This is a genomic window from Salarchaeum japonicum (assembly GCF_020614395.1).
In the GTDB taxonomy this organism is placed as follows: Archaea; Halobacteriota; Halobacteria; order Halobacteriales; family Halobacteriaceae; genus Salarchaeum; species Salarchaeum japonicum.
The window spans coordinates 1,238,876-1,295,126 of record NZ_CP085324.1; the positions used below are offsets into that span (position 1 = coordinate 1,238,876).

General features: G+C 68.0%; 53 protein-coding genes (2 of these 53 cut by a window edge). 15 read left to right on the plus strand and 38 right to left on the minus strand.

What is annotated here, in order from left to right; all coding sequences use genetic code 11:
* The 9 genes from LI334_RS07085 to LI334_RS07125 form a co-directional block, all read right to left on the minus strand.
* On the minus strand, nucleotides 1-1,943 hold the 5' portion of the coding sequence (locus LI334_RS07085) for an ABC transporter ATP-binding protein (RefSeq protein ID WP_227259695.1). Its footprint begins 379 nt before the window's first position; only the first 1,943 of its 2,322 coding nucleotides appear in the window; the start codon lies at nucleotides 1,941-1,943; its stop codon lies off the left edge, out of view.
* Entirely contained in the window at nucleotides 1,940-2,881 is a 942-nt protein-coding gene (locus LI334_RS07090) for an ABC transporter permease (RefSeq protein ID WP_227259696.1), read from the minus strand. The genes LI334_RS07085 and LI334_RS07090 overlap by 4 nt, the downstream gene beginning before the upstream one ends.
* Nucleotides 2,881-3,867, minus strand: coding sequence for an ABC transporter permease (locus LI334_RS07095; RefSeq protein ID WP_227259697.1), 987 nt, complete (start codon nucleotides 3,865-3,867; stop codon nucleotides 2,881-2,883). The genes LI334_RS07090 and LI334_RS07095 overlap by 1 nt, the downstream gene beginning before the upstream one ends.
* Before the next feature lie 27 nt (nucleotides 3,868-3,894).
* Nucleotides 3,895-5,694 (minus strand): ABC transporter substrate-binding protein, encoded by a 1,800-nt coding sequence (locus LI334_RS07100; RefSeq protein ID WP_227259698.1) that lies wholly within the window; start codon nucleotides 5,692-5,694, stop codon nucleotides 3,895-3,897.
* A gap of 69 nt (nucleotides 5,695-5,763) precedes the next feature.
* The gene (locus LI334_RS07105) at nucleotides 5,764-7,596 is read right to left on the minus strand and encodes a S9 family peptidase (protein WP_227259699.1); all 1,833 of its coding nucleotides are present in this window, start codon (nucleotides 7,594-7,596) and stop codon (nucleotides 5,764-5,766) included.
* Entirely contained in the window at nucleotides 7,596-8,495 is a 900-nt protein-coding gene (locus tag LI334_RS07110) for an alpha/beta fold hydrolase (RefSeq protein ID WP_227259700.1), read from the minus strand. The genes LI334_RS07105 and LI334_RS07110 overlap by 1 nt, the downstream gene beginning before the upstream one ends.
* A 263-nt stretch (nucleotides 8,496-8,758) precedes the next feature.
* Entirely contained in the window at nucleotides 8,759-10,594 is a 1,836-nt protein-coding gene (locus tag LI334_RS07115) for an archaea-specific SMC-related protein (RefSeq protein ID WP_227259701.1), read from the minus strand.
* Nucleotides 10,591-11,184, minus strand: a complete 594-nt coding sequence (gene rdfA / locus LI334_RS07120; RefSeq protein ID WP_227259702.1) for a rod-determining factor RdfA — start codon at nucleotides 11,182-11,184, stop codon at nucleotides 10,591-10,593. The genes LI334_RS07115 and rdfA overlap by 4 nt, the downstream gene beginning before the upstream one ends.
* 50 nt (nucleotides 11,185-11,234) lie before the next feature.
* Entirely contained in the window at nucleotides 11,235-11,720 is a 486-nt protein-coding gene (locus LI334_RS07125) for an AsnC family transcriptional regulator (RefSeq protein WP_227259703.1), read from the minus strand.
* Nucleotides 11,721-11,858: 138 nt separating this feature from the next.
* Here LI334_RS07125 and LI334_RS07130 point away from each other — a divergent pair, with 138 nt between their 5' ends.
* The gene (locus LI334_RS07130; RefSeq protein ID WP_227259704.1) at nucleotides 11,859-13,031 is read left to right on the plus strand and encodes a dipeptidase; all 1,173 of its coding nucleotides are present in this window, start codon (nucleotides 11,859-11,861) and stop codon (nucleotides 13,029-13,031) included.
* A gap of 314 nt (nucleotides 13,032-13,345) precedes the next feature.
* Nucleotides 13,346-14,818 (plus strand): MATE family efflux transporter, encoded by a 1,473-nt coding sequence (locus LI334_RS07135; RefSeq protein ID WP_227259705.1) that lies wholly within the window; start codon nucleotides 13,346-13,348, stop codon nucleotides 14,816-14,818.
* Here the strand turns inward: LI334_RS07135 and LI334_RS07140 are convergent.
* Entirely contained in the window at nucleotides 14,815-15,171 is a 357-nt protein-coding gene (locus LI334_RS07140) for a TRAM domain-containing protein (RefSeq protein ID WP_227259706.1), read from the minus strand. The genes LI334_RS07135 and LI334_RS07140 overlap by 4 nt on opposite strands.
* A 43-nt stretch (nucleotides 15,172-15,214) precedes the next feature.
* Nucleotides 15,215-15,388, minus strand: coding sequence for a hypothetical protein (locus LI334_RS07145; protein WP_227259707.1), 174 nt, complete (start codon nucleotides 15,386-15,388; stop codon nucleotides 15,215-15,217).
* Between the two features lie 118 nt (nucleotides 15,389-15,506).
* On the opposite strand from LI334_RS07145, the gene LI334_RS07150 reads away from it, so the two are divergent.
* Nucleotides 15,507-17,156 (plus strand): sensor histidine kinase, encoded by a 1,650-nt coding sequence (locus LI334_RS07150; RefSeq protein WP_227259708.1) that lies wholly within the window; start codon nucleotides 15,507-15,509, stop codon nucleotides 17,154-17,156.
* 2 nt (nucleotides 17,157-17,158) lie between these two features.
* On the opposite strand, the gene LI334_RS07155 is transcribed toward LI334_RS07150, so the two are convergent.
* The 12 genes from LI334_RS07155 to LI334_RS07210 form a co-directional block, all read right to left on the minus strand.
* Entirely contained in the window at nucleotides 17,159-17,806 is a 648-nt protein-coding gene (locus LI334_RS07155) for a dolichyl-phosphate hexose transferase (protein ID WP_227262329.1), read from the minus strand.
* 77 nt (nucleotides 17,807-17,883) lie between these two features.
* Complete coding sequence (locus tag LI334_RS07160) at nucleotides 17,884-19,530, minus strand: GMC family oxidoreductase (protein WP_227259709.1); 1,647 nt, start codon at nucleotides 19,528-19,530, stop codon at nucleotides 17,884-17,886.
* Nucleotides 19,527-20,048, minus strand: a complete 522-nt coding sequence (locus tag LI334_RS07165; protein WP_227259710.1) for a gluconate 2-dehydrogenase subunit 3 family protein — start codon at nucleotides 20,046-20,048, stop codon at nucleotides 19,527-19,529. Before LI334_RS07165 ends, LI334_RS07160 begins: the two co-directional genes overlap by 4 nt.
* A 26-nt stretch (nucleotides 20,049-20,074) precedes the next feature.
* Nucleotides 20,075-22,087 (minus strand): ArnT family glycosyltransferase, encoded by a 2,013-nt coding sequence (locus LI334_RS07170; protein ID WP_227259711.1) that lies wholly within the window; start codon nucleotides 22,085-22,087, stop codon nucleotides 20,075-20,077.
* Entirely contained in the window at nucleotides 22,084-23,187 is a 1,104-nt protein-coding gene (locus tag LI334_RS07175) for an ABC transporter ATP-binding protein (RefSeq protein WP_227259712.1), read from the minus strand. Before LI334_RS07175 ends, LI334_RS07170 begins: the two co-directional genes overlap by 4 nt.
* The gene (locus LI334_RS07180; protein WP_227259713.1) at nucleotides 23,180-24,808 is read right to left on the minus strand and encodes an ABC transporter permease; all 1,629 of its coding nucleotides are present in this window, start codon (nucleotides 24,806-24,808) and stop codon (nucleotides 23,180-23,182) included. The genes LI334_RS07175 and LI334_RS07180 overlap by 8 nt, the downstream gene beginning before the upstream one ends.
* On the minus strand, nucleotides 24,805-25,959 hold the full coding sequence (locus LI334_RS07185; RefSeq protein WP_227259714.1) for an extracellular solute-binding protein: 1,155 nt from the start codon (nucleotides 25,957-25,959) through the stop codon (nucleotides 24,805-24,807). Before LI334_RS07185 ends, LI334_RS07180 begins: the two co-directional genes overlap by 4 nt.
* A 43-nt stretch (nucleotides 25,960-26,002) precedes the next feature.
* On the minus strand, nucleotides 26,003-27,169 hold the full coding sequence (locus LI334_RS07190; protein WP_227259715.1) for an alpha-1 4-glucan-protein synthase: 1,167 nt from the start codon (nucleotides 27,167-27,169) through the stop codon (nucleotides 26,003-26,005).
* Nucleotides 27,170-27,255: 86 nt separating this feature from the next.
* Complete coding sequence (locus LI334_RS07195) at nucleotides 27,256-28,017, minus strand: hypothetical protein (RefSeq protein WP_227259716.1); 762 nt, start codon at nucleotides 28,015-28,017, stop codon at nucleotides 27,256-27,258.
* Nucleotides 28,014-29,249 (minus strand): outer membrane protein assembly factor BamB family protein, encoded by a 1,236-nt coding sequence (locus tag LI334_RS07200; protein ID WP_227259717.1) that lies wholly within the window; start codon nucleotides 29,247-29,249, stop codon nucleotides 28,014-28,016. The genes LI334_RS07195 and LI334_RS07200 overlap by 4 nt, the downstream gene beginning before the upstream one ends.
* Nucleotides 29,250-29,322: 73 nt before the next feature.
* Nucleotides 29,323-31,674, minus strand: coding sequence for a heavy metal translocating P-type ATPase (locus LI334_RS07205; RefSeq protein ID WP_406675852.1), 2,352 nt, complete (start codon nucleotides 31,672-31,674; stop codon nucleotides 29,323-29,325).
* A gap of 126 nt (nucleotides 31,675-31,800) precedes the next feature.
* A complete protein-coding gene (locus LI334_RS07210) occupies nucleotides 31,801-33,102 on the minus strand; it encodes a putative manganese transporter (RefSeq protein ID WP_227259718.1) in 1,302 nt (433 codons plus the stop codon).
* Between the two features lie 250 nt (nucleotides 33,103-33,352).
* On the opposite strand from LI334_RS07210, the gene LI334_RS07215 reads away from it, so the two are divergent.
* The 4 genes from LI334_RS07215 to LI334_RS07230 all read left to right on the plus strand — a co-directional run bounded on the left by LI334_RS07215 (nucleotide 33,353) and on the right by LI334_RS07230 (nucleotide 36,928).
* Entirely contained in the window at nucleotides 33,353-34,555 is a 1,203-nt protein-coding gene (locus tag LI334_RS07215) for an MFS transporter (RefSeq protein ID WP_227259719.1), read from the plus strand.
* A 51-nt stretch (nucleotides 34,556-34,606) separates the two neighbouring features.
* Nucleotides 34,607-35,464, plus strand: a complete 858-nt coding sequence (locus LI334_RS07220; RefSeq protein WP_227259720.1) for a hypothetical protein — start codon at nucleotides 34,607-34,609, stop codon at nucleotides 35,462-35,464.
* Nucleotides 35,465-35,502: 38 nt separating this feature from the next.
* A complete protein-coding gene (locus LI334_RS07225) occupies nucleotides 35,503-36,369 on the plus strand; it encodes a universal stress protein (RefSeq protein ID WP_227259721.1) in 867 nt (288 codons plus the stop codon).
* 100 nt (nucleotides 36,370-36,469) lie between these two features.
* Entirely contained in the window at nucleotides 36,470-36,928 is a 459-nt protein-coding gene (locus LI334_RS07230) for a YccF domain-containing protein (protein WP_227259722.1), read from the plus strand.
* A gap of 48 nt (nucleotides 36,929-36,976) precedes the next feature.
* On the opposite strand, the gene LI334_RS07235 is transcribed toward LI334_RS07230, so the two are convergent.
* From LI334_RS07235 to LI334_RS07280, 10 genes are all read right to left on the minus strand, one after another.
* The gene (locus tag LI334_RS07235) at nucleotides 36,977-37,453 is read right to left on the minus strand and encodes a GNAT family N-acetyltransferase (protein WP_227259723.1); all 477 of its coding nucleotides are present in this window, start codon (nucleotides 37,451-37,453) and stop codon (nucleotides 36,977-36,979) included.
* Between the two features lie 181 nt (nucleotides 37,454-37,634).
* A complete protein-coding gene (locus LI334_RS07240) occupies nucleotides 37,635-38,651 on the minus strand; it encodes an NAD(P)/FAD-dependent oxidoreductase (protein ID WP_227259724.1) in 1,017 nt (338 codons plus the stop codon).
* Nucleotides 38,652-39,008: a thioredoxin gene (gene trxA, locus LI334_RS07245; protein ID WP_227259725.1), complete on the minus strand. Its 357-nt coding sequence runs from the start codon at nucleotides 39,006-39,008 to the stop codon at nucleotides 38,652-38,654.
* A gap of 133 nt (nucleotides 39,009-39,141) precedes the next feature.
* A complete protein-coding gene (locus tag LI334_RS07250) occupies nucleotides 39,142-39,480 on the minus strand; it encodes a thioredoxin family protein (RefSeq protein ID WP_227259726.1) in 339 nt (112 codons plus the stop codon).
* A 170-nt stretch (nucleotides 39,481-39,650) separates the two neighbouring features.
* Nucleotides 39,651-40,055: a helix-turn-helix domain-containing protein gene (locus LI334_RS07255; RefSeq protein ID WP_227259727.1), complete on the minus strand. Its 405-nt coding sequence runs from the start codon at nucleotides 40,053-40,055 to the stop codon at nucleotides 39,651-39,653.
* A gap of 85 nt (nucleotides 40,056-40,140) precedes the next feature.
* Entirely contained in the window at nucleotides 40,141-41,136 is a 996-nt protein-coding gene (locus tag LI334_RS07260) for a sulfite exporter TauE/SafE family protein (protein ID WP_227259728.1), read from the minus strand.
* A gap of 2 nt (nucleotides 41,137-41,138) precedes the next feature.
* Nucleotides 41,139-41,288 carry a DUF7512 family protein gene (locus LI334_RS07265; RefSeq protein ID WP_425542043.1) on the minus strand — a complete coding sequence of 50 codons (150 nt, stop codon included), beginning with the start codon at nucleotides 41,286-41,288 and terminating at the stop codon, nucleotides 41,139-41,141.
* Between the two features lie 93 nt (nucleotides 41,289-41,381).
* Entirely contained in the window at nucleotides 41,382-41,834 is a 453-nt protein-coding gene (locus tag LI334_RS07270) for a DUF6691 family protein (protein WP_227259729.1), read from the minus strand.
* A complete protein-coding gene (locus LI334_RS07275) occupies nucleotides 41,831-42,331 on the minus strand; it encodes a YeeE/YedE family protein (RefSeq protein ID WP_227259730.1) in 501 nt (166 codons plus the stop codon). The genes LI334_RS07270 and LI334_RS07275 overlap by 4 nt, the downstream gene beginning before the upstream one ends.
* A gap of 2 nt (nucleotides 42,332-42,333) precedes the next feature.
* Entirely contained in the window at nucleotides 42,334-43,503 is a 1,170-nt protein-coding gene (locus tag LI334_RS07280) for an MBL fold metallo-hydrolase (RefSeq protein ID WP_227259731.1), read from the minus strand.
* A 206-nt stretch (nucleotides 43,504-43,709) separates the two neighbouring features.
* On the opposite strand from LI334_RS07280, the gene LI334_RS07285 reads away from it, so the two are divergent.
* From LI334_RS07285 to LI334_RS07320, 8 genes are all read left to right on the plus strand, one after another.
* Nucleotides 43,710-43,952 (plus strand): sulfurtransferase TusA family protein, encoded by a 243-nt coding sequence (locus LI334_RS07285; protein ID WP_227259732.1) that lies wholly within the window; start codon nucleotides 43,710-43,712, stop codon nucleotides 43,950-43,952.
* A 2-nt stretch (nucleotides 43,953-43,954) separates the two neighbouring features.
* Complete coding sequence (locus LI334_RS07290; protein ID WP_227259733.1) at nucleotides 43,955-44,521, plus strand: DsrE/DsrF/DrsH-like family protein; 567 nt, start codon at nucleotides 43,955-43,957, stop codon at nucleotides 44,519-44,521.
* Between the two features lie 111 nt (nucleotides 44,522-44,632).
* The gene (locus LI334_RS07295) at nucleotides 44,633-45,028 is read left to right on the plus strand and encodes a DUF302 domain-containing protein (RefSeq protein ID WP_227259734.1); all 396 of its coding nucleotides are present in this window, start codon (nucleotides 44,633-44,635) and stop codon (nucleotides 45,026-45,028) included.
* 218 nt (nucleotides 45,029-45,246) lie between these two features.
* The gene (locus LI334_RS07300) at nucleotides 45,247-47,418 is read left to right on the plus strand and encodes a hybrid sensor histidine kinase/response regulator (protein WP_227259735.1); all 2,172 of its coding nucleotides are present in this window, start codon (nucleotides 45,247-45,249) and stop codon (nucleotides 47,416-47,418) included.
* Nucleotides 47,419-47,493: 75 nt separating this feature from the next.
* On the plus strand, nucleotides 47,494-47,907 hold the full coding sequence (locus tag LI334_RS07305) for a hypothetical protein (protein ID WP_227259736.1): 414 nt from the start codon (nucleotides 47,494-47,496) through the stop codon (nucleotides 47,905-47,907).
* Nucleotides 47,908-47,944: 37 nt separating this feature from the next.
* Nucleotides 47,945-48,367, plus strand: a complete 423-nt coding sequence (locus LI334_RS07310; RefSeq protein ID WP_227259737.1) for a hypothetical protein — start codon at nucleotides 47,945-47,947, stop codon at nucleotides 48,365-48,367.
* Nucleotides 48,368-48,433: 66 nt separating this feature from the next.
* Complete coding sequence (locus LI334_RS07315; RefSeq protein WP_227259738.1) at nucleotides 48,434-49,456, plus strand: lysylphosphatidylglycerol synthase domain-containing protein; 1,023 nt, start codon at nucleotides 48,434-48,436, stop codon at nucleotides 49,454-49,456.
* Between the two features lie 73 nt (nucleotides 49,457-49,529).
* Complete coding sequence (locus LI334_RS07320; protein ID WP_227259739.1) at nucleotides 49,530-49,892, plus strand: hypothetical protein; 363 nt, start codon at nucleotides 49,530-49,532, stop codon at nucleotides 49,890-49,892.
* Nucleotides 49,893-49,907: 15 nt separating this feature from the next.
* Here LI334_RS07320 and LI334_RS07325 read toward each other — a convergent pair whose 3' ends face one another.
* The 5 genes from LI334_RS07325 to LI334_RS07350 form a co-directional block, all read right to left on the minus strand.
* On the minus strand, nucleotides 49,908-50,906 hold the full coding sequence (locus tag LI334_RS07325) for a cytochrome d ubiquinol oxidase subunit II (RefSeq protein ID WP_227259740.1): 999 nt from the start codon (nucleotides 50,904-50,906) through the stop codon (nucleotides 49,908-49,910).
* Complete coding sequence (locus tag LI334_RS07330; protein WP_227259741.1) at nucleotides 50,899-52,341, minus strand: cytochrome ubiquinol oxidase subunit I; 1,443 nt, start codon at nucleotides 52,339-52,341, stop codon at nucleotides 50,899-50,901. The genes LI334_RS07325 and LI334_RS07330 overlap by 8 nt, the downstream gene beginning before the upstream one ends.
* Before the next feature lie 168 nt (nucleotides 52,342-52,509).
* Entirely contained in the window at nucleotides 52,510-54,672 is a 2,163-nt protein-coding gene (locus tag LI334_RS07335; protein ID WP_227259742.1) for a PAS domain S-box protein, read from the minus strand.
* 118 nt (nucleotides 54,673-54,790) lie between these two features.
* The gene (locus LI334_RS07340; protein WP_343750094.1) at nucleotides 54,791-55,546 is read right to left on the minus strand and encodes a DICT sensory domain-containing protein; all 756 of its coding nucleotides are present in this window, start codon (nucleotides 55,544-55,546) and stop codon (nucleotides 54,791-54,793) included.
* Nucleotides 55,547-55,733: 187 nt separating this feature from the next.
* On the minus strand, nucleotides 55,734-56,251 hold the 3' end of the coding sequence (locus tag LI334_RS07350) for a SufS family cysteine desulfurase (protein WP_406675853.1). 1,090 nt of this gene lie beyond the right edge of the window; only the last 518 of its 1,608 coding nucleotides appear in the window; its start codon lies off the right edge, out of view — the gene reads right to left on this strand; the stop codon is at nucleotides 55,734-55,736.

Here is a 56,251-nt window from a genome sequence, read left to right on the forward strand (position 1 = left end):
GGGTCGCGGGCGGACGGCGTCTCGCCCGAGATGTCAGCGCCCGTGCGCTCGACCGTCGGATCCGGAACGGGCACGGAGTTGACGAGCGCGCGCGTGTAGGGATGCTTGGGGTCGTCGACGAGATCCGCGGTGTCGCCGAGTTCGACGAACTCCCCGAGGTACATCACTCCGGTGCGGTCGCAGATGTTCCGCACGAGACTGATGTCGTGACTGATGACGCCGTACGTCAGGTCGTGCTCCGCGCCGAGGCGTTCCATCAGGTCGAGGACGTTCGCGCGAATGCTCACGTCGAGCATCGACACCGGCTCGTCCGCGAGCACGAACTCGGGGTCGATGACGAGCGCGCGAGCGATGGCGACGCGCTGCCGCTCACCGCCCGAGAGCTGGTCGGGGAACCGCTGGAGGTACTCTTCAGCGGGCGACAGCCCGACTTCCTCCAGCGTCTCCCGGGCGCGATCGACGCGCGCCGAGTACGACGACTCGTCCCCGAGCAGACTGATGGGTTCGAGGAGCGTCTGCTGAATCGTCAACCGAGGGTTCAGACTCTCGAACGGATCCTGGAAGATGACCTGGGCGTCCCGCCGGAATTCGGACTCGTTCCGCCGGCTCAGCGACCCGAGGTCGCGGCCGTCGAACGATATCGTCCCGTCGGTCGGTTCGAGGAGCTTCAACAGGAGGCGGCCGAGCGTGCTTTTCCCGCTCCCGGATTCCCCGACGATGCCGAACATCTCCCCGCGGTTGATGGTGAACTCGACGTCGTCCACCGCCCGGACGGGGGTGGGTTCGCGGCCGAGCAGCGTGTCCACGAGCCCCTGGTCGTTGTCGAAGTACTTCCGCAGGCCGTCAACTTCAACCAGCGGTTCGTCCGTCGGCGTGCGCGTCGCCTCCGCGGACGTTCCGCCCCACGTCTCGGGTTTCGCCGCCTCTTCGCGGATGCGGTCGATGTCGTCGACGTAGTGACACCGCGAGACGTGGCCGGCGTCACCCGGCGCGTCGTGCGCCTCGGGGTGCGCGCTCGCGCAGTCTTCGGTTGCGAACGGACAGCGCTCGCGGAACACACACCCCGACGGCGGGTTCGTGAGGTCGGGCGCGGATCCGGGGATAGCGACGAGGTCGCGGTCCGGGTCGTCCACGCTCGGGAACGAGTTCTTCAACCCGAGCGTGTACGGGTTCGCCGGGTTCGTGAACACGTCTTCCGCGGTGCCGCGTTCCATCAGTTCGCCCGCGTACATCACGGCCACATCATCGCAGATTTCGGCCATCACGCCGATGTCGTGACTGATGACGACGATGCTCAGGTCGAACTCGTCCTGGATGGACGCGAGCTCTTCGAGGATTTCGTCCTGGACGACAACGTCGAGCGCGGTCGTCGGTTCGTCCGCGATGATGACGTCGGGGTCGCAGGAGATAGCCATCGCGATGACCGCGCGCTGCAGCATTCCACCCGAAAACTCGTGCGGGTAGTCGTCGAGCCGCCCCGGATCGAGTCCGAGCCGGTCGAAGAGGTCGCGCGCGTGCGCCATCGCTTCCTCGGCCGTGCGGTCAGTGTGGAGCTGCACGACGTCCACGATCTGTTTTCCGACCGTCGTCACCGGGTTCAGGGAGTTCATCACGTTCTGGGGGATGGTTGCGACCTCCGACCACCGCACGCCCCGGAGTTCCGCCTCCGGGAGGCTGGTGAGGTCGCGGCCGTTCAGGCGAACGCTCCCGCTCGTGATCTCTCCGTTGTCGTCCAGCAGGCCGACGAGCGACCGGACGGCCGTCGTCTTCCCGCAGCCGGACTCGCCGACGACGCCGAACGTCTCGCCGCGCTCGACGGTGAAACTCACGTCGCGCACGGCCTGCACGTCCGGGCCGTCGTCCATCCGGTACGTCACCGAGAGGTCTTCGACTTCGAGGAGGTGTTCCGATTCTGGTTCGCGTGCGTCGACTGTCGTGCTCATGACTGACTACCCGGATTCATGACGTCTTCGAGACTGTACCCGACGAAGTAGAACGACGCGGCGAGCAACGCGATCATCAGGCCGGGCGGAATCAACCACCACCACGCCGTGTAGACGTAGCCCTCGACCTGAATCCACTGCAGCATCACGCCCCACGAGATGTTCGTGAAGTCGCTGAACCCGAGGAACGCGAGGCTCGCCTGCGTCAGAATCGCGAACGCAGCGTCCTGTGCGAGGTAGACGAACGACAGCGGCAGCACGTTCGGGATGATGTGCCGGAACATGATGCGGAAGTCGCTCGCCCCGCTCGCGCGCGCCGCCTCCACGAACGGCCGCTCGGAGAGCGACAACACCTGGCCGCGGATGACGATGGCGTTGTTCAGCCAGGACTTCACGACGATGGCGAGGATGATGTTCGTCGTCGACATCCCGCGAACGAACACGAGGACGATGACGAGCGGCAGGAACGGGAGCGCGTACAGGATGTCCACGACGCGCTGGATGCCCTCGTCAATCCACGTGTTCGCGTAGTAGCCGCTGATGATACCGAGCGGCACGCCGACGAGCGAGGATAGCAGGCCGGCCGCGAGCCCGATGAAGAGCGCGGTCCGACTCCCGTACACGAGCTGCGTGAAGATGCCGTGTCCGAGGCTGTCCGTGCCGAGCGGCGCGAAGAACGGATCGCCGAACGCGGGCGGGTGGGGAAGCGACGCCATCTGTTCGAACGTCGCTCCGTCGCCGTACGCCCGCCATTCGAGGCTGTGCGGCGCGATATACGGCGCGAACACCGACATCAGGATGATGACGGTGAGGATGACGAGTCCGATGAGGCCAACGGGGGACTCCGTGAACTGCCCCCACGTTCGCTTGAACCCGATCTTCCACGGTTTCAGGCGGTCGCGGAGCTGGTCCATCCGGGAGTAGTCCTTCGCCGCCATCAGTCGCTGCCTCCGAATTCGATGCGTGGGTCGATCATTGTATAGACGATATCAGTGAGGAACCGCAGGACGACGATGAGCACGCCGAGAACGTAGAACGCGGCGAGCGCCGTCGGCAGGTCCTTCGCGAGCACGGAGTCCACGAGGAGTTTCCCGAGACCGGGCCACGAGAACACCGTCTCGACGATGACGCTCCCGTCTATCATAAACGCGATACCGATTATCGCCTGCGTGACGACGGGAATGAGGGCGTTCCGTGCGCCGAACCGCGTCATCACGGTCGACTCGGGGTAGCCCTGTGCGCGCGCGAAGTCGATGTAGTCCGCGTTCACCACGTCCTGCATCGTCGTCCGCATCACGAGCATCGGCCCCGCCCAGCCGATGAGCGCGAGCGCGAGCACCGGGAGCGTGAGGTGGAGGACGAGGTTGACGACCGCGTCCACCCAGCCGAACTGTGACGCGAACGGCGGGAGCATGTGTCCGGACGGCAAGAGGTTGAGCTGGTACGAGAACACCCAGAGCAGTATCCAGCCGAGCCAGAAGAACGGGATGCTGTACAGCGTCAAGCCCGCCATGAACCCGCCGAGGTCGGTCTTGCTCCCGCGCTTCCACCCGAAGTACGTCCCGAGAATCGTCCCCAGGCTGTACTGGAGGACGAACGCGGGGACGAACAGGATGAGCGTCGGGAACAACCGATCCAGGATGCGTTCGCTCACGGGTTCGAGGCTGGTGACCGAGTACCCGAAGTCGAACACGAGGTAGTTCGTGATGAACTGCACGTACTGCTCCCAGAGCGGCGCGTTCAGGCCGAAGCGTTGTTCGAGGTTCTGAATCTGTTCCGCCGTCATACTCGGCCCGACCAACTGATCCACGGGACTGCCCGGCATCGCGTGGAGGAGGACGAACAGGAGCGTCGCGATCGCGTAGAGAGTGACGGCACTAATCCCGAGACGCCGGAGGATGTACCGTCCAGTTATCCGTGCCATATCGTGTGTCGCGTGAGAGTGGGTGTGTTATTGAGACTGATGGACATTGAAGTACGACCACGGGTTCTGGGAGATGCCGCCCGGCATCTGCACCCAGCCGTCGAACGCGTTCGTGGTGGCGTGCAGCCGGTTCGGATACTCCGTGATGAGCGCGGGCATGTCCTCGTAGATGGCGGACAGCGCCTCCTTCGACGCCTGCCGCTGCGCGTCTTGGTCGTACGTGCTATGAACCGTCTCAATGAGGTCGTCCGCGCCGCCGTACCCCATCGGGTTGAGGTGCAGGGCTTCCTCGTTCGACTCCATGTCGGCACGGCGACTGTGCAGCCAGTAATTCAGGTAGAAGTGCGGTTTCGGCATGTACACCCAGCCGGACGCCCACATGTCGAAGTTCTCCTGCCCCCAGACGCGCGGCGACTGGCTGTTCTCCGCGATGGGCTGTTTCTCGGTGGGAATCCCGACCTCGTTGAGGTTCTCGACGAACCGGCCGCAGGCGCGGGCGACGATGGGGCTCGCGGACGGCGGCGTCATCATCATCTGGAGGGGGCCCTGTCCGCCCTCGCCGTCGTTGTTCGTGTGGGCGTCGGTCAGGAGTTCCCCGTCGATCCGGATCTCCGCGTCGCCGGTGACCTGACTGGACTCGACGGATCCCCACGTGTAGTCGTGTTCGCCGTCGGCGTTCTCGAGGAACGACCGCATCTGTTCGACATCGAGCTCCCCGCTCTCGGTGCGGTACGGGCCGCTCTGGAACGAGTCCGGCCGCCACGGTTCGTACGTGTTCGCGGCGGGGTAGTCGCCGGCCGTGGAGAGACCGCGGCGGAGCGTGTTCACGAGGTAATCGAACGGGTATGCGAACCCGAGGCTCTGCCGGAACTTCTTGTCGTCGAACGGAACACGACGCATGTTGTACGCGATGTACTCGTAGCCGCGCGTCGGCGAGTTCCAGACCGTCGTGTCGTCGCGGTCCTGTAACTGGAACGCGCGGTTCGGCGTGACGGAGGAGTACGTCAGGTCGACCTCGCCGTTCTTCATGCCGTTGATGAGCGCAGTCATACTCCCAAACACGAGGAACCGAATGCTGTCCACGTACGGACCCTCGTGGAGGTCGTCCGGAATCGCGTCGGGGCGCGCTTCGAGTTCGTACCAGTTCCCCTCGCTCTTATCCCGCCACTGGAACCCGCCGGCGCCGATGGGTTGCTCGGGCGAGTACGTCGTGTAGTCGTCCACGTCGGACCAGACGTGTTCGGGGAGAATCGGCACGGCGAACGTTCCGGTGTCCGGCGTGAAGACGGCGGGCGTCTCGCTCCCGAGCGTGAACTCGATCTCGTACTGTCCGGTCTTCTCGAAGGAGTCGATGTTTCCGACGTTTCCCTCGTAGCGGTGGCCGCTCTCCTCCATGAGGTAGTTGAACGTGAACGCCACGTCGTCGGCGTCGAACGTTTCGCCGTCCGTCCACGTCATTCCCTCCCGGATGCTCGCGCTGCCTTCAAGCGTCTCCGGGTCGAACTCCCAGTCGGAGAACGCGTATCCGGCCGTCTCGTTCGGGTTCTCGGGGTCGCGCGCGGTCGGGTAGACGAACAACTGATCCATGATGGCGAACGCCGCGGAGTCGGAGATGACGAGCGGGTTGAAGCCCCGCGGTTCGTTCGTCAAGCCGATGACCGGCTTTCCGCCCTGCTGGATTTCTCCGGAGGTGGTCGTTCCGCCGGTCGTCGTGTCGTCGTCGGAGGAGTCCCCACCGCCGCTCGAACAGCCCGCGAGGCCGGCGACCCCGCCGACGCCGAGGTACTTCAGAACGTTACGGCGAGTCCCTTGACTATCGTTACTCATAGGTTTGCTACCGAGACTCACTTTTTCACGCCGCGTTATAAATTTTGGCTATGGGTCAATCGACGGGGGTTAGCGGAGGTGTTCGTCGAACCAGTCCGCCGTCCGTCGAACCGCGTCCCGCCGGTTCTCCGCGTCTCGGAAGCCGTGGCCCTCGTCCTCGTAGATGGTCGATTCGAACGGTACGTCCGAGCCCTCGAAGAAGTCGATGAGTTCCTCCGCCTGATTCACGGGCACTCTGAGGTCGTCCGCACCGTGCAGTACGGAGAGCGGGGTCGTCACGTCGTCCAGCCGCCAGTGGCTCGACGCCGCGTGGTAGCGCTCCTCTTGCTCGTCCGGCGTTCCACCGAGGTCGCGTTCGGTGAGCAGGCGGCCGACCCGGTCGACCTCCTCGTAGTCCGTGAACTGGTTCACGACGCCATACCACTCCACCGCCGCGTCCCACACGTCGGGGTACTGCGTGATGGACTGGAGCGTCATGAACCCGCCCCACGACCCGCCGTAGATACCTACCTCGTCGGTCGTGTACGGGAGGTCGCGCGCGAACCGCGCGGCCTCGCGGGCGTCCGCGACCTCACCGCCCTCCCAGTCCCCCATGGAGAGTTCCTGGAACGGCCGGCCGTACCCGCCGCTCCCGCGGAAGTCGATGCCGACGACGACGAACCCGCGCGCCGCGAGGTACTGCTCCATCGGATGCCAGCCGTTACCGAACTGGAAGTGCGCGCCGCCGTGCACCTGCACGAGCGTCGGCGCGGGGTCGTCCGGCGTCACGTCCGCCGGTTTGTAGACGTACGCGTTGACGTACATCCCGTCGAAGGACTGGTACGTGACGTTCTCGGGGACGACGACGCCCTCGGGCGTGTCGGGGTCTCGGAGCTGGGTCTCGCTCCCGCCGGACACGTCGAGCGTCCGCGGGTGGTTCGGCGCGTCCTGCGCGGCGTACACGAACCCGAATCGTTCGCCGTCCGCGGATCGGTGGACGGGGCCCGCACCGAACACACCGTCGTGGACGGTGATCCGGGACGTGACACCCTTCGCGTCGCTGTCGTCGTGCAGGAGCACGGTCTCCAACTGCTGGGTGCCGCGCTCGCGGACTGGATAGTAGAGCTGGTCGCCGTCCGGCGCCCAGAGCGGACTCTGGACGTTGTACTGATGGCTCGCCTCTACCTCGTACACCTCGCGGTTGCCGGTGTCGAGGTCGACGACATGGATGTCCTCGGAGTGCCGGTACCAGGGTTCCGCGACGCGCTTCGCGAAGAACGCGACGCGGTCGCCGTCCGGGCCGAACGACGGGACGCTCGTGACGGAGAGGCCCGTGGTGAGTTTCTCGTCGGTGCCGTCCGTGAGGTTCACCACGTGCGCTTCGTCCGCCCAGTCGCGACCGTCCCAGTCGTCCGCGGAGACGTACGCGATGCGTTCGCCCTCCGGCCCCCAGGTCGGCGACCAGCGCTTGTCGTCGTGGGGGTTCATGCCCGTGGTGACGCGTTCGATGTTCGCGCCGTCGGCGTCCACCGTCCAGATGTCGTTGTACGCGCCGCGTCCGGAGATGAACGCGAGGCGGTCGGTGTCGGGCGCGAACCGCGGTTCGGCGTCGAACGCGTCGCTCGGCGCGGGCGCGGACTCCTCGCCGGTCTCGGTGTCGTAGACGCGAACCTCGCCGTCGCGGGTGTACGTGAGTTTCGTGCCGTCAGCGTTCCAGTCAATGCGGCCCCAGCGTCCCGAGATTCGGTCGTCGAACGCGACGACACGTTCGGAGGCGTCGATGTCGTCGCGGTACTCCCAGACGGTGTCGGAGCCGGTCTCGCGCTCCACGTAGGTCAGGCGCTCGCCGTCCGGAGCGGGTCGCCACGAGACGCTGACGGCGTCCGCGATGTTCATCACGTCAGGGTCGGCTGTGTCCGTCATCAGTTTTCACCTCCGTCGGCCGCGGGCCCGAACCCGATTTCGGCGAAGAACTCGCGGACGCGAGCGATGTACTGGTCGTGCTGGTCGAGGTTCGGGGAGTGCCCCGAGTTCTCGAAGACGACGAGACGGGAGTCCGGGAAGAGGTCGGCTATCTCGACGCTCGCTTCGGGCGGCGTGATCCAGTCGTGGCGGCCGACGGTGACGAGCGCCGGCGTCTCGACGTCGGGCAGACCGTCCGTGTAGTCCATGGTGGGGTACTCTTCGGTGAACATGACGTTGTGCGTCTCGTGGTGGAAGTCGAGGGAGTCGACACCCTCGCGGGCGGCGTCCGCGTCGAACTGACTCATATCGGGTTCGTAGAGCGGGAGCATCCCGAGCCAGACGCGCTCGAACTCCTCGTCGGATCGGACGTCCCCGTCCATCACGCGAGAGAACTCGTCCCACGTGATGTCGGGGATGTCGAAGGCGTGTGCTTTGAGTTCATCCCAGGATTCGCGGGCGTTCTCCCAGGCGTTCTCCTCGTATTCGCCGGTCGGGGCGGTGTCGCGGAGGACAAACCCGGCGAGGTCGTCGCCGTACGTGGTCGCGTACTCCTGAGTGATGAATCCGCCGTAGGATCCGCCGATAATGGCGATTTCGCCGAGGTCGAGTTCCTCGCGCAGTCCCTCTACGTCGGCGGCGTACTGTTCGTTTGAGTAGGGTTTCGTGAGGCTGGACTGACCGCAGCCGCGGTGATCATACACGACGACTTCGTAGTCGTCGGCGAGCGCTTCGTAGGCCTGTTTTCCTTTCTGGTGGTCGCTGATTCCGGGGCCGCCATGGAGGATGACAATGGCGTCGTCGTTCTCCTCACCGAGGACCTCGTAGTACAGCTCCGCGCCGTTGACATCTGCATACATGAGCTATCTATCGCGTCCGTGAGTGCGTGAATCACTGGCAAAATAGTTGCGGACGCGGACGTCTGGGAGTGGAGGAGGTTTGTCGGTCGGTGGGGACAGAACGCGTTCTGTGATTTGCGGGGTGAGCGCAGAATTTTCCACATAGAATAACACCCTTAGTGCGTTATTATCTCGGTGAGTGTGCGTGGATTTCACAAACAGAATCGTAAACCATGTGAAGGGTTGTCACTGGCTGCGGGGTGAACACGAAGAAGAACGCAGACCTACGCCGACAGCGCGTCCCGGATCTCCGTCACGGAGAACTCGAGCGCCGACGCCCGATCCGGATGCATCGCCACGAGCAGATGATCCACGCGATCCCCCACGTACTCCACGAGCCGCTGCGCGCGAACCACGTCGAACGCACCCATCGAATCGACAGCCACCACCGGAACCGCCTCCGGCACGTCGTACGTCAGACACCCCGCGAGACACAGCACCAGCCCGATGAGTTCACGTTCGGACTCCGCGAGATGCCGCACGCTCTCCTGCTGGACGGCACCCTCGACCTCCCGCGCGATGACCAACTCGAAGTCGCCGTCCAACCACACGCGCTGCACGCGCTCAAACTCCAGCACGGACACCAGGTCGTCCATCGCCTCGTTGAACGACTCGCGCAACTCCGCCTCGGCGTTCTCGATGCGGTCGGTCAACGCCGTGATATCCGACGAGAGCTCCGCGATTCGCTTCTCCAACTCCTCGTACTCCGCGACCGCCGACTCCAGACGTCTACGGCGGTCTTCGAGCCGCCCTACCGTCGAACGCGCGTCCCGGAGCGCGGCCCGCGTCTCCTCGATCTCCGCCACCACGCCGTCCGCCTCCGCGGCGCGCTCGTGCTCTCGCGCCGCGATTCGCTCGTCGAGGTCGTCGAGGTCTCCTTCGAGTTCCTCCAGCCGCTCGCGCTGGGTGGCGAGCGACGACCGCCGTTCCCGCAGCGACTCCACGACCTCGCGGCGGTCTGCCTCCAGGTCGCGGACGCGCGCCGCCGCGTCCTCCGCTGCCGCCAAGTCCTCCGACACCGCCTCGATACGCGGGCGGTGGTCTTCCAGTCGCTCGCGGTCGCGTTCGACGAGGTCGACGAGGTCGTCGAGCGTCCCCTCGAACGCGGACTCGGGCGCGTTCTGCCCGCACGCCCAGCACGCGTACTCGTCCCCGGTGAGGCCCGCGTCCTGCCCGAGCGCGCCCGTAAAGTCGCCATTCAGCATTTCTCGATTCGCGGTCAGTACCGACTGCAACACGTCCAGGCGGTTCTCGCGCTCCGCCACCCGTCGCTCCAGGCGCTCCTTCTCCGCCCGTAACTCCGCGGCGTCGTGCTCGTCGGCCGTCGACCGCGCGTCCGCGAGGTCGGCTTCGACGGTTTCCAGCCGGTTCTCGAGGCGCTCGATGGCGTCCTCCGTGTTCTCGACGCGCCGCCGCTGCTCGTCACGTTCGGCCGCGAGGTCGGTGCGGCGGTCGCGGAGCGCCGCCAGTTCGTCGTCCTCGTCGGCGGTCGTGCGCGCGAGCAAGTCGTCGAGGTCGTCCTCCAGCGACGCGACCCGCTCGCGCGCCTCCGAGAGGGACGCCTCCACGTCCGCGAGGTCGTCCGCCGCACCTTCGAGGTCGTCGCGGTCGTCCTCCAGGGACTGCTTCTCGGCTATCTTCGCCGCGCGCTCCGCCTCCAGCGACGACACTTCGAGCGGCGCTTTCAGCGTCTCCTCGAAGGAGTCGCCGTTCCGCACCGCCGCGCGGAGGTCGTTGAACTCGAGGAACGTGGCGAACGAGACGAGGTCGTCCGCGTTGTCCGCGTCGCCCAACCACGATTCGCCCGAAACGGAGAGTCCCGTCCCCGCGCGTTCCGCGGTTCGCGTCACCGACCGGTCGCCGTTCGACAGCGTCACCTCCGCGCGCGACGTGCCGCTCCGCAACGGGACGTCGTCGCTTCCCAGCGCGAACGTGAGCGCGTGCAAGAGCGAAGTCTTGTTCGACGCGTTCGGCCCCGAGAGCAACGTCACGCCGTCGCCGAAAGTCGTTTCGAGTTCGTCGATACCGCCAACGTTCCGGACTGTGAGTTCGAACGTCATGAGTTACACTGGCAGACGTAGCCGCGGTGGAGCGCGCGCTCGACGGGGACACGGGTTCGGCAGTTCTCGCACTCGACTTCGACGGTCGCGTGCACCGCGAGGTCGCCGCCCGCGCTGAGGCGGTTCTTGGTCGTGAGCGAGGAGACGGCCTCGCTCGCCTTCGACTCGGCGTGGCTCGCCGCGATGTCGAGGGCGTCCTCCTCCCAGTTGCTGTCGGTCGTCGAGGTGTCGGTTCGTTCGACGCCGAGGCAGTCTTTGAGGTGGGTTCTGACGACGGCGTACGAGACGAAGTCGGACTCGAGGTCGTCGATGGGGACGCCCTCCTCGCGGAGGACGTTCCGCACCTCGGCCGCGGTCGCGTCGTCCCCCTGGAGGCGCTCGTACTTCGATTCGGCCTCGTCGCCGAGCGTCTGGAGGCCGGCGCGATCCATCGTGTTCCGGAGGAGCGCGACGTTCAACCAGTCGGCGAGCGACCGATAGCCCTTCCGGCGCGACCCGTCGGCCGTCCACTGGTCGACGAGCCGTTCCTCGTATCCCGTGAGGTCGTACTCGTCGAATAGTCGACACACCTTGCAGCCGTACGTCGTCATGCGCGTTCTCTACCCAGCGAACCCGTATGAATCTTGAGGTCTCCCGGGATTCATTCGTATTCGGGAGCCATGTAGTAATCGTCCATGTTGCTCTCGCGATCCGTCACGACGATGTGGTCGACGCGCTCGACCATCTCGTACTCCTCGATAGCCGTCACGAGCTCGTCAATTTCGCGGAGCGTCGGCGCCATCCCGACCGCGTACACGTCGTACGTCCCGATACCGCGGACGACATGCCAGAACCGCATTTCCGCGAGCCGGTCGAACGTAGCGTCCTTCGCACCCGGTTCGTCCACCGCCTCCACGGCGATACGAACGATCTCCCAGCTCACGTTCTCCGGGTCGAGGAGGAAGAACACCGTCGTCATCTCCAGGAGGTTCGACACCCGATAGCGGATTCCCTCGGTCGACATCTCGTAGCCGGCCTCCTCCAACTGCGCCGCTATCTCCGAGTAGGGCGCACGCGGATCCGCCGCGAGAATCTGGAGGATGCGGCTGTCGATGTCGTCGACGTTGTCGAATCGTGAGCTATCCATACCGGCGCGTACTCGCGCGACGCTCTTGAAACGGCGGGTTGCGGAGGAAGTCGAGTGACCTCCCGTTCGAGTGAACCACCCGCTAAAGGCTGCCACAATGCGAGGGTTTTAACCCTCACTTTCCTACCGTGCAGGTGTATGGGACGCGATAAGCGGTACGACCAGTACGAGTCGTACGACTATCTCGACGACGACGCCTACGAACAGTTCGACCTTCCCGCCGTTCACGCCGGTTTCGACCCCTACGAGGTTCCCCTGAGCGACGACGAGGAAGCCCGCCTCAACGCCGTTCTCGACGACACCGTTATCTCCCTCCACGACCACCCATTCTACTTCCCCGAACACCTCTCCGAGGACATCCAGGACTACATTCGCGCCGGCCGCGCGCGCACCGCGTTCGAAGCGCTCTCCGAGACGCCGCTCGACGCCGTGTTCGACATGCACCTCGACGGGCTCTCGCACATCCACTCCCACCACGGTTGGAAGTGGAGCGAGATCGTCCACGACGTGACGATGCGCGCCGCCGACATCCAGCACTCTGACTACGGGATTCGCGCGAGCGGCGTCGAGGACATCGAACGCGCCCGCGAGAACGGCCAACTCGCGTTCGTTCCCGCTCTCGAATCGGCGGCGATGATAGAGAACGAACTCGACCGCCTCGACCAGCTCTACGGCATGGGCATCCGGTCTATCGGCGTGACGTACGACGCCTCGAACAGCCTCGGCGCCGGGAAGGGTGGCGTCTACGAGGTAGACGGCGGTCTTACGACGTTCGGCGTCGACGCCATCGCGCGCATGAACGACCTCGGTCTCGCGGTGAGCACCAGTCACGCGAGCAAGCAGACCACGCTCGACGTGTGCGACGTGACGGTCAAACCGATATTCGACACGCACGCACTCGCGCAGGGCGCGGGCATGGGCAAACGCGGCACGAGCGACGAGGAACTCGAAGCCATCGCGGCGACCGGCGGCGTCATCGGCCTGCTCTCCTCCGCCCACCTCCCGTCCATCGACGAGTACATGGAGCACTTCGAGTACCTCGTCGACCTCGTGGGCATCGACCACGTCGCGTTCGGCCCGGACGTCCTGTACGGCGACCACACAGAGTTGCTCCGCGTGCTCGCCGCCGACCAGGGCGTCGAACTCCCCGAGTCTACCCTCCAGACCGAGTACGTTCGCGGGCTGGAGAACCCGACGGAGGCCTGGCAGAACATCCCGCGCTGGCTCGTCAAGGAGGGCTACTCGGACCGCGACATCGAGAAAATCCTCGGCGAGAACATCCTCCGCGTCCTCGACGAGACGTGGGCGTGACGACACACTGACCCGCCGACCGCGCGCCGCGGAGCGGGTAGCCGCCGGCTCGCCGACCGCGGATGCCGACACACCAACCACTAAGTAGGTCTTTATTCTATTTTCGTTGGATAGAGGTATTGCTATTCAACTGATTAGTGTGAGATCGTCGGTCTCCGCTGCGCTGTGGCGGTCGCGGATCACTGTGAACGCGTAACGCAGAACGTTTTTGACTGACCAGTCAGTAAGTACGGGTAACGAATGACGCACACCCACCGATTGAGCAGACACCCGTCACGTGCGAACCGAACGACGACCCGCGGGGTGGCCGCCTGATGGGCGTCCGCCGGCAGATAGAACGCGTCTTCAAGGGCCCCGAGGAGTTCGACCTCACGTCCGGCAGCATCGGCAAACCCCTGTTCTACCTCTCGCTGCCCATCGTCATCACGAACCTCTTCCAGACCGCGTACAACCTCGCGGACACCTTCTGGCTCGGCCAGTACAACACCGACGCCCTCGCCGCCATCAGCTTCGCGTTCCCGATGGTGTTCCTCCTCATCTCCCTCGGCATGGGCGTCTCCGTCGCCGGAAGCGTCCTCGTCGCCCAGTTCACGGGCGCGGGCGAGGAACGCGAAGCCGAGTACGCCGCCTCCCAGACCATCACGTTCGCCGTCATCATCTCCGTCGTGCTCGGCGGCGTCGGGTACTTCTTCGTCAGCGACTTCCTCTCCCTGATGGGCGCGTCCGCCGACGTGCTCCCGCTCGCCACCAGCTACATGGAAGTCATCTCGCTCGGCCTCCTCTTCATGTTCGGGTTCGCCGTCTTCATCTCCCTCATGCGGGGGTACGGCGACACCATCACGCCGATGGTCGTCATGTTCGGCTCCGTCGTCCTCAACATCGTCCTCGACCCCTTCCTCATCTTCGGCTGGACGGTCGTCGAGAACGCCCCCGTCGTCGGCACGATAGCGTTCCCCGAACTCGGCATCCAGGGCGCGGCCATCGCCACCGTGTTCTCGCGGGCGCTCGCGCTCGTCGTCGGCCTCGCCATCATGTTCGGCGGCCGCCGCGGCGTCCAGATACACCTCCGCGACATGGCTCCCGACATCGACTACCTCCGCCGCCTCGTCCGCATCGGCGGCCCGGCGTCCGTCGAGGGGAGCGGGCGCGCCATCTCGATGAACCTCCTCCTGTTCATCGTCGCGTTCTTCCCCGACGCGGTCGTCGCCGCGTACGGCGTCGGCACGCGCGTGTTCTCCGTCGTTTTCCTCCCCGCAATCGCCATCTCCCGGGGCGTCGAGACGATGACCGGCCAGAACATGGGCGCGGGCCAACCCGACCGCGCCGCCGCGGCCGCCACCCTCGCGAGCAAAGTGCTGTTCGTCGTGCTCGCGCTCACCGGTCTCCTCGTGTTCGCGTTCCCCGAACCGATCATCTCCGCGTTCGTCGGGGCCGACCAGGCGAACGCCGACCAGGTCGTCTCCGTCGGCGCGGAGTTCCTCCGGTACGTCGCGCTCACGTTCGGGTTCATCGGCGTGACGCAGGCCTTCGTCGGGAGTTTCCGCGGCGCGGGGAAGACGCTCACCGCGGCCGTCATCTCCGTCGTCATCCTCGGGTTCGTCCGGTTCCCCATCGCGTGGTTCGCGTCCGGCCCGCTCGACGAGACCGGTATCTGGGTGGCGTTCGCCGTCTCGAACGTCCTCGGCGGCGTGCTCGCCTACGCGTGGTACAAGCGCGGCACCTGGCGGGACGCCGACCTCACGGAAGACCGGGTCGACGCGGAAGAAGTAGCCGCGACGGACGACTAGGCGGTCTCGACGAACGTCGCGTCCGCCGACGTCTTCCCCTGATTGAAGGAGAGGATTTTCGCGCGAATCACGTCGCCCTCGCGCACGGAGTCCGGAACGTCCTCGGTGAAGACGACGAACCCCTCGACCTTCCCGACGGCGACGCGCTCGCCGGAGTGGTGGTCGGTGAACTCCGTGACGCCGAACTCGTACGTCTCTCCGAGTTCGACGGGCGGTTCGCGTTCCTGCGCGGCCTCGTGCGCGCGCCGGGATTCGCGCTCGTCGGCGGACGACCGCCGCCACAGGAAGACCGCCGCGCCACCGACCAACACCACGGCGACAGCGCCGAGCGTGATGAGCGTCGTCGTGTCCATACGCCCGCAAGAAACCGCGCCACGATAACTCCGGCGACCGACCCTACTCGGCCGCGGCCTTCAGGAACTGGGGGACGATGAGGAGTTCCACGACCGCGACCGCGAACAGCATCGTCTGCATGATGCCCTCCGTGAACGTGAACGCGATGGCGAAGATGATGATTGCTGAACTCGCACCCATGCCGTAGCGGACGACCGGACTTCGGAGGGCTGGCATACGCGAATCACGCGACGGCGTCGAAAAGAACGTTCCGGAACGTCACGGCTTGGTTTCGCCGCGGGTTCGGGCGGCGGTATCCCGAGACGTTATGGCGAAGCCACCGAAACCAACCCGTATGGACGGTCTCCTCCTCGCGCACGTCGCGGTGTTCGCGGTGTCCGCGGTTCTCTGCGCGGTGAGCATTCCGCGCGCGCTCGCCATCCAGCACGCAGACACTCGCTGGGGGCTCGTGGGACTGCTGGGGTCTGTGGGACTGTGGGCCGCGGGCTACGTCGGCTACCTGGTCGCACCGACGAACGCCCTCCGGGAGGCGTTCTACATCCTCGGGTTCAGTTTCGCGTTCGTCGCGGTCGGCGCGTTCCTCTACTTCTGCGCGGCGTACACGGGCCGGCCGCCGCGGCGCGTGCCCTATCGGAAGACCGCGCTCGCGGCGTTCGCGGTCGTCGTCGGCCTGAAAGTGACGAACCCCCTCCACGAGTTCTACTTCACGACCGAGTGGACGACCACGCCGTTCCCCCACCTCGCCGTCGTCCACCAGCCCGCGTACTGGCTCATCCTCGGCCTCTCGTACGCGCTCACCGCTGTCGGCTTCTTCATGTTGCTCGAACGGTTCTACCGCACCGGCACCGACAGCCGACCGCTCGTCGTCCTGCTCGTCCTGACGGGCGTGCCCGCGCTCGCGACGACGCTCGGCGAGGAAATCGACTGGCTCCTCCCACTGATGTACGAACCGCCCGGGGTCGCGCTGTTCGCGGTCGGCGTCCTGTTCGTGTACGCCCGCCGGTTCGAGGCGATTCGCCTCACGAGCAACGCCACCGACCCCGCCGTGTTCCTCGACGCGGACGGCCGCGTCCGCGACTACAACACCGCCGCGCTCGCCATCCTCCCGAGCCTGGACGGGTCGGTCGGCGCGCCGATAGACCGCGTGAACGACCTGCTCGCCGCCGAACTCGACGACCCCGGCGTCGTCGCCGTCGAGGACGACACCACGCGGTACTACCAGGTGTCCACGGCCCCGTTCACCGCGGGGGACGCCCGGATGGGCCAGCTCGTCACGCTCACCGACGTGACCGACCGTGAGACCTACCGCCGCCAACTGGAGTCGAAGACCGAACAGCTCGAAGCCCTCACGCGGGTCGTCCGCCACGACATCCGCAACGACATGACCGTCATCACCGGCTGGGGCGAAACCCTCCGCGACCACGTGGACGACGACGGCCGGGACGCCCTCGACCGCGTGCTCCGGACGGCAGACCACGTCGTGGACGTGACGGACACCGTCGGCGAGTTCCTCGACGCGCTCTCCGGCGCGGCCAGCCTCGACCTCCGCCCCGTCTCCCTCCACCGAACCCTCACCGCGGAACTCGCCGCCGTCCGCGAATCCCACCCCGACGCCGACTACGCCGTCGAGGGCGCGATTCCGGACGTGGACGTGCGCGCGACCGGCCTCCTCTCCTCGGTGTTCCGGAACCTCCTCGAAAACGCCGCCCGCCACTCGGACCGCGACACCCCGTCCGTCACCGTCTCCTGCACCGAACGCGACGACACCGTCGAAATCCGGGTCGCCGACGACGGCCCCGGCATCCCCGACGCCCAGAAATCCCGGCTGTTCGACCGCGGCGAGAAAGGCGCGGCCAGCCCCGGTTCCGGCATCGGCCTCTACCTCGTCCAGACGCTCGTCGAACAGTTCGACGGCACCGTCCACGTCGAGGACAACGACCCACGGGGCGCGGTGTTCGTCGTCGAACTGGAACGCGCGGTGTAGTGTCAGCGGTGTCGTTCCTCGACGCCGACGGTGAGGATTGATTTTGCGATCGCGAGGCCGCCCGTGAGGGGGTCGAGCGTCGTCTCACCGGCGCGTTCGCGGTAGTCGATGGGGAGTTCGCGAACCCGATACCCGCGGGCGAGCGGGCGGAGGAGGAGTTCGGCGGAGAGTCCGGTGTTTTCCGTCCACGTGATGTCCTCGATGACGCGACGGCGATACGCGCGCATACCGGTGGTGGTGTCGTGGACGCGCTCCCCGAGGAGGAGCGATGCGAGGAGGGCGAACGCGATGTTCCCGTACCGGTTGGTGTCGGGCATCGCGTCCGCGCCGTGGTAGAGGCGGTCGCCGCTGACGACGTCGTAGCCGTCGTTGATCGCGTCGAGGAAGTCGGGGAGTCGTTCCATCGGGTAGGTGTCGTCGCAGTCGGTGGTGACGACGACGGGTCGGTCGGGCGTGGTGATGGCTTCGTGCACGGCGACGCCGTACCCCTGCGGGGGTTGTTCGACGACGGTCGCGCCGTGTTCGCGTGCTATCTCGGGCGTTCGATCCTGTGAGCTATCGACGCAGACGACGTTCGCTCGGTCGTCGGTGACCGCGGCGATGTCGGTGAGAACCGTGTCGATGGCTGCTTCTTCGTTGTACGTCCCCATGACGACGCTGACGTCGTCGAAGGTGTACGTGTCGTCGGGCACACGTGCCCACACACCCGCCACATTTTTAGGCTTACCTAAACACTCGCGAGGGTGTCGTGCAGGTGGTCGGCCGCCTTCAGGGAGAGCGCCGCGAGCGTCAACGTCGGATTCATCGCGCCGCCCGTCACGAACACGCTACTCCCCGCAATCCAGAGGTTGTCGAGGTCGTGCGTCCGCATCTCCGGCGTCACCACACTCTCGGCCGGGTCGTAGCCCATCCGCGTCGTCCCCATATGGTGAAAGGCCGGCCCGGTGTTCTCCGGCCCGACCTGCCACGTCACCTCCGCGCCCAGCTCGTCCAGGACGCGCTCCTGAATCTCGTTCGCTCGCTCCAGCGTCCGCCGCGTCACGTCGTCGATACCCCAGTGAACGTCCGGCACCGGGTTCCCGTGGTCGTCCGTCCGCGATTCGTCCAACCCCACGTAGTTGCTCGCGCGCGGCCGCTGTTCGACCAATCCCCCCATCGCGATGTGGTTACCGTACGACTGCCGGAGCGACCCGAGCAGGGCGTCCCCCCACTCCTCGCTCCCGAGCGCCTCCATCACCGGCGACGGCCCCGCGTAGTTCAGGAATTCGAGTTTCAGCCGCGCGTAGTCGCTCGCGTCGCCCTCCGCGTCCGGCACGCCCTGCTCGGTTCCGCGCCGGGGGTCGTCGTAGAACTGGTGGCACTCGCTCGTCAGGAACCCGACGTGGTTCTGCCGCGTCTCCGCGTCCAGCACGCCCCCGGTTCCCGCGAACACGTGATCCATGAAGTACCGGCCGACCGCGCCGCTCGTGTTCGCGAGGCCGTCCGGGTAGGCGTCGGACGCGGAGAGCAGGAGGAGGCGCGGCGTCTCCACCCCGCCGCACGCGACCACGAACTGACTGGCCTGCTGGCGGTGCGTCTCGCCGTCCGGCGTCGCGTACACCGCCGCCGTCACGCGGTCGCCCGACGCGTCGTGTTCGAGTCGCTGCACCGCCGCCCGGTCGATGACGCGTGCGCCGTCGGCTTCCGCCGACGAGACGTGTCGGGTCGCGTCGTACTTCGCGCCCGACGGACACACCGGCTTGCAGGTGCCGTACCCGATGCACGGCGACTCGTCCGCGTACGCCTCCGAGTTCCGCGCGTTCGGCACGGAGTGAGTGGCGATGCCGAGTCGCTCGCAGGCGTCCGCGAACAGCGAGTCGCTGTACGACGGCTCGAACGCCGGCATCGGATACGGTTCGTCGCGTGGCGGCGCGAACGGATTGTCGTCCGCGCCCGCGACGCCGAGCGCGCGCTCCGCCGCGGCGTAGTACGGCCGGAGGTCGTCGTAGTCGAGCGGCCAGTCCGCGGCGACGCCGTGCCGGGACGCCTGCTCGAAGTCGAGTTCGTGTAACCGCATCACCATCCCCTGCCAGTGGAGCGTCGACCCCCCGACGCCCTTCACGCGCGCCCGGTTCAGCGGGTATCCGCGGTCGCCCGACGACGTGTACGCGTCGCGCTCCCCGCCCATGTCCCAGACGGAGAGCGGGCCGTGGCCCGGCCGAATGTGGCGTTCCATGCGCTCGCGTCGGCTGTCGTCGTCGAACCGCTCGCCGGCTTCGAGCACGACGACGTCGTGGCCGCGCGCCGCGAGCCTGTCCGCGACGAGCGCCCCCGCCGGCCCCGCGCCGACGATGCACACGTCCGCCGACCCGGACGGCGTTCGGTTCGCGCTCATGGCGGTCGCTGGTAGCTCCCCGCGCCACCCGGGTGACCGATGGGGTTCTCGATGCCGACGAGTTCCCCGCCGGTGGGCGACGCGTAGAGCGCGTACAGGAGTTCGTTCACGACGTAGTACCGAACGCGCTCGACGTCGCTCCCGTCGGGGTCGGGGTCGGCGGTGTCCGCGTTCATCGCGTGGAGCGCGTCCGACCGCGTCAACCGGTGGAGGTCGGCGAAGGACTCGTCGTGCCAGGAGCGAGCGTAGTCGTCGAGGTAGTCGGTCGCGGCCGCGATGCCCGCCGCGTGGTCGGGGTGGTCGCGGACGCGGCCGTCGAGGAAGGTTTCGACGAAGGACGCGACGTTCTCGACCGGCGTCGGGTAGAGGGTGTGGGCGGCGGCGACCATCGTCGTTCGGCTGTCGGCGTCGAGCGGTCGGTCGTCCGCCCCGTCGTCGCCGGTGAGGACGACCGCCCCACCGACGGTCACGCCGGTGGCGGCGAGCGCGGCGAGCGCGTCGCGGCGACTCAGCTTCATCCACCCATGTTTAGGTGTGCCTAAACTTAGTGGTTGTGTTCGGCGACCGTCATCGACACGTTCACGAACACGCTCGGCCGCGACGGCGACGGCACGTACGCCGCGGCACCGCCGCACGCCCGGACGTTCGCGCACCGCTCGACCCGCGGTGACAGCGCGCGCACGTCGCCCCCGGTGGCATCGACCGGCAGGGACAGCCGGTACGTGAACCCGTCCCCGCCGCCGTACTGGACGAACGCCGACACCCGCACCGTCCCCCGTCCGGCGACGGTCAGCGAGTCGTTCCCCGTGGCGGACACGTCGCCCGCGACGGACACGCGACCGTCACGCACGGACACGTTCAGGCCGACCGCGCCGTCCGTCGGCTCGGCCGTGTAGTACGCGCTCTCAGCGTCCGTCGCGACGCGAATCGTGGTCGCGGTCGCGGCCGACGGCACGCCCAACCGGGCCTCAAGCGTCACGGCCGCCCCGGACACGTCCTCGACGCGCTGGAGGCGTGCGGCGGACGGCGACCCCGCCGCGGGGTTCCAGACGCCCCGGTAGACGTACCGGTAGAGCGACCGGTTCGGGAACGCGTCCGCGACCGCGAACGGCCGGTCGTCGATGGCGTACACCGCCCGTCCGTCGAACCCGGGGTCGTTCCGCAACGGCTGGAACGGGTGGTTCAGCCAGTCGCCGTACGGATCCGGAAGCAACACTACCGATTCGGCGGGCGCGCCGTCCTCGAACGGCGCGTACGCCGTTTCGTACGTCTCGGTCACGTCGAGGTTCGTCTGCACGGGGTCGGCCGCGTTCCCCGCGGTTACGACCGCGCCGCCCGTCAGGCCGACCACGAGCACGGCGGCGACCGCGACGCGCGCGACCCGCGGGTCGAACCGCTCGCGCGCCGCCGTCCGCAGGCGCGTACCGCCGCGGACGGCCGCGAACGCCGCGAACACCGCCGTCGGAACGAGGAGGTCGAAGTGGTAGTAGGGGCCGAGAACGGACACCAGTCCGTCGCCCGCCCTCGACACGTCACCGAGGATGTTGAACGTCCCCCAGAAGTAGACGTTGCCGGCGGCGACCGTGACGAACACGCCGGCCACCGCCGCGGCGCGCGCCGACCACTCGCGGCGGCCCGCCCACACGACGCCCGCGGCGGCGAGGAGGCTTCCGAACGCGCCGCCCGCCACCCACTTCGTGAAGAACAGGTCGAGGACGATGCGGTTCACGCGCACGGCGAGTTCCGGCGTGTACACGACCTCGTGGCCGAGCAGGCGGCGTTGCCCGAACCCGAGTCCGTCCAGCGGCGCGAACGCCTGATAGGGGAAGACGAACGCGTCCCCGGTCACCAGCGCGTTGTAGCCGAGGGTGACGCCGACGCCGGCCAGGCCGAGCGCCGCGGTCACCGCCTGCCGGGGGAGCGCCGCCCGCCAGTCCGCGTAGAGCGTCCAGAGCGCGTGCGCCACGAACGGGGTCGCGAACAGGACGGCGGTGTACGGCCGGGAGAAGAACGCTACCCCGACCGCGCCGCCGGCGACGGCCGCCCACCGGCGGCTCCCGGTTCGGTCGGCCCGCAGGTAGGCGTACGCGAACGCGAGGTTCAGCAGGGTCGTCGGCGCGTACGGCAGGAACACGCCCGACTCGACGACGAACAGGGGGGACGCGAGCACGAACGCGCCGGCGAGCAGGCCGACGCGGGAATCGAACACCTCGCGCCCGACGAGCGCGGTGAGCGCGACGACCCCGGCGGCGATACCGGGGAGCGCGAGCCGGTACGCGCCGAACAGCTCGCCGAGCGCGAAGAAGAACGCCGGAACCGGCGCGTACTTCGCGTACAGCCGGTCGCCCGTGTCCACGAAGAACCACGGCCGGAACGCGTCCTCCATCGGCGGCCGGAGGAACACCTGGCCGTCGAGTAACATCGCGGCCTGCTGGAGGTAGACGCCCTCGTCGTGGTTCAGGGAGTGATAGGGGAACACCGTCGTCGATACCAGCCACGCGACCACGGCCGCGACACCGACGAGCGCGAGCACGCCCCAGTGCCAGCGCCGAGTCATTCCTCGGTCGGGAACCAGGCGAGCCTGTGGTCGATGTCGAGGTCGACGCGGACTCGCCGGTCGAGGGAGAGTTGGTCGGCGTGGTTGTGCTCGCAGTACACGAGTCCGCCGGTGTCGAGTTCCACGCGGTAGACGAACGCCGGTCCCGTGTACTGGCGGTGGACGACGCGGCCGTTCCCGTCGTCGGTGGGAACCGCTCGCAGGTCGTCGGGGCGGACGAGCACGTCGATGTCCGCGCCCTCGTACTCCGCGTCGAGGCCCGCGATGGCGTCCGCCGGCACGTCTCCCACGGGCGTCTCCACCCGTCCGTCGGCGAATCGGCCGGAGACGAACCCGGCCTCGCCGATGAACTCCGCGACGAACCGGGACGTCGGCTGCTCGAAGACCGTCTCGGGCCGCCCGACCTGTTCGAGGTGGCCGTCGTTCATCACCGCGACGCGGTCGCTGATGGACAACGCCTCCTCCTGGTCGTGCGTCACCGAAATCGCCGTGACGCCGGTTTCCTTGAGGATTCGACGCACCTCCTCGCGCATCTCGCGTCGTAGCGACACGTCGAGGTTGGAGAACGGTTCGTCGAGCAGGATGACGTCGGGTTCCGGCGCGAGCGACCGCGCGAGCGCGACGCGCTGTTTCTGGCCGCCCGAGAGCGTGTCCGGCGCGGCGTCCGCGTAGTCCGCCAGTCCGACGAGGTCGAGGAGGTCGCTCACGCGGCGCTCGACCGCCTCGTCGGGCCGGTTCGCGATACCGTACGCGACGTTCTCCCCGACCGACAGGTGGGGGAACAGCGCGAAGTCCTGGAACAGCAGTCCGATGTCCCGGTTCTCGGGGCGGACGAACGTCCCGTCGTCCGCGACGACGTCCCCGCGGACGCGAACGCGGCCGTCGTCGGGGCGTTCGAGACCCGCTATCAGGCGGAGCGTGGTCGACTTCCCACAGCCGGACGGGCCGAGCAGTGTCAGGAGTTCGCCGTCGCGAACGTCGAAAGAGAGCGAATCGACGGCGGTTTCGGGGCCGAACGACCGCGTCACCCCGTCGAGTTCGAGGATTGGTGGTCGGTCGTGCTCGTCCGCGTCCGGTCGTGTCTGGCGTGTCTCACTCATTCGTGTCACCGTCGCCCGTGTCTTCCTGCGCGAGGATGACGGCCATCGAGAGGCCGGAGACGACCACGAGGACGAGCGCCGGGAGCGCCGCCCGCCCGTACAGCCCCGCTTCCTCTACTCGCCAGATGTACGTGACGAGCGTATCAAAGCCTAACGGACGAAGGATGAGCGTGGCGGGGAGTTCCTTCATCGTCGTGAGGAACACGAGCGCCGCACCGGTGACGATGCCGGGCGCGATGAGCGGGAGGGTGACGGAGCGGAACGCGCCGAATCGAGACCGGCCGAGCGTGCGCGCGGCCTCGACGAGCGTCCTGTCCACCTGGAGCGCCGAGGTTCGCATCGACCCGATGGCCTGCGGGACGAACCTGACGACGTACGCGAACACGAGCAGGGGCAGGGTCTTGTAGAACGCGGGCGCGGCGTCGAGGCTGAAGCTCACGAGCGCGATGGCGAGCACGATACCGGGCGCGGCGTAGCCTGCGTACGGCGCGCGGTCGGCGAGCGCGGCCAGCCGCGAGTCGGACGCGGCCGACCGGAGCGCGATCGGGAGCGCGACGAGCACGGACGCGACGGCCGCGAGGAACGCGACGTAGAGCGAGTTCCAGCCGTACGTCCACGAGAACGCCATCGACCCGCCCGCGTAGCCGGGGCCGCCGCTCGTGAGCCAGAGCGCGAACACGACGACCGGGAGGAGAATCGCGGTCGCGCCGACGAGGAGCGGGAGGAGGAGGAGCGGGTAGCGGAGGCGGCCGAGGCGGATGGAGAGCGCGCCGCGATTGCCGCTGCTCGCGTACGCGCCGGAGTCGTCCGCGCCGATGCGGGATTCGACGGCGAGGATGACCGCGGTGACCGCGAGTAACTGGAGGGAGAGCAGGGCCGCGTAGTCCCGCATGAACCCGGTGTAGCGCGCGTAGATGAACTGCGTGAACACTTCGACGTGCATGATGTTCGGCGTGCCGAAGTCGGAGAGCGTGTAGAGCGCGACGAGGAGCGCGCCGGCGGCGACGCCCGGCAGTATCTGGGGGAGGGTGACGCGGCGGAACGCCTCCCAGCGGCCCGAGTTCAGCGTGCGCGCGGCCTCGACGAGGGACGCGTCGAGCGAGAGGAGGGAGGCGCGCGTCGTCAGGAACACGTACGGGTACGTGTAGACGGTGAGGACGAGCGCGGCCCCGGTGAAGCCGTCTATCGTGGGTATCGTCTCGACGCCGAGCGGCCGGAGCGCGTTCACGAGCACGCCGTCCTGGCCCGTGGCCGAGACGACGGCGAACGCGCCGAGGTAGCTCGGGACGGCGAGCGGGAGCGCCGCGAGCACGGTCCAGAACCGCTTGAAGGGGATGTCGGCTTGCACGGTCAACACCGCGAGCGGAACGCCGACGAGGACGCTGCCGGCGGTGACGACCGCGACGAGCGCGACGCTGCGCGCGAGCACGGCGAGCGTTGTCGCGGACGTGGCGAGGTCGATGGCGCGACCGCCGAGGCCGAGCACGTCGACGAACAGCCATCCGAGCGGAACGACGAGCGCGGCGGCGAGCGCGGCGGCGAGCAGTGTCAGTCCGGTGCCGACCGCCGTGTCGTCGGCGACCCGGTCGGGGAGGCTGGTCAGTCGGTCGCCGACGCTCATCCAGGAACGCCGGCCTCTCGCATGATTTCGAGCGTTTCTTCGAGGTTCGAGAGCGCGGAGAGGTCGATGTCCGGGGGGCTCAGTTCGTCGATGGTCGGCAGGTCGCCAACGGGTTCGACGCCCGGAATCATCGGGTACGCGAAACTCACGGTCGCGAAGAACTCCTGGGCTTCCGCGGAGAGCAGGTGGCGGACGAACAGGTCGACCAGGTCGGACTTCTGGGTGCCCTGTATCTTGAGCGCGCCCGCGACGTTCACGAGCGCGCCGGCGTCCCCGCTCGTGAACGCGAGGTCGAGGGGGGCGTCGGGGCGCTGGTTCTTCACGCGGAGCGCGTAGTAGTGGTTCGCGAACCCGACCGGGATGGTTCCGTCGGCGACGCGTTGGGAGACGACGAACTCGTCGGGGAAGCGCTGCGCGCCGTTCTCGCGCATCGCGACGAGCCAGTCGCGGGTCGGGTCGGGGCCGCGGAGCAACCGCATCGCGGTGACGAACGACTTGAACGCGCCGTACGTTGGGGCCCAGCCGACCGTGTTCGGGAACGAGGCGGTGGTCGGGAACTCCCGAACGGTCGCCGGGACGTCGCTCTCGTCGAGCTGGTCGGTGTTGTACGGGACGCTCCGCGCGCGGCCGGCGACGCCGACCCAGGCGTTGTCGTCACCCTGGAAGCCGCTCGGGACGGGTTCGACCACGGTATCGCCGAGCGGGTCGTAGGCGTCGTTGTCGGCGACGTACCCGAGCGAACTGGCGTCTATCGACCAGAACACGTCCGCCTGTGGCGCGCCCGATTCGACTTCTTCGACGATGTTCTGCGCGAGCGAGGAGGACGCGGCGCTGCTCTCGTAGACGGTGAAGTCGGGGTATATCTCCTGGAGCATCTCGACGAAGCGGTAGTAGATTCCGCCTTCGCCGCCGCCGATGTAGAGGTTGAGTTCGCCGGAGAGGTCGGGGAGGTCTTCGATGGACGTGCCGCCGGGCGCGGGGCGGCCCTCGATGATGGCTCCGGAGCCGCGGAACGTGGCGAGTTCGGGGATTGTTACGCTTTCGTCGTCCGAGTTGCCGCCGATGAGTCCCTGGCAGCCGGCGAGGCCGGCGAGCGACCCGGCGGCCGCTGTCTGGAGAACGCGTCGGCGGGTTCGACGTGAGTCGCGCATATGATTTAGGCGAACCTAAATAACCTAAGTGTTTGTGGTTTCGTCAGTCCAGCGCGGCCGCCGTCGCGGGGTCGGTCTCCCGGGACTCGATGGCGTCCAGACAGTCGAGCCACGCCCGCATCGCCTCTCCGCACTCGTTCAGGAATCCGCCGTTGTTCCAGTCGCTCCAGTCACCCGTCGCGAGTTCGTCCGCGATAGCGCGGAACACGCCAGCGTACGAGTCTGCGTCCCCGCCGACGCGGTCTGCGACCTTCCAGACGTGTTCGTTCAGTTCGAGACCGGCGACCTCGTTCTGGAGGTCGTCGAAGGTCGACCGCGGGGCCTTGTTGTGCTCGCAGAGCGGGTCGCCGTTGTATATCTGGGTGTCGAGCACGTCGCACGCGCGCTTCAGGAACACGCCCGACCAGATGTCGTCGAACCGCCCGACCTCCCAGTCGTTGTCGTCCATCGGCAACTGGTAGAACGCGGGCACGACCTCCCGGCGGAACGCGAGGTTCATCGAACACACCGTGAGGTACTGGCCGGACGCGGCGACGAAATCCGTCTCGAAGTCCTCGCGGGCGGTTCGCGTCTGCGCCTGCCCCCGGAGGTCGCCGTCCATCAGGATGCGTACGGCGTCGAGGTCGGGGACGTTCGTCCAGAGGCCCTGCGAGGCGACCACGGAGTCCACGTGCTCGGTCTCCGCGGTCACGGATTCGTCCATCGCCGCGTACGGGTATCCGCGCGGGTAGAGGTCGTTGTCGCCCTCGTGGAGGACGTTCACCCACTGCTCGTCGGAACGCATCGACCGCACCTCGCCCTCGTAGTGGAGGTTGGTCATGTGCGTCCCGAAGAAGTCCACGTCGTCGTGCGGCCGCGTGTCGTCGTCGATGAACACGCCGTACTCGAATCCCGGGTCGTCCCAGAGGTAGAGCAGGCCGAACGAGGTCTGCGCGTGGCTGGCCGCGGGAATCAGGTCGGCGTACTCGGAGAGGCCGCGGTCGTCGAACCACGCGTCGCGGCCGGTGCCGTCGAACACCGCGCCCGCGACGTCGAGGTCGTCGAGCATGCGTTCCATCGCGGCGGTGTCGCAGAAGTCCTCGGTGACGAGGACGAAGAACAGCCGGTCGGTGTCGAAGCCGTGGCGGCGGGCGTTCTCGACGTAACTCCGCACGCAGTCGTACTCGCGTATCGTCGGGACGACGACGCAGATGTCCGGGCGGTCGCTCATTCACCTCCACCGAGGTTTAGGCAATCCTAAAAACTATCGGGATAGGATGGTCGCGACCGGACACCGGAAGCGACGGACGCTCTGAGCTACCGTTCGCCAGAGGCGTCGTCGGCGTCACCGCGGGTTTCGTAGCGGTCGACGAGCGCGCCGACGAGCACGGCCTGGACGGTGCCGACGACCGCCGTGCTGAGGAAGCCGCCGGCGACCGGGACGCGGGCGAGCAGCCACGCGCCCAATCCGAGAACGACCGCGGTGACGACGAACGGGAGCCTGCGCCCGTGGGAGGCGTCGCCGCTCCGGCGGAGCGCGCGGTCGAACCGGTAGCCGGCGGCGAGGAACCCGGGGAGAAGGAAGACGTACGCGACGACGAACGCGACGACGACGAGCACGGCGAGTCCGAGCGGGAGCAGGCCCACCGAACCCTCTAGGCTGACGAGTCCCGGGAGGACGGCGAGCGCGACCATCCAGCCGGCGTACCCGGCGAGGGAGTCGGGGTCGGCGGTCAGGCATCGCGTGATGGTGTACCAGCCGGCGGCGGCGACCGCGAGCGCGGCGAGCGCTTCGAGCGCGACGGCCCAGGCGAGCGCGGGGAGTTCGAGGTGGACGAACGCGCCGAGCTGGCGGGTGGTTCGCGCGACGCCGGCGGGGAAGACGTTGTACTGGACGCTGACCGTGTCGTACATCCAGACGGGGTCGCCTGCGGGGAGCGGGTCGGCGCGCCGGAGCCAATCGACGGCGGCGACGACGACGCCGGCGGCGACGAACGGGACGACGAGCCGGGGGTCGGCGCGCACCCGCGCCAGCACGAGGCCGCCGAACGTCGCGGGTTGTCGGTCGTCCCCGGTCATGGTTCCGCGAGCGCGAGGACGCGGTGTCGGTTCGCGGCGTACAGCCGGCCGCCGGACACGATCGGCGTCGAGAGCGGAACGCGTTCGGGCGTGAACGAGAACCGGCGGCGGCCGGTCGCGGCGTCGAACGCGCGCAACTCGTACCCGTCCCCGACGACGTACACGACGCCGTCCGCGACGACGGGCGACCCCCGTCCGGAGAACCCGGCCGTCCACGCGGGTTCGCCGGTGTCGAGGCGGAGCGCGTGCAGGGACTCCGTGCCGTCCGCGACGAACGCGAGACCGTCGGCGACCGCCGGTTCGCTCTCGACGGCGTTCCCGTCGTGGTCGTACTCCCAGGCGGTCGCGCCGTCCGCGGACGCGAGCAGTCGCGCGGTCTCCCGGGTGAGAGCGAGGACACCCGTGTCGGTCGCGGCCACGACGTGCACGCGGTCGTCCAGCCGTCGATGCCAGCGCCGGTCGCCCGTCGCCAGGTCGTACGCGTTGACGCGATACGGGTAGTTCGCGACGTACACCACGCCGTCCCGGACGACGACGTCGTTGACAACCGTGTCGCCGTAGTCGCCGGCGTCCGGTTCGACCGACCACGCGGTGTCGCCGGTGTCGCCGTCGAGCACGACGACCCGCCCCCGTTCGGGGACGGCGGCGACGACGCGGCCGTCCACGCTCACCGGGGACGGCCCCCGGAACGACCGCGGGCCGAACGAGTACGTTCCGAGGGTGTCCGGCGCGCGCGGGCCGCGCCAGCGTTCGGTGCCGACGCGCCAGCCGACGACCGGGAGTTCGACGCCGCCCGCCGCGTCCCAGCCGCTGAGCCCGCCGGTGCCCGTGGTCGCGAGCGTCGGCGTCGTGTAGTGGTCGGCGGCCGTGTGCGCGGGGGTCGCCTGCGCGGTTCCCTCGACCGCGAACCGCCGGTCGCCCGTCGCGGCGTCCACCGCGACGACGCCACCGCCGGCGGCGTAGACGATTCCGTCCACGAGTATCGGTTCGCTCGCGCCGACGAACCACCCCGGCATGTTCGCCGTCCACGCGAGTTCCACGTCGTCCGTCGGCCCGCTCGCGTCGGGGCTGTGCGCGGTGCCGGCGGGGTCGTGGCGCGCCATCGGCCACCGCTCGCCGTCGGTCTGTGCGTTCGGTTCGCGCGTCGAGAGCGCGGCCGCGCCGGCCGCACCCGCCGTCGTGGCGGCGAGACCGCCGGCGGCCGCCCGCAACACGCGTCGTCTGGAGGGCATCACGTCACTCTGCCCGCGCTGAACACGTAATAGTTTTGACGAGGGTGTCGCGGTCGAAAGAAGGCGGACTGGATTACTCGGCGGTGATGCGGGAGAGCCGCATCGCGTTGGCGGTGACGCCGACGGTCATGCCGGCGTCGCCGGCGAGGACGGCGAGCCAGATGGGGACGTAACCGAAGGGGACGGCGAGCGCGAGGCCGGCCTTGACGGCGAGGCTCGCGCCGACGTTCTGCCGGATGACGGTGTTCGCGCGGATGGCGAGCGTGTGGAGGTAGGGGAGGCGGGAGAGGTCGTCCCCCATGAGGGCGATGTCGGCGGTTTCGAGCGCGGTGTCGGTGCCGGCCGCGCCCATCGCGACGCCGACGGTCGCGGTCGCCATCGCGGGCGCGTCGTTGATGCCGTCCCCGACCATCGCGACGGTCTCGTACTCGTCAACGAGGGCTTCGACGGCGGCGACTTTCTGCTCGGGGAGGAGTTCGGCGCGCACGTCGTCGATACCGACCTGGTCGGCGATGGCGCGCGCGGTGCGTTCGTTGTCCCCGGTGAGCATCACGGTGTGTTCGACGCCCTGCGCGTGCAACTGCGAGACCGCGCGCTCGGCTTCCGGGCGTACTTCGTCCGCGACGGCGATGACGCCCTCCAGTTCGTCCGCCGTGCCGACGAGAACGACGGTCTTCCCCTCGGACTGGAGTTCGGGGACGGTGTCGGAGAGGAGGTCGAGGCAGTTGTGGCGCTCGCACAACGCCTGGGACGTTTTCGTTACGACGCCGCCGTCCGTGGTCGCGTGGACGTGCGAGAGGTCGAACCCGAGTTCCTCGAACAGGCCGGGTTTGCCCGCGTAGTGCCGGGTGCCGTCGAGGTCGGCGCGCACGCCCTTCCCCGTGATGCTCTGGAAGTCGGACACGTCGTTACGCTGGACGGACTCCGCGTCGGCGCGCTCGACGATGGCGTCCCCGATCGGGTGTTCGCTGCGGCGTTCGAGGCCGCGCGCGCACCGGAGCACGTCCGCTTCGGTGTTCCCGTTCAGGGGAACCACGTCGGTGACGGTGAGTTCGCCCTTCGTGAGCGTGCCGGTCTTGTCGAACGCGACGGCGTCCACGTCCGCGACGGCTTCGAGGTGCGGGCCGCCCTTCACGAGCACGCCGTTCTTCGCGGCGCTCGTCAGTCCGGAGACGACGGAGACGGGCGTGGAGATGACGAACGCGCAGGGGCAGGCGAGCACGAGGAGGGTGAGGCCGTTCACGAACGCGTCCGTCCACGAGGTTCCGAGGACGAACGGACTCCCGAGCACGACGAGCACGGCGAACGCGACGACGGCTGGCGTGTAGTAGGCGGCGAACCGCTCCACGAACTGCTCGCGCTCGGTCTGTTCGGACTGCGCGTCCTCGATGAGGTCGACGACCCGGGAGAGCGTGTTCTCGTCCGCGGCCGCGGTGACTTCGATTTCGAGGTAGCCCTCCTCGTTGATGGTGCCGGCGTACACCTCGTCGCCCTCGGTCTTGTCCACGGGCACGCTCTCGCCCGTGATGGGGGCCTGATTCACGGCGCTCCCGCCCTCTACCACGACGCCGTCCATCGGTATCTTCTCTCCCGGACGCACCACGACCACGTCGCCGACCTCGACGGCTTCGACGGGGACGGTTTCGGTCGTGTCGCCGCGCTTCACCGTGGCCTCGTCCGGCGAGAGATCCATCAGTTCCTGGAGGCTGCTCCGCGCGCGATCCATCGACGCGCGTTCGAGGAGTTCCGCGACGCTGAACAGCACCGCGAGCGTCGCCGCCTCGAAGTAGAGCGACTCCCCGAACCCGACGCTCGCGGCGAGCGCGCCCGTGATGGCGAGCGTCATCAGGAAGTCGATGTCGAGGCTGTAGTTCCGCGCGGAGTAGTAGCCGTTGCGCACGATCTCCTGGCCGCCGAGACCGACCGCGACCAGGAAGAGCGCGTCCGCGAGGTGAATGGGTTCGCCGAGCACCGCCGCGACCTGCGGGTTCGACGCGACGACGAACTCGAACACCAGGCCGATCGCGAGGAGGACGCCGCTCGCGGCGGTCTTCTTCGCGCGCGTGCTCCGCCACACGCCCGCCTCGCCGCCGTGGTCGTGTCCCTCCGCCTCGTCGTGGTCGCCGCTCGACTCGCTGTCGCGGCCGCCGTCGACGCCGACGACCTCGTAGCCCGCGCCCTCGACGGCCGCGACAACCTCGTCTTCGTCGGCGTCGGCGGGGTCGAACGTCGCGACGACCCGGCCCGTGGTCGGGTGCGTCTCGTACGACTGGAGGCCGGGGACGCCGCTGAGGCCGTTCTCGACCTTGCCGGCGCAGGACGCGCAGTCCATGCTCGGCACCGCGAGTTCGAGCGTCACCCCGGTGGGTGCGTCGGCGTCCGCGGGCGCGCGCTCGGCGTCCCCGCGGTCTTCGGAGGGAGTCATTACTCGACCCTACCCGCCGGAAAAGTATTAATTTACCTGCTATGAACACGGCGTGTTCTACCAGAAGTTAATACTAGAATGGAGATGAGTTAATAATTCGCGGTGGGGTGCTTGTTCGCCGAGCGGTTAGAGGACGCCGAAGCCGAACTGGCTGTACGGCCAGAGGTAGTGGAGCGCGACGCCGACGACGAGCGCGGGAAGCGTGGTGTAGATGGTGGCGACGATGGCGGCCTTCATGTCGATCGCCATCAGGGGGAAGAGCGCGTCGCCGTCCTGGCTGACGGCGTTCGCGGTGAGCGCGGAGAACGGCAGCGCTCCCTCGGCGTACACCTGTGCGAACACGATTTGGGGGCCGCATCCCGGGATGAGTCCGAGGAGCGCGCCGGCGACGGGTGCGAGCACGCCCGCGGCGGCGGCGAGCGCGGCGATTTCGACGCCGGAGAGCGCGACGGCGTACTCGTAGGCGAGGTAGGCGACGATGACCCAGACGGTCACCATGCTCGTCTCCATCGCGGCGTGCTGGAACGTCGCGTACGTGCTCTCGAAGTCGTCGCGGATGCGGCCCGTCCGCCCTGTCCCGATGACGTCGCGACCGACGAAGTGGAGGTAGAACGACGCCGTCGTCCCGACGAGGCCGGCGACGGTGAACAGGCCGAAGAACGTCGGCGCGAGCGAGAGCGGTACCTCGGGCGCGCCCCGCGCGAGGTAGAGCACGCCCGCCGCGAGGCCCGCGAACGCGACGACCCACCAGACGACGTGCACGAGGTGGCTGAACGTCGCGAGCGCGGGAGTGAACCGGCGGGCGAAGCGGTTCCACGCGCCGCGGACGCCGTCGCGAGGCGCGCGCTCGCACCCGCCGTTGGGGTCGCGGTGGGCGTGGTCGTCCGGGTCGTAGTCGGGGTGGCTGGGGCCGCCGGCGGCGACGTTCGTGGTGGCGAACCCGCCGTCGGTGATGGGGCGGCTGATGCGGCTGACGGCGCGGTCGACGCGCGCGACGCCGAGTCCGTAGCGGTCGACGGCGTGGCCGAAGAGGACGGCGGAGACGAACGCTAGGCCGTAGGCGTAGGCGGCGGCTTCGGGGGCGAGCGCGAGGATGACGAACGCGGAGTCGCCGGCGGTCGCGGCGAGCGCGGCGATGACGGTGCCGAAACTCACCGTGCCACGGATGTAGAGCGGCATCGCGATGATAGCGCCGCCACACCCGGGGGTGAGGCCGAGGAGCGCGCCGGCGAGCGGTTGCACGCGCTCGTTCTCCGTGAGGTAGGTGACGAGGCGGCCGCCCGTCCGGTACTGGACGTAGCTGAAGAGCAGGACGGTGACGGCGACGAACGCGCTCACCTGCACGAAGCCGTCGCGTACGGAAAACACGAAGATGTCGGCGGCGTCCGCGAGCGTGAACGCGGCGAGCGCGGAGAGCGCGGGAGTCACCGCACACACCCCGCCCGCCGCGTCGTCGAGAGCGCACGCCGAGAACAGACAGTTTCGACCATTCTTCTCGAAGAACACCACGAGACCAATATATAAAATAGTTCCTAGTAAACTCAGAGTTAGACTGGTCTAATCCATGGTGGACTGTGTTCGTCGGGCGGCGCGAGTCCACTCGGTGGGACGCGCGAGCGGGTGGTCGCCGTCCGCGTATCAGCACTTTCATCGCGGCGCGGCCGCCCAGCATAGGTAGATGGGTTTGCGAACGGAACTCCGCCGGGAGGCGGCCGGACTCTGGGACGACGGCACGGGCGTTTCGCTGGTCGCGATTGCGACCGGCTGGGGACTGCTGAACGGCGTGCGGATGGTGTACCCCGTCGTCATCCCGTTCCTCCGCACGGACTACGGGCTGAGCCTCACGCTCTCGGGGTTCCTCGTGACCGTGCTCTGGTTCTTCGCGGCCATCGGCCAGCTCCCGGGCGGGATGCTCGCAGACCGGTACGACGAGCGCGCGCTCATGGCCGTCAGCGTCGTCGCCGTCGCGGGCGCGCTCGCGCTCGTCGCCACCTCCTCGTCGCCGCTCGTGCTGTTCGCGGCGACCGCGGTCTGGGGCGCGGGCCACTCCCTCTACCCCATCGCCCGCATCACCATCCTCTCGAAGCTCTACACGAGCAGGCTCGGGAGCGCGCTCGGCGTGACGATGGCGACCGGCGACATCGGCCAGACCGTCCTCCCGCCGATTGCGGTGGCGCTCGCGACCGCGGTCGCGTGGCAGGCCGGCCTCGGGTTCGTCGCCCCCCTCCTCGTCCTCGCCGGCGTCGCCGTCTACGCCGTCACGCCCCGACAGACGCCCGCGGGCGGCACCACGCAGTCTCTCCGGGACACGCTCGACATCGTCTCCGAACTCCGCACGCCCTCCCTCGGCTTCATGACGCTCATCCTCTTCCTCTACCTCTTCATCTGGCAGTCGTTCACCGCGTTCTTCCCGACCTACCTCACGACCGTGAAGGGACTCACCTCCCTGCAGGCGAGCGTCCTGTTCGGGTTCTTCTTCGCGGTCGGCGTGGTCGTGAAACCGCTCGCCGGCGCGGCGTACGACCGCGTCGGCATCCGGCACTCGCTCGTCGCCATCCTCCTCCCGGCGGCCGCGGGCTTCCTCCTCCTCCCCCTGCTCGACAGCGCGTGGCTGCTCGCCGGCGTCACCGCGCTCGTCAGCACGATGCTCGGCACCGGCGCGGTCACCCAGTCGTTCCTCGCGGACGCGTTCTCGGACGAGATGCAGGGCACCGGGCTCGGCGTCATCCGCACCCTCACCGCGTCCGTCGCCGCCGCCGGCCCCGTCGTCTTCGGCGTCGTCGGCGACCACGGCTACTTCGACGAGGGGTACGTCGCGCTCGCCGCCGTGATGGTCGTCGTCATCCTCCTCACCTACCGGATGCCCGACGACGCGACCTGACCGCCCGCTCCCGGCAGAAAGCTTTCACCGCGGCGCGTGCTCCCGCCTCGTATGCGACGCCGCGAGTTCCTCGCCGGCGGCACCGCCCTCCTCGCCCTCCCGGCCGCGGGCTGCATCCACCCGCCGGTCGTCCTCGACATGAGCGAAGCGACCCTGACGGACATCGCGGACGAGCGTTCAGACCGCCTCGCGCCCGACTCCGAGGAGCACGACATCGTCACCGCCGCCCGCAACAACAGCTCCGTCACGCGAACCCGACCGGGGAAACTCTTCGACGACGCGAACGCGGTTCGCGTCGGCCGGACGTTCTACGAGGTGACCGAGACCGCCATCGACACCGTCGAAGTGACGACGTACGAACTCCACATCGACTTCAATCCCGGGGACGCGACGCCCTCGCGGGGCGAAATCGAGTACGCGGAGCTCCCGCCCGCGGACGCGGAACGCCTCGACGACGCCGTCACGCTGGGGTCGAGGCGAACCGCCGAGGGCGACGACATCTCCGTGCGGTACGGCAGGGCCGCCGAGGTCGGGGAGTCCGTCTTCGTCCCCGACCCCGAGTACGACATCCTCGTCCACGACGGCGACCGCTACCGCGTCACCGTCACCTCCGAGCGGGACACGTGGGAGACCTACCGCTACGCGGTGACGGAGGTCGCGGCCGGCCTCAGCGAGTTCGTCGAGCCGATACGGGAACGCTACCGGTTCACGCTCTCCGGGCTCTCGGAGGCCGAACGCGAGGTCGTCGAGACCGCCATCGACGAGGGGTACTTCGAGGAGAGCGACGCGTTCCAGTCCCTCGTGGAACGCTTCCACGCGCACGAGAAGCTCTCGGGCGACGACGCCTACGGCACCTGGCTGGTGCGGTACGAGGGCACGGAGTACCTCGCGTACAGCGAGTGGGAGTGACCCGAAACGATTTGCGGGAGCCCGCTGTATCCGTCGGTATGTACGAGGACGTTCTGCTCCCGTTCGACGGGAGCGACGGCGCGACAGCAGTCCTCCAGCACGCGGCGGCCCTCGCGGAGGGGTTCGACGCCACGGTTCACGTCCTGTTCGTCGCGGACACGACCCGGGACTCCGTGACCGTCGTCGAGGGCCGGACGGTGGACGCGCTCGCACAGCAGGGCGAGGACATCGTCGCGGAGGCCGAGCGACTGCTCGCCGCCGCCGGCGTCGACCACGAGTCCGACGTCATGCAGGGGAATCCGGCACCGACCATCGCCGAGTACGCCGCGGAGTACGGCCACGACCTCGTCGTGATGCCGACGCACGGCCGCCGCGGCGTGTCGCGATACCTCGCCGGGAGCGTCACCGAGAAAGTCGTCCGGCTCTCCCCGGTGCCCGTCCTGACCGCGCGCATGCGCGAGGGCGACCGGCTGGCGTTCCCCTACGAGGCCGTCCTGCTCCCCACGGACGGCAGTCCGGGCGCGACTCGCGCCGCGGAACACGGGCTCGCGCTCGCCGGCGCGCTCGACGCGACCGTGCACGCGCTCTCCGTCGTCGATACCGCGTTCGCGGGCTTCGACGTGCGCTCGCCCGCGGCCGGTGAAGCGGCCGCCGAGGACGCGCTCGACGACCTGGCGGCGACCGCCGCGGAGCACGGCGTCGAGGACGTGGTTCGCCACGTCGAGCAGGGGAGTCCCGTGGAGGGCATCCTCGACTGCATCGACGACGCCGACATCGACGCCGTCGTGATGGGGACGAGCGGCCGCCGCGGCACCGACCGCATCCTCCTCGGGAGCGTCGCCGAGAAGACGGTGCGGGCCGCCCCCGTCCCCGTCGTCACGGTCGGCGACCCCGACCAGTCCTGACGCCCCTCAGGGTTCCCAACGCCTCCCGTCCCGTCCCGCACCGCGCCGGAACGGTCGATGCCTGGCGTGGATTTATCAACGACACCCCGATAGGAGGGACATGGGAGATTCAGAACGGTCGGCGTCGGGGAACGGCGGTGTTTCGGTGACCGAGAACGGGACGCCGTCCCTGCTCGTTCGCGCCGTCTACTTCGTCCTCGTCGGCTGGTGGGCGAGCGCTATCTGGCTGGGCGTCGCGTGGTTCCTCGTCGTGACGATTATCCTGATGCCGCTCGGTATCAAGATGATCAACTACGTGCCGAAAGTCGTCTCGCTGAAGGATCGAACGCTCGAAACGACGGCAGTCACCGACGCGGACGGCACGGTCACGGTCTCCCAGCGCGGCCGCGACCAGCACTCCCTGCTCGTGCGAGCGGTCTATTTCGTCCTCGTCGGCTGGTGGCTGAGCGGCGTCTGGACGGGCGTCGCGTGGGCCGCGTCCGTCACCATCGTCGGCCTGCCGCTCGCCGTCTGGATGTACGACCGCCTCCCCTACGTCGTCTCGCTCTACCGGTACTGAGCGCTCGCGCGATCCGCAAGCCCACCGAGCCCGGGTTCGGCCCGCGGGCTAGAGCTGTTTCTGGTAGCCGACGTAGTCGTGGTCGGCGTCGTCGTTCTCCCAGACGGTGTACTGCTCGTACCCCCGGGATTCGTAGAAGTCGATGAGGAAGGGATGGCCGGAGTACGTCCCGAGCTGGAGGCGGTCGTAGCCCTGGTCGCGGGCGTACGCCTCCGCGCGCTCGAACAGTCGCGCGCCGATGCCCGCGCCCTGTTCGTCGGGCGCGACGGCGAGGCGTTCCGCGAACGGGTGGGCTTCGGTTTCGAGCACGCGCACCGAGCCGACGATGTCGCCGTCGCGTTCGGCGACGAACTCCGCGGACGGCTCGTCGCCGTCGAACCAGGACTTGACGTACTCGCGCTCCACGTCCGTCATCCCCGTCGGATACCCGAGGTCAGCGGTCGTCCGGTAGGCCGCGCGGTACAGCGGGACGAGCGCGTCCACGTCGGCGGCGCTCGCGCGGCGTATCTCGACGCTCGCGCTCATACGTGGCGGACGCCGACGCGGCGACTGGTCACGGCGACGGTTCCGCGCTCACTCCCCGGATGCGACGCTGAAAGCACGCCTCCAGGTAGGCCGCGCCCGCGGAAAAACCGTGTCGATGCCCGTTCCCGTCTGCCGGTTTTCCGCGGGTGCGACGGTTCGGGACTGGTAGTTCGAGACCGCTCTATGGGGTCGGAGACGTCGGGTCGGCCGTCTCTGTGGTTTCGAGGAAGGATTCTGCGTCGAGCGCGGCCATGCTTCCGGTTCCGGCGGACGTTATCGCCTGCCGGTAGCGGGGGTCGGCGACGTCCCCGGCGGCGAACACGCCATCGACGGTCGTCCGGGCCGTCGGCCGGCCGTCGTCGTCCGTCCGTGTGAATACGTACCCCGCGTCGTCGCGTTCGACGCCGGTTCCGTCGAGGAACTTCGTGTTCGGCGTGTGGCCGACGGCGTAGAACACGCCGCCGATGTCGACGGTCTCCCGCTCGGTATCGACGGAGTCGGGGGTCTCCCTGGGGTAGCCGTCGGGGTGGGAGACGAGCGTCGCGCCGGTGACGCCGTCCGCCGGAGAGCCGTGGACGGCTTCGAGTTCCGTGTTCCACCGGAACTCGATTTTCTCGTGGTCGCGGGCGCGGTCGGCCATGATTTCGGACGCGCGCAGGTTCTCGCGGCGGTGGACGACCGTCACGGAGTCCGCGAACTTCGCGAGGAAGAGCGCTTCCTCCATCGCGCTGTCGCCGCCGCCGACGACGAGAACGTCGTCGCCGCGGTGGAACGCGCCGTCGCAGGTCGCGCACGTCGAGAGCCCGTACCCCATGAGTTCGGCCTCGTTCTCGGCGCCGACCCAGCGCGCGCTCGCGCCGGTCGCGACGACGAGCGCGCGCGTGTGAATCGTATCGCCGTTGGACAGCGACAGCTCGAACGGCCGGTCGTCGAGGGACGCGGCGGTGATGCGGCCGTGCTGGAACCGTGCGCCGAACTGCTCGGCTTGCTCTTTGCCGCGCTGGACGAGTTCCATGCCGCCGACGCCGTCGGGGAATCCGAGGTAGTTCTCGACGTCGGTGGTGAGCGTAAGCTGGCCGCCGGGTTCGTCGCCCTCCAACACCAGCGGGTCGAGGTCGGCGCGGGCCGCGTAGACCGCCGCGGACAGGCCGGCGATTCCGGAGCCGGCGACGACGAGGTCGTGTACGTCCCCGCTCATCTAGTTCGTGTAGGCGGCGACGAGCGTTCGGAGCTGGGCTTCGCTCTGGAGGCCGACGCGTTCCTCGACCTGCTCGCCGTTGGCGAACAGGACGAGCGTCGGGACGCCGCGGACGCCGTACGCGGCGGCGAGTTGCTGGTTCGCGTCCACGTCGACCTTCGCCACGGTGGCGTCCGTGTCGGCGGCGATGGTTTCGACGGTCGGTTCGAGCATCTGACAGGGGCCGCACCAGTCGGCGTAGAAGTCGACCAGGACGAGGTCGTCTCGGCCGACGAGCGCGTCGAGCGCGTCCGTTCCGGTGACGTGAATCGGTTCGTCGCTCGTGTTCGAAGCGTCGGGTGCAGTATCGGTTGTCATCACTCGTAGGTACGCGCCGACACAGATTAAGTCTTGTTCTATAAGCACAATACTACACAATTGTGGGCTGGGTCGAACCCAGCGACAGCGAGTCCGGTATGCTCGAACGCCCGCGGGCCGGTGGCCTGGAGAATCAGTCGCTGTACCGGTCGACGAGGGCGCGGAGCGTCTGTTCGTCCTGTCCGCCGCGGAGCTGTTTCACCGGCTGTCCGTCGGCGAACAGGACGAACGTCGGCGTGCTCTGCGCGCCGAACTCGATGGCGGTTTCGAGGTGCGACTCGATGTCCACCGTCACGACCGTCGCGTCCGTGTCCTCGGCGAGTGCGCCGAGAACTGGCTTCAGCCGCTGGCACGTGCCACACCACTCGGTGTAGAACTCGACGAGCGTGACGCCAGTGTCCTCGATGACGGTTCCCAGGTCGTTCTCACCGAGCGAAGTGACCCGGTTCGTCTCCGCTCTCTGCGTTGTCATGGTAGTCGGTACGCGCCCACCACGTAATAGTCTTGCCCAAATAGTACAATATTATCTGGCGGTGGACGCTCACCGACAGGACACCACCGGCGGTAGCGCACACAGAAAACCGACCCATATCGAGTGCCGTCCTTCCCCCCGGACGCTCGACCGACCGCTCGTCGCGCGAGTTAGCTCTCGGCGGGCGCTGCGGGCTGGGGGTCGTCGCCGTACTTCTCCTCGAACTCGCCGATGAGCTGTCCCATCTTCGCGTACCAGTCGTTGAGCAGGCGCTGCATCTCGTCGGTCACCTCGCTCGCGTCCCGGGCCTCGTAGACGTGGTAGTAGCCGCCCTGTTCGTAGTTCACCTGTTCTTTCTGGATGAACCCGGCCTGGAGGAGGCGCTGAACCGCGCGGTACGCGGTGGAGCGCTCGCGGTCTATCTGCTCTGCGATTTCGTCCACGGTCAGGGATTCGTCCGTCTCCTGGAGCAACTGGAAGATGTCTCGGTCGATCGCTTTGAGGTCGTGGAAACACTCGAGCAGGCCCTCGCACTGCATGTCCCGCCGGAGCATCTCACTCATGGAGTCGGCCATTGGTACGAAATCGTAGGCGTTACAGCCTCAAAAGTATTTGTTTAGTCGGTACAATACTGTGCGCTCGTGGCGTCGGTCGGCGGGATTAGGTGCCGACGAGCCGGCACCACGTCCCGGAGCCGTCGCCCCGCAACTGGCAGATGGCGGCGAGGACGACGGCGGCGCTGACGAGGAACGCGGAGCCGAAGATGAGCGCGGTACTCAGCGTGTTGAGCAGTTCGACGCCGTAGACCGACCCGAGCTTGTTCGACGCGACGGCGAGACTCCCCGCGAGCAGCATCGCGGCGAAGTAGCCCTTGATGTCGTCCTCGTCCACGAGGTTCGTCGCGCCGGCTCCGACGCGCGCGCCGAGCGCGCTCCCGAGGAGGAGGAACGCGACCACGGGAAGCGCGACCGACCCGGACTGCGCGTACGTGAACGCGCCGAACGCGCCCGAAATCGTGATCTGGAGGATGTCGGTTCCGACGGCGATGGCCGCGGGAACGCCGAGGCCGTACATCATCGCGGGCATCAGGAGGAACCCGCCGCCCACGCCGAGGAAGCCCGAGAGGACGCCGATGACGAGACCGACCGCGAAGACGATGACGCCGGAGACGCGAACGTCCCCGCGGAACGTCACCATCGGCGGGATGTGGACGGACTGCACGCGGTCTGCGAGCGCGTGTCCGTCGTCGTCGGTCGCGGACGAGCGCGCGTCGCGGAGCGTGAACGCGCCCACGGTCGCGAGCAGGCCGACGTACGCGACGTTGATGATGAGGTCGGCCCTGCCGGTGGCTTCGAGGAAGAACACGACGCTCTTCCCGGCTTCGATGCCGATGGTCATCGCGGCGGTCATGATGGCCGCGAGCTTGTAGTCCACCTGGCCGTGGTCGCGGTGGCGGAGCGCGCCGATGACGCTCGTCCCGAACACGAACGCGAGGCCGCTTCCGACGGCGACCGTCGAGGGGTAGCCCATCACGAGCAGCGCGGGCGTGACGAGGAACGACCCGCCCATGCCGAAGAACCCGAAGAGGGTGCCGATGAGCAGGCCGAACCCGACGAACACGGCGACCATCGCGAGGCTCATTCCGAGAATCGCCATCGTCAGTCACCTCCGAGGGCGTCGAGGACGCTCGCGCCGACGGTTTCGCTGAGCGCGCCGTACGCGAGGTAGAGTGCGATGGCTTCCGCGAGGACGGTGCCGACGGTGAGTCCGGCCTGCACCGACCCGCTCACGGATTCGAGGCCGACCATCTCACGCACCCCCCATACTCGTGTCCTGGTGTGCTAATACTATACAATACTGTCGGCGGTTCCGTGTTCCGAGTGGGTTCGAAGACATGACGGTTAGTTCCCCTCCGTGGTGCTGGCGAGGCGTGACCGGGCGTACCCCTGGGCGTACGCGCCGACGAACATCCCGGCGATGGCCCAGAGGATGACGTAGTTTCCGACGCCGAAGCTCGCGTACGCCGCGCCGGGGCAGATGCCGGAGATTCCCCAGCCGACGCCGAATATCGCGCCGCCCACGACGACGTTGCGGTCGAACTCCTTCACGCGGCGCGTGTACTCGGTCGCGGTGAGCGGCGCGCGGTCGAGGTATCGGGTCGCCACGGCGAACGTGACGCCGGTGACGACGGCGGCCCCGCCCATCACGAACAGGAGGCCGAAGTCCTCGAACTGGAGGAAGTCGAGGACGACTTCCGGGCGCGCCATCCCGCTGACGGCGAGTCCGAGCCCGAACACCAGCCCGCCGACGAAGATGACGGGGAGGAACAGCGGGCTCTGCGCGTCGTCGCTCACGGCGACACCCCCACGGCCTGCACGAGCTGTGCGGTGCCGATGGCGAAGGTCATGAACGTCGCGACGTTCGCGAGCGAGGTGTTCGAGAGCGAGCCGACGCCGCAGACGCCGTGCCCTGACGTGCAGCCCTTCCCGAGACGGGTGCCGATACCCACCAGAACGCCGCCGCCGAGCAGCCGCCACCACTGGACGTCCGTCGTCCAGATGCCGGGGTCGGGCGCGAGCGCGAACCCCCAGACGGCCGCGCCGGCGACGATGCCGAGCGTGAACACGACCCGCCAGTCGCGCGACTGGACGTACGTGAAGCGGTTGAACCGCTCGACGCGAGAGACGTAGGAGAGCGTGGATTCGAGGAACGTGCTCGCGCCCGCGATGATGCCAGTCGCGAGGTAGATGACTGCCGCGCCGAGGCCGACGAGGAGGCCGCCGACGAGGTACGGGAGTACCCCGCGCGGGAAGAGCGAGTCGGCCGCGAGCAGGGGTGTGAGGGCGTCCATCGTCAGTTAGTCAGCGCCTCCTCGCTCGCGGCGCAGTTGTTCGGGCCGAGTTCGAGTTCGAACGCCTCCTCGTCGTCGGGCGACTGCTGGCCGAGGTTCGCGGCGATGATGTCCTCGTAGTTCGCCGGCTGTGGCGGCATGTCCGAAACGATGAACTCGACGAACTCGTCTTCGGCCATCGTGAGCGCGTCCATGCGCTCGGTGAGGTCGCCGAGGGTCGCGGTGTAGGTGCCGTCGTCGTTCGTGCTCGCGGCGTCGCTGAAGTGCGCGGGCGCGACGACCGTGTCGCCGGGCCGCGAGAGCACCGACGCGTGGAGGCTGTCGTGGAGGGTGCGCGCGGCGTCCCGCGCGGCCTCGGGGTCTTCGAGGTCGGGGCGCGCGACGCTCTCCGTGAACAGGCCGTCACCCGTGAACAGCACCGAATCGACCGCGTACGCGGTCATGCCGGTGGTGTGTCCGGGCGTGGCGACGACGTCGAGTGCGGTGTTCCCGAGGGAGAGGCTGTCGCCGTCCGCGACTGTCTCGTAGGGCTGGTCGTACTTCACGCCGCGCTCGACGGCCGCCGCGGGGAGGATGGCCGTCGCGTCGGTGTCGGCGGCGAGGTCGCGGAGGCCGGAGACGTGGTCGGCGTGGATGTGCGTGTCGAGGACGTACTCGATGTCCGCGCCGAACGCGCGTGCGTCCTGCACGTACTGCTCGGTGAACGCGCGGAGCGGGTCGATGACCGCCGCGTCGCCGTCGGAGACGACGAGGTAGGCGAGACAGCCGCTGGACGGCCGCTGGTACTGGACGACGGTCGTGTCGGCGTCCAGGTCGAGTTCCCGGTACTCGTAGATGCGCGCCCAGCCGTTCATGCCGCGTTCGAGGTGTTCGACGTCGTATCCCTCGTCTTCGAGGTTCTCGGCGACGAGTTCGCTCGACCCGCCCTTCGCGCAGAGCGCGGTGATGCGGCGGTCGTCGGGAAGCTGGTCGTGGAGGGCGTCCGGGATGCCGTCGAGCAGTTCGAAGTAGGGGTAGTTGACGATATCGACGTTCTCGCCGTCGATGTGCCACTCCTCGAAGTCGCCCTCGGCGCGTGCGTCGAGGATGAACACGTCCTCGCCGTCGTCGATGCGCGCTTTCAGGTCGGTCGGCGTGACTGCGTCGATCGCTCCGTCGTCGTTCTCGGTCATCTTCACGCTCCCCTATCGACTGCTCGCAAATAAGACTTTGTATAGTAATTCATCTTCTGCACAACATTGTTCTGCCGTAATACGCTTTAATGCGGCCGTTAGACGTATCCATCGCCATGGATGCAAGTAGTGTATTGTCCTATACGTGGATTACTACCGGTACGTTTTTCTAAGGCCGCACAATATTGGGGAGTGAAGTCAAAACCATGACGCAGTACGAAGTCACAGAGACGCTCGACGTGAAAGGACAGAACTGCCCCATGCCCGTCGTCAAGACGAAGCAGGCTACCGACCAGCTGGCCGAGGGGGACGTGCTCGAAGTACTCGCCACCGACCCGGGGAGCATGAGCGACCTCGGCGGCTGGGCCGACACGACCGACGGCGTCGAACTCCTCGACCAGCAAGCGGGCGACGACGTGTACACGCACTACGTCCGCAAGACGGAGTGACGATGAGCACGGACACGCCCGACACGCCGGCGGACGACGCGCCCTCGCGTGCGGAACTCGCCGCGCGCATCGACGAACTCGAACGACAACTCGCGGCGACAGACGACGGCCAGCGGAAGATGAGCATCATCGCGACGAAGGGCACGCTCGACATGGCGTACCCGCCGCTCATCCTCGCCAGCACCGCCGCCGCGTTCGGCTACGAGGTCACGGTGTTCCACACGTTCTGGGGGCTCGACATCCTCCACGAGGAGCGCTCGAAAGACCTCAAGCTCAGCTCGGTCGGCAACCCCAACATGCCGGTTCCGAACGCGGTCGGCGCGCTCCCCGGGATGGATCGCGTCACCACGAAGATGATGGAGCGACGCATCGCCGACAACGACACCGCCACCATCGAGGAACTCATCGACACCTCCCTCGACATGGGCGTCGAATTCCAGGCGTGCCAGATGACCATCGACCTCATGGACTACGACGAGGACGACTTCTACGACGGCGTGACGACCGGCGTCGGCGCTGCCACGGCCATCCAGGACATGGCCGACGCCGACATCCAGCTCCTGATATAGCCGCCGGACTTCCGCGACGCGTTCCATCCCGCCGGTCGCGCACCATCACGCACGACCCTTCGACCGAACAGCGGCACAATACCTATTACCGATGCAGTTGTATTGTGCAGTATGTCCTATACTCTGGACAAACGTGTCGGCGGTGCGTTCGACGAAGTCGTCGAACAGACGATGGACGCCCTGTCCGAAGAGGAATTCGGCGTCCTCTGCGACATCGACGTCCAACAGACGTTCGCGGAGAAACTGGACGCCGAGTTCCGCCAGTACCGAATCCTCGGTGCCTGCAACCCGCCGCTCGCCCGGGACGCCCTCGGCGAAGAACCGCAGGTCGGCGCGCTCCTCCCGTGTAACGTCGTCGTCTACGAGACGGACGACGGCGACATCGGCGTGAGCGCCGTCGACCCCGAAGTCATGCTCTCCGTCGTCGACAACCCCGACCTGGACGGAATTGCGGCGGACGTGCGCGAACGGTTCGAACGCGTCCTCGACGCGCTCCCCGACGCCTGACCCCGCGACGACGCGCTCGACGCCGGTCTGCGTGTGGGATAGGTATTTACCGCCGCGGCGGCTACCTATCGTATCATCTGTTGGGTGCGTCCGCGGTTCGCTCGCGGCGCATCACCAGCGTGTCACACTATGAGGTACGCGTCACTCGGTCAGTTCGTCCGCGGGTACGCCGCCGGTGTCGTCGAGAGCGGTGTCGTCGGTTCCGGGGCGTGCGCGTGATGTCCGAGTTGACGGCGTCCGCGGAGTCCACGTCCGAGATTCGAGTGTTGCACGTGGACGACGACCCGGCGCTCACCGACCTGGTCGCGACGGCGTTGGAGCGCGTGAACGACCGATTGGCGGTCACGACCGCGAACAGCGTCGATGCGGCGCTCGCGCTCGTGCGGGACGAACCGTTCGATTGCGTGGTGTCGGATTACGAGATGCCGGGGCGTACCGGCGTCGAGTTCCTCCGGACGCTCCGCGAGACGCATCCCCACGTGCCGTTCATCCTCTACACGGGAAAGGGGTCGGAGGAGGTCGCGAGCGACGCGATTACGGCGGGTGCGAGCGATTACATGCAGAAGGAAGCGGGTATCGACCACTACGGCGTGCTCGCGAACCGCATCGTGACGCTCGTGGAGCACGACCGCGCGGAAGCGACGATGAACGACGTCCAGCGATTGTTCTCCGAACTCGCGGACCGAACGACGGACGTGCTCTGGCTGTTCACGGCGGACTGGGCGGAGCTCGTGTTCGTCAACGACGCCTACGAGGACGTGTTCGGGCAGCCGACCGACGGTCTCGACGACGACGCGATGGGGTTCCTGGACGCGGTTCGGGAGCGCGACCGGCCGCGGCTCGAAGACGCGATGACGGCGCTCTCCGACGGCGTCTCGGTGGACATCGAGGTCGGCGTGGAGACGACGGACGAGGGGACGCGCGACCTCTGGATCAAGGGCGAGCCGATAACGGACGACGCGGGCACCGTGACGCACGTCGGCGGGTTCACGCGCGACATCACCGAGCGGAAGACGCGGGAGCGCGAACTCGAACGCTACGAGGCCTACCTCGAACGCTCCACGGACATCATCACCGTCCTCAACGCGGACGGCACCCTCAAGTACCAGAGTCCGTCCGTCACGCGCACCCTCGGGTACGAACCCGGCGAACTCGTCGGACAGAACGGGTTCGACATCGTCCACCCCAACGACCGCCCCGGCCTCTTCGAGACCTTCCTCCAGCTCGTCGAAACCCCCGAGGACTCCGTCACCGCCGAGGGACGGTTCCGGACGGCGGACGGCGAGTGGCGGTGGCTGGAAGTCCGCGGCCGCAACCACCTCGACCATCCCGTCATCGAGGGCGTCATCACGAACAACCGCGACATCACCGAGCGCAAGCGACGCGAACGCGAACTCGCGCGGATGCGCGGCCTCCTCGAAAAAACCGAACACATCGCGGACGTCGCCGGCTGGGAGGTCGACGCCGAGACGATGGAGGTGTTCTGGACCGACCACCTCTTCGACCTCATCCGCGCCGACTACGACGACGAACCGACGATTGACGAAGCGCTCTCCATCTACCACGAGGACGACCGTCCCGTCGTCGAGAACGCCATCGAGACCGCGCTCGCGGACGGCGAGCCCTTCGACGTCGAAGCCCGCTTCCACACTCCCTGCGGAGAACTCCGATGGCTCCGCATCCAGGGCGTCCCGATAGTCGAGGACGGCGCGGTCACCACCCTCCGCGGCGCGGTGCAGGACGTCACGGCGCAGAAGGAGAGCGAGCGCGAACTCACCCGGCAGAACGACCGCCTGGAGGAGTTCGCGAGCGTCGTCAGCCACGACCTCCGCAACCCCCTGACGGTCGCGGACGGCTACCTCGACCTCGCGCGCGAAACCGGCGACCCGGACGCCCTCGACAAGGTCGCTCACGCGCACGAACGCATGCACGACCTCATCGAGGACATCCTCGCGCTCGCCCGACAGGGCGACCGCGTGGACGCCGACACGCCCCTCGACCTCGCCGCCGTCATCGAGGACGCCTGGCGGAACGTCCCCACCGACGGCGCGACGCTCGACATCGCGACCACCGCGACGGTGTACGCCAACCGCGGCGTCCTCCAGCAACTCCTCGAAAACCTCTTCCGGAACGCCGTCGAGCACGGCGGCGACACAGTCACCGTCAACGCCCACGACGCCACCATCACTATCGCGGACGACGGCCCCGGCATCCCCGAACACGAACGCGACCGCGTCTTCGAAACCGGCTACACCACCACCGACACCGGCACCGGCTTCGGCCTCGCAATCGCCAGCCAGTGCGCGGACGCACACGGCTGGACGATTCGCGCCACCGAAAGCCCGGACGGCGGCGCGCAGTTCGAACTCACCAACGTCCACCTCGAATAACGCCCGCGCGCCGACACGCCTCCGGAACAGTTCACCGAGCGAGGGCTTTTGCGGGTGGCGCTCACATGGCCGCGCATGGCCTTCACGTCGTTACGCGCGCTCCTCTTCGGGCCGACACCCGAACGGACGCGGCGGTGGAGTCTGCTCGTCGCGCTCGTGTTCGCCGGGTCGCTCCTCTACTTCGCGGCCGTGAACGCGTTCACCGGCTACGAGTGGCCCGTCCACCTCGCGCTCGTCGTCGCGCAAGCCTACGCCACGGGGGCGCTCGTCGTGAGCTGGGGCGTGGCGTTCGCGGCCGTCTGCGGCCTCGTACTGAACTACGGCGGCATCGGCGTTACTGGCGCGCTACCGAGCCTCCCGCGGCTTCTCGGCCTGGCTCTCGTCGCCGGCTGTCTCGCCGCGCTCACCGTCGGCACCCTCGGGTTCGCAGTCGGCGCGACACTCCGACGTGTCTCTGGATACCGCTTCGAACCTCTTAGCCCTCGTTGATGTGACTTTTATCACGTTCCAGATACGACGGCCGGTAATGGAGAGACGGGACTTCGTGTGCGCTCTCGGGAGCGGTGGCGTGCTCGGACTCGCGGGGTGTTCGCGGCTTCGGAGCGCGCCCGAGGAGGTTCGGATTCGCCGTATCGGCGTCTACAATTTCCGGCCGGACGCGCAGACCGTCACCGTCGTGGTTTCCGCGGACGACGCCGTGGCGTGCTGGAAGACGGTTTCAGTGCCTGGGGACGCAGAACGCGTACTCGAAGACGTGACCGTGGAACCGAACCGGTACACTGTCCTCGCTCACGGCCCCGTCGGAACCGACCGCGTTCTCGACACACCGGAGATTCTCGACCGGGGCACGCCGCCCGGGGACGCGCCCCACGATATCGCGCTGGCCGTGGCGCTCCGCGCTGACGGCGCGTTCAGCGTCTCCGTCGAATTCGACGGCGCGCGCGAGTAGTCGGGAGGGTCGCTGTCTGAACTCGACCCCGGAGCGTTTTTGCACGTCGTCCGCGGACTGGCGGACGTGCGTCGCTCACTCCGGTTCCTGGTCGGGGCGCTCCTCGGACTGGGGGTTCTCGCGGGCTACGTGTACGCGGTCGGCGCGGACGCCGTGCTCGCGCGCGCCACCCGACTCGACCTCGGCCTGTTCGCCGTCGTCGTCGCGCTCGTCGTGGTCGAGGGCGTCGTGGACGGCGTCGGCGTCTGGGCGTCCGTTCGGCCCCTGAACGGCGGTCTCTCCCCGCCGGAGAGCGTGCGGTTCGCGCTCGCCGGCGACTTCTTCGACATCGTGAGTCCCGCCGGCCCCGTCACCTCGGAGCCGATTATGGCGCGCTTCATCGGCGTCGCGACCGACACCGGGTACTCTGACGCGCTCGGCGTGCGGTCGGTCGCGAAGTACGTCAAGTCGGGCGCGCAGGTCGCGTTCGCCGCCGTGCTCGGTGTGCTCGTGCTCTTCGACGCGCCGGACGCCAGCGGCGTTCTCACCGTGCTCGGCGTCGCCGTCGGCGGCCTCCTGCTCGTGGGCGCGCTCGCGCTCGCGTCCCGCGACCTCCTCTCCCGCCTGCTCGTCGCCGTCTTGACGCCGCTCGTGGTTCGGGTGTCCGCGCTCTATCGCGACCGCCCGCACGACCGCGCGACCGTCCGGCGTGCGGTCGAACGGTTCTGGGAGCGCGTCCTCGCGTTCCGCGGAACACCTGGGCTCCTCGCGCTCGTCGCGCTCGGGGGCGTGCTCGAACAGTTCGCCACCGCGCTCGCGCTCTGGGTCGCCCTCCACGGCGTCGGCCACCCCGTCGCCCTTCTCCCGATTCTCGTCGTCGTCCCGCTCCCGCAGGTCGCGAGCGCCGTCCCGATTCCGGGGAGTCTCGGCGCGTACGACCTCCTCCTCGGCGGCGCGCTCGTGCTCGTGACCGCCGCGCCGAGCGCGCCCGCGGCCGCCGCCGTGCTCGTCCTCCGCACCACCACGCTCGTCTTCGGCGCGACCGTCGGCGGAGTCTGCGTCGCCTTCCTCCGCGGCTGGCGGCCCAGCGAGTCCGAGCACCGGAACTGACACCACGCCGCCGCGCGACCCGCCCGGTGGGGGAATCGAAAGGCCGAGGGCGTTCGACGCCGAGGGTTCCGATATGGATTTGTCGTCGCTTCCGTCGCGACCGCTGACGGGACGGGAAGTCGCGGCGCTCGACGAGTCGGGTACGTTCGTCGCGGTGCGGCCCGTCGAGCGGTTCGAGTTCGAGGCCGTCGAGGAGACGCTCGTCGTCGCCGTCGTCCTTATCACGACCCAGGGCGTTCGCGGCGTCGCGTTCGACCCCGAGCGCGGGTGGCGGGTCGTCCATCGCGCCGACCGCGACGACATCGAGGAACTCGCGGACGTCCCCGAATCCGCCATCGACGACGCGCAGCGCGCGCTCCGCGCCGAAATCACCGACCTCGAACGCGAACGCGGCTTCGGGAGCCGGCTCGTCGACGCCTACGAGACGCACTCGTAGCCCGAACGAACGGGATTATTCGCCGTAGCCGTCTGCCTCTATCGGCCCGCTGAACACGCCGTAGAGGAATTTGAAGTACCAGAGCACCAGCAGGAGCACGGGGAACCCGAGGACGGTGGTGAGGTTGAGCGCCAGCGGCGAGACGACGGCCTCCCTGACGGTCAGCCCGGTCGCCGGATAGACCGTCGGATAGAGCAGGACGGCGACGAGCACGGTCAACAGCGCGGGCATGGTGAGCGCGCTCGCCAGCCACGCGCGGTACCGGCCGCGCAGGGCGAACACGCTCCCGGCGACGCCGCTCAGGACGGAGGCGGCGACCAGCGCGGCGACCGGCCACGACAGAATCACGTCGGCGGCTCCGCCCGCGTCGGTGAGGACGACGACCGCAAGCAACGCCACCACGCCGCCCAGGTACGCGGCGGTCGCACCGATGCCGTACCGGCGGAGCGGCCGGGCGAGGCCGGGGTCGGTCTTCGCCGCGAGGAACGCCGCGCCCGTGACGACCGAAACCGCGACCAGCCCGACCCCGGTCAACACGGCGGGGAGCGAGAGCGTGGGGGCGTCGAACACCCAGCGTCCGGCGAGCACGCCGAACAGGAGCGGCGCGAGCGCGCTCCCCGCGACGAACGAGAGGTCGCAGTAGCGCTTCCAGCGGTCGTCGTCGCGTTGCTCGCGGAGTTCCGGGCCGAGGCCGCGGAACAGCAACGCGAGGACGAACCCGATGGCGAGCAGGTAGTGGTCGGCGAGCAACCGCGAGTACACGCGGGGGAACGCCGCGAGGAGCATGGTGCCGAACGCGACGAGCCAGACTTCATTGGCGTCCCACACCGGCCCGAACGCCGCGAGGAAGGTCTCCCGGTCGTGTTCGTCGTCGAGGGTCGCGTACAGGATGCCGATGCCGAAGTCGAAGCCGTCGAGCACGAGGTACATCCCGAGCGCGAACATGACCGCGCCGAACCAGACTTCGGGGAGCGATTCGACGAGGTAGGCGTCGACGGGGAGCCAGTCAGTCATTCTCGTTCACCTCCGGGAGTGGGCCGCGCCAGCCGTCGTCGGCGTCGTCGGTCGCGCCGAGGTCGCGGAGTTCCCCGCGAATCAGCCACTTCAACACGTAGAGCGCGGTCGCGATGAGCGCGACATAGACGACGACGAACGCGGCGAGCGTCAGGGTGGCGTCGGTGCCGGAGAGCGCCGCGGACACCGCGTCGTTCGTCTTGAGTTCGCCCTGAATCACCCAGGGCTGGCGGCCGATTTCGGCGACGTACCAGCCGGTGAGCAGGGCGGCGTACCCGAGCGGTGACGCGACGACCATCGCCTTCAGGTAGCGGTCGCTCTCGGATAGCCGGCCGCGGTAGAGGAGGAACGCCCCCCAGAGCGCGAGCGCGATGAACAGGAACCCGAGCCCGACCATCACGCGGAACGACCAGAAGACGAGCGCGACCGGCGGGTTCTCCTCGTACTCGTTCAGTCCGAGGACGGTGGCGTCGAAGTCGCCGCCGCTGGCGAGGAACGACCCGACCCCGGGGAGGCTCACGGTGAAGAGGTTCTCGGCGCGCGGGTCAGAGATGGCGTCGATGGAGGTCGGGAACGCGAGCAAGTGGAGGTCTGCCTGCCCGGTCTCGTAGTGGGCTTCCATCGCGGCGAACTTCTGCGGCTGGGTGTCCTCGACGTGCCGGCCGTACGCGTCGCCGTGCAGCGCCTGGAACGGCGCGGAGACGAGTAACACCACGACCGCCACTTTCAACGCCGTGTTCCACGCGGCGGCGTCGCGTTTCTTCCAGACGATGTACGCGGAGACGCCCGCGACCAAGAGCGCGACCGAGATGACGGAGGCGTTTATCATGTGGACGTACATCCACGGCAGCCGCGGCGTGAAGAACGCCGCAATCGGGTCGGTGAGCTGTGCGATTTCGAGGCCGTTGCGGACGACCATCTCGTAGCCCTGCGGCGTCTGCATCCACGCGTTGACGACGAGAATCCAGAACCCCGACAGCCACGCGCCGAACCCCACGAGCACCGAGGAGAGGACGTACGTCCGGTCGCCGACGCGGTCGCGGCCGTACAGGAGGACGCCGAGGAAGACGGCTTCGAGGAAGAACGCCATCTTCGCCTCGAAGGCGAGCGGGCCGCCGATGAGTTCGCCGGCCACCTCGGCGAACCGCGGGAAGTTCGTGCCGAACTGGAAGCTCATCGGAATCCCGGTGACGGTACCCATGACGAACCCGGCGGCGAACACTTTCACCCAGAACGACCGCAGGCGCGCGAACCGCTCGTCGCCCGTTCGCACGTCCTTCCACGTGAAGTAGACGATGAAGGGCGCGAGTCCGACGGAGAGCGCGGCGAACAGGATGTGGACGGATATCGTCCAGCCGAACTGCGCGCGGCTCGCGAGTTCCGGCGAGAGGAACGCGAGCCATCCCGGGTCGAGGACGGTCACGGGCGTGAACATGCGTCAGCGTTCGCGGGCCGCGGTATTAATTGCTGAGCCGGTTCCCAGGTTCGAGTACCCGACGCGGGCGTTTAAGCGCCAGTACGCACTAGCTCTCGTACGCGCACGTCCCCGAACGACCACGCGGGTTCGACCGCCCGACCGAAGAACCGGTGGTCTCGCGACGCGCTATCGTGGCGGGTCGTCGGTGCGGATTTCGAACCGCGCCCCGCCATCCGCGCCGTTCGTCGCCGTGATCTCCCAGTCGTGTCGGTCGACGACTTCCGCGACGATGCTGAGCCCGAACCCGGTTCCCGCGTCGGCGGTCGTGTACCCCGCCTCGAACAGCCTCGATTGCGCGGCGTCCGGGAACCCGCGTCCGTCGTCGGCGACGTAGAACCCCGCCTCCGTCTCCCCGACCGTCACCGACACGTCCGCGCCGCCGTGGTCGACCGCGTTCTGCAGGAGGTTCGTGAGGAGTTGCTGGAGCTGGTCGCGGTCCGCCTCGACGGTGCGCGCGGTCTCGACGGAGAGCGACGCGTCCGGCGCTGAAATCGCCTCCCAGCACGCCCGCGCCATCGCCGCCAGCGAAACCGGCTCCGTCTCCATCGCGTCCTCGCCGGCGCGCGCGAGCGCCAGCAAGTCGTCTATCAGCGCGTCCATCCGCCCCAACGCGTCCGAGATCTTCTCGATGTGCTCGCTCTCGCACTCGTCGCGTAGCAACTCCACGTGGCCGTCCGCGACCTGGAGCGGGTTCCGCAGGTCGTGACTCACGACGCTCGTGAACCGCTCCAGGCGCTCGTTGTGCTGGACGAGTTCGCGCTCACGCCGCTTCTGCTCGCTGATGTCGCGGTCCATCGCCACGAACCGGTCTTTTCCCTCCAGGTTGAGGCGGATGAGATGGACTTCGACCGGGAGCGTCGTTCCGTCGCGCCGTTCGAGTTCGCCCTCGAACCGGCGCGGCGTGTTCGGCGTCATCGACTTCCAGAACGCCGTCGCCCGGTCGCGGTCGGCGGACTGGTCGAGGTTCCAGACCGTCCGCCCGAGGAGTTCGTCCTCGCTGTACCCGAGTTCGTCACAGAATCGCTGGTTCACGTCCCGGATGACGCCGTTGATGTCGTGCACGGCGAACATGTCCGGGGAGTGTTCGAACAGCGCCTCCAGTCGCGCGGTCTGCGTCTGCAACTGCCGTTCGTACTGTTTTTGCTCCGTTACGTCGTCCTGGAACCCGACGAACAGTTCGAGGTCGCCGGCGTCGTCGAACAAGGGAGCGATGCGGACGCGGTTCCAGAACGCCGTCCCGTCCGCCCGGTAGTTCCGCAACTCGACCGTCGTCGCCTCCCTGTTTTCGACGGCTTCGCGGAGTGCGGCGACCGGTTCGTCAGCCGTGTCCTCGCCCTGGAGGAACCGACAGTTCCGGCCGAGAACCTCGGCTCGCTCGTAGCCCGTGAGTCCGGTGAACGCCTCGTTCGCGTACACGACCGGGTTATCGTCCTGATGGGGGTCGGTCAGCAGGATGCCGAGTGGCGCTTCGTCCATCGCGCGTTCCTTCAGGGACGCGTTCCCGGCGTCCGTCTTACTCGGCAGAGGTGAGAGCGTGCAGATCAACGAGCCGTCGTCCGTATACGAGAGCGTGTGTTCGGCAGTGATCTCGTCGCCGTTCTTCCGGACGAACGAGGTCGTGCCGCGCCACCGGCCCTGCCGCGCTTCCGGCAGTAGCACGTCGTAGACCTGCTGGATGTCCTCCTCGCGATAGAAGGCCTCCCAGTGCGTGCCGAGCAACTCGTCGCGGTCGTAGCCGAGGATGTCCGCCCACGCGGAATTGACGTACTCGATTGCGCCCGTCTCGTCGAGGATGGCGATTCCGTCGCGTGCCGTTTCGATGGCTTCGAGTCCGCGGTTCAGGTAGCGTTCCGCCCGGACGCCGTCGACGGCGTTCTGAATCCGGTTCGCGAGGACGCTGTACTGTTCCGTGCCACCCGCCTTCTGGAGGTAGTCCGTCACGCCGGCCGTGATCGCCTCGCTCGCGATTTCCTCGCTCCCCTTGCCCGTGAAGAGGATGAACGGAAGCTCGGGGTGCGTATCACGAACGCGCTTGAGGAGCGTGAGTCCGTCCAAGTCGGGCATGTCGTAGTCGCTCACGATACAGTCCACGGATAGCTCGCCGTCAGCGAGCCGCTCCAACGCCGCCCGAGGCTCGGTCGCAGAATGGACGGTGAAGTGCTCGCGTTCGCGTTCGAGGAACGCGGCAACGAGCTCGCAGAAACCGGCGTCGTCGTCGATATGGAGGATGTCGATCGTCTGTGCCCTTGGGAGAGCGCTCGATTCAGGAAGGGCATCCCGGTCGGTCATACGCACTCAAGGGGCCGACACGGTAATGGTCTGCTGATTGCGCGCCACCGCCGCCCGTGACGCCCGCTATGGCTGCGACCATCGAACGGGCCGGAGACCAGAACTCACTCTGGCTAGCTTACAGTTCGCGTTCGATGTAGCGGTTGAGCTGTTGAACGGTGTCCGTGTCGTACGTCCAGAGTCCGTCCCAGGTGCCCGACTCGACTTCGATTGCGACGAGTGCGGCGTGGGGGCGGGAGCTATCCGCTGGGACGTGGACGACGAACCAGGACGTTCGGAAGTCCTCGTTCCAGCCGCCGTGCATCGTCACGTCGAATTCCGGCGGCGGTGTCCAGTCCGGCATTCCGTACACGTGCGTCTCTGTGTCGGTGTCAGCCAGCCGTTCGTACACTGCTCTGGTTCCCTGTTCGTCGTTGATGCGTGAGAGGCGCTGGAACGACGCTCGATGCGTCCCACCGTCGGTCTCCAGCGCCAGTCGTTCGATGTATCGGGAGACGGTGATGAGAAGGAGTTTTTCTTTGTCCGACGTGGGGTGGCCTCGCAAGCGAAACGGTGTGTTTGCCAGCCCGTCGATGACGGCCGGCAACTCGACGTCCTCAGGCTTCCGCGTCCCGGTCTTGTAGAGGTCTGAGTTCACCACCAGAATCGAGTCTTGCACCGCGCCCAACGGGGACTTGGCGACGACATCCCCCTCGTCGAGGAGATACACCACGTCCTCGTTCGCGTCTTCGAGGGTTCGCTCTTGAACAGTCACCTCCTGCCCGACGAACATCCGTTCTAATAGTTGTTGAACCGGACGCGGTGCCTGCCTGTTCACCACCGCAAGCGACAGGTCGCTCTCCCCCGGTTCATCGACAAATTCGCGCAGACCCATTGTTGTCGTTCTCTAGTGCGTTACGAAGTCACGGGGATAAGACTGTTCGCTATACGCACCCGCAAAGTCAGACGACGCCCCAGAACGAATGGACGGCCGGCCGAGCGGCCGTTCGCTCGCGTCAGCGACACCCGCGCTCTGCACACGCGTCGGAGGGAACGCCACGTGCTGGCGTCTATCCCCGGTTCTACGGGTCTGTGAGGTGTTCGCGCGCGCCGGCTTGGAGGACGTCTTCGGGGCCGACGACGCAGTCGCGGCGCATGTCGGGGAAGTCGCCGTCGAGGAGGGCGTCGACGGTTCCGGAGAGGTCGGTGAGGTCGCGGACGTGCGCGCCGGTGAGGTGGTCGGCGAGGAGGCTGGCGACGGCCTGACTGACGGCGCAGGAGTCGCTCCGGAAGCCCATCGCCTCGATACGCCCCGACTCGTCTATCCGGACGTGGAACTCGCCTTCGTCACCACAACTCGTTTCCGCGGAGTGCTTTCTGAACGTCGGGTTCTCGATTCCGTCCGGGTTCGTCGGATTATGGTAGTACTCGGCGATTAGGTCGTGGTAGCGGTCGGTGAGGAGGTGGTCGCGTTTCCGCTGGGCGTCTTCGAGTGCGTCGAGGAGGGTGTCGATTTCGCTGCGGGTGTTGTAGACGTAGAAGGACGCGCGGACGGAGCCGGGGACGTCGAGGATGTCGTGGAGTGGTTGGGTGCAGTGGT

Excerpts from the sequence above, each read along its gene's own strand:
- LI334_RS07090 (WP_227259696.1), bottom strand. The coding sequence starts at position 2,881 with ATGGCGGCGAAGGACTACTCCCGGATGGACCAGCTCCGCGACCGCCTG.
- LI334_RS07095 (WP_227259697.1), bottom strand. The coding sequence starts at position 3,867 with ATGGCACGGATAACTGGACGGTACATCCTCCGGCGTCTCGGGATTAGT.
- LI334_RS07100 (WP_227259698.1), bottom strand. The coding sequence starts at position 5,694 with ATGAGTAACGATAGTCAAGGGACTCGCCGTAACGTTCTGAAGTACCTC.
- LI334_RS07105 (WP_227259699.1), bottom strand. The coding sequence starts at position 7,596 with ATGACGGACACAGCCGACCCTGACGTGATGAACATCGCGGACGCCGTC.
- LI334_RS07110 (WP_227259700.1), bottom strand. The coding sequence starts at position 8,495 with ATGTATGCAGATGTCAACGGCGCGGAGCTGTACTACGAGGTCCTCGGT.
- LI334_RS07115 (WP_227259701.1), bottom strand. The coding sequence starts at position 10,594 with ATGACGTTCGAACTCACAGTCCGGAACGTTGGCGGTATCGACGAACTC.
- rdfA (WP_227259702.1), bottom strand. The coding sequence starts at position 11,184 with ATGACGACGTACGGCTGCAAGGTGTGTCGACTATTCGACGAGTACGAC.
- LI334_RS07125 (WP_227259703.1), bottom strand. The coding sequence starts at position 11,720 with ATGGATAGCTCACGATTCGACAACGTCGACGACATCGACAGCCGCATC.
- LI334_RS07130 (WP_227259704.1), top strand. The coding sequence starts at position 11,859 with ATGGGACGCGATAAGCGGTACGACCAGTACGAGTCGTACGACTATCTC.
- LI334_RS07135 (WP_227259705.1), top strand. The coding sequence starts at position 13,346 with ATGGGCGTCCGCCGGCAGATAGAACGCGTCTTCAAGGGCCCCGAGGAG.
- LI334_RS07140 (WP_227259706.1), bottom strand. The coding sequence starts at position 15,171 with ATGGACACGACGACGCTCATCACGCTCGGCGCTGTCGCCGTGGTGTTG.
- LI334_RS07145 (WP_227259707.1), bottom strand. The coding sequence starts at position 15,388 with ATGCCAGCCCTCCGAAGTCCGGTCGTCCGCTACGGCATGGGTGCGAGT.
- LI334_RS07150 (WP_227259708.1), top strand. The coding sequence starts at position 15,507 with ATGGACGGTCTCCTCCTCGCGCACGTCGCGGTGTTCGCGGTGTCCGCG.
- LI334_RS07155 (WP_227262329.1), bottom strand. The coding sequence starts at position 17,806 with ATGGGGACGTACAACGAAGAAGCAGCCATCGACACGGTTCTCACCGAC.
- LI334_RS07160 (WP_227259709.1), bottom strand. The coding sequence starts at position 19,530 with ATGAGCGCGAACCGAACGCCGTCCGGGTCGGCGGACGTGTGCATCGTC.
- LI334_RS07165 (WP_227259710.1), bottom strand. The coding sequence starts at position 20,048 with ATGAAGCTGAGTCGCCGCGACGCGCTCGCCGCGCTCGCCGCCACCGGC.
- LI334_RS07170 (WP_227259711.1), bottom strand. The coding sequence starts at position 22,087 with ATGACTCGGCGCTGGCACTGGGGCGTGCTCGCGCTCGTCGGTGTCGCG.
- LI334_RS07175 (WP_227259712.1), bottom strand. The coding sequence starts at position 23,187 with ATGAGTGAGACACGCCAGACACGACCGGACGCGGACGAGCACGACCGA.
- LI334_RS07180 (WP_227259713.1), bottom strand. The coding sequence starts at position 24,808 with ATGAGCGTCGGCGACCGACTGACCAGCCTCCCCGACCGGGTCGCCGAC.
- LI334_RS07185 (WP_227259714.1), bottom strand. The coding sequence starts at position 25,959 with ATGCGCGACTCACGTCGAACCCGCCGACGCGTTCTCCAGACAGCGGCC.
- LI334_RS07190 (WP_227259715.1), bottom strand. The coding sequence starts at position 27,169 with ATGAGCGACCGCCCGGACATCTGCGTCGTCGTCCCGACGATACGCGAG.
- LI334_RS07195 (WP_227259716.1), bottom strand. The coding sequence starts at position 28,017 with ATGACCGGGGACGACCGACAACCCGCGACGTTCGGCGGCCTCGTGCTG.
- LI334_RS07200 (WP_227259717.1), bottom strand. The coding sequence starts at position 29,249 with ATGCCCTCCAGACGACGCGTGTTGCGGGCGGCCGCCGGCGGTCTCGCC.
- LI334_RS07205 (WP_406675852.1), bottom strand. The coding sequence starts at position 31,674 with ATGACTCCCTCCGAAGACCGCGGGGACGCCGAGCGCGCGCCCGCGGAC.
- LI334_RS07215 (WP_227259719.1), top strand. The coding sequence starts at position 33,353 with ATGGGTTTGCGAACGGAACTCCGCCGGGAGGCGGCCGGACTCTGGGAC.
- LI334_RS07220 (WP_227259720.1), top strand. The coding sequence starts at position 34,607 with ATGCGACGCCGCGAGTTCCTCGCCGGCGGCACCGCCCTCCTCGCCCTC.
- LI334_RS07225 (WP_227259721.1), top strand. The coding sequence starts at position 35,503 with ATGTACGAGGACGTTCTGCTCCCGTTCGACGGGAGCGACGGCGCGACA.
- LI334_RS07230 (WP_227259722.1), top strand. The coding sequence starts at position 36,470 with ATGGGAGATTCAGAACGGTCGGCGTCGGGGAACGGCGGTGTTTCGGTG.
- LI334_RS07235 (WP_227259723.1), bottom strand. The coding sequence starts at position 37,453 with ATGAGCGCGAGCGTCGAGATACGCCGCGCGAGCGCCGCCGACGTGGAC.
- LI334_RS07240 (WP_227259724.1), bottom strand. The coding sequence starts at position 38,651 with ATGAGCGGGGACGTACACGACCTCGTCGTCGCCGGCTCCGGAATCGCC.
- trxA (WP_227259725.1), bottom strand. The coding sequence starts at position 39,008 with ATGACAACCGATACTGCACCCGACGCTTCGAACACGAGCGACGAACCG.
- LI334_RS07250 (WP_227259726.1), bottom strand. The coding sequence starts at position 39,480 with ATGACAACGCAGAGAGCGGAGACGAACCGGGTCACTTCGCTCGGTGAG.
- LI334_RS07255 (WP_227259727.1), bottom strand. The coding sequence starts at position 40,055 with ATGGCCGACTCCATGAGTGAGATGCTCCGGCGGGACATGCAGTGCGAG.
- LI334_RS07260 (WP_227259728.1), bottom strand. The coding sequence starts at position 41,136 with ATGGCGATTCTCGGAATGAGCCTCGCGATGGTCGCCGTGTTCGTCGGG.
- LI334_RS07265 (WP_425542043.1), bottom strand. The coding sequence starts at position 41,288 with ATGGTCGGCCTCGAATCCGTGAGCGGGTCGGTGCAGGCCGGACTCACC.
- LI334_RS07275 (WP_227259730.1), bottom strand. The coding sequence starts at position 42,331 with ATGGACGCCCTCACACCCCTGCTCGCGGCCGACTCGCTCTTCCCGCGC.
- LI334_RS07280 (WP_227259731.1), bottom strand. The coding sequence starts at position 43,503 with ATGACCGAGAACGACGACGGAGCGATCGACGCAGTCACGCCGACCGAC.
- LI334_RS07285 (WP_227259732.1), top strand. The coding sequence starts at position 43,710 with ATGACGCAGTACGAAGTCACAGAGACGCTCGACGTGAAAGGACAGAAC.
- LI334_RS07290 (WP_227259733.1), top strand. The coding sequence starts at position 43,955 with ATGAGCACGGACACGCCCGACACGCCGGCGGACGACGCGCCCTCGCGT.
- LI334_RS07295 (WP_227259734.1), top strand. The coding sequence starts at position 44,633 with ATGTCCTATACTCTGGACAAACGTGTCGGCGGTGCGTTCGACGAAGTC.
- LI334_RS07300 (WP_227259735.1), top strand. The coding sequence starts at position 45,247 with ATGTCCGAGTTGACGGCGTCCGCGGAGTCCACGTCCGAGATTCGAGTG.
- LI334_RS07305 (WP_227259736.1), top strand. The coding sequence starts at position 47,494 with ATGGCCTTCACGTCGTTACGCGCGCTCCTCTTCGGGCCGACACCCGAA.
- LI334_RS07310 (WP_227259737.1), top strand. The coding sequence starts at position 47,945 with ATGGAGAGACGGGACTTCGTGTGCGCTCTCGGGAGCGGTGGCGTGCTC.
- LI334_RS07320 (WP_227259739.1), top strand. The coding sequence starts at position 49,530 with ATGGATTTGTCGTCGCTTCCGTCGCGACCGCTGACGGGACGGGAAGTC.
- LI334_RS07325 (WP_227259740.1), bottom strand. The coding sequence starts at position 50,906 with ATGACTGACTGGCTCCCCGTCGACGCCTACCTCGTCGAATCGCTCCCC.
- LI334_RS07330 (WP_227259741.1), bottom strand. The coding sequence starts at position 52,341 with ATGTTCACGCCCGTGACCGTCCTCGACCCGGGATGGCTCGCGTTCCTC.
- LI334_RS07335 (WP_227259742.1), bottom strand. The coding sequence starts at position 54,672 with ATGACCGACCGGGATGCCCTTCCTGAATCGAGCGCTCTCCCAAGGGCA.
- LI334_RS07340 (WP_343750094.1), bottom strand. The coding sequence starts at position 55,546 with ATGGGTCTGCGCGAATTTGTCGATGAACCGGGGGAGAGCGACCTGTCG.